Source organism: Aquibacillus kalidii (assembly GCF_014280935.1).
In the GTDB taxonomy this organism is placed as follows: domain Bacteria; phylum Bacillota; class Bacilli; order Bacillales; family Amphibacillaceae; genus Aquibacillus_D; species Aquibacillus_D kalidii.
Genome location: NZ_JACLZI010000064.1, coordinates 1 through 57,671, shown reverse-complemented (window position 1 = coordinate 57,671; position 57,671 = coordinate 1). Strand labels below are relative to the sequence as shown.

Genomic DNA, 57,671 nt, shown 5'->3' with positions numbered 1-57,671 from the left:
CTTACCTCCATGGAGGAACAAATGGCTGAACTTCTAGAAGAGGCTGCTAAGGAATCTAGCTTAGCGAAGGCGCAAACTGATCTTCAACAGTTAGCACAGCAGTTAAATCAACAATTACAGGCTGCTGGGCTTAGTCCTTCAGGCAAATTAGCTTTTTCCGGCAGTGGTAGTTCAGGATCAACACAAGGTAATAGTTCATCTGGTAGTAATACCTCTAAATCTGGAAATGGTTCGGGTAGCGGAGCATCCGGGGCAAGTGGTTCAGGGAATGGATCTGGTAGTGGTTCGGGAGCAGGTTCAGGAAGTGGATCAGGTTCGGGCTCAGGAAGTGGATCTGGCTCAGGCTCGGGTTCGGGAAATGGAGCAGGACTAGGTGCTGGAAATCATGATTTAACTGTACCGAAGCAACTGGAAGGTCAAAATAATACAGAAGTGGATAACGGTCAACTTGGAGAGGGTAATAGCGAACAACAAATTGCTCCAAATGCCCCTATTCTACCTGGTGAGGTTCGTTCTTATGGAGAAGTTTATCAGCAATATGAAGAAACCTACCGCCAAGCTATGGAAAGGAACGACTATCCAGATCATTTACAATCTATTATAAAAAGTTATTTTTCGGATATAGACCCAGGGGGAGGAACAAATTAAATGGATACGATTAGTGAACAAGCTATTACGGACGTAAAAAAGAAAATGAAGGAAATCAAAGCAGAAATTGGACGATTCATTGTCGGACAGGATGAGGTACTTAATCAACTCCTTTGGGGGATCTTTGCACAAGGTCATGTACTTTTAGAAGGGTTACCTGGGTTAGGTAAAACAATGCTAGTTCGAAAAATTTCAGAGGTTATGAATTTACAATTTTCTCGAGTTCAATTTACACCCGATTTGATGCCCACGGATATTACAGGTACGAATATGATTCAACCGAATGAATCAGGTGGACAGTCGTTCGAGTTTTACGAAGGGCCATTGTTCTCAAATATAGTCTTGGCAGATGAAGTTAACCGAGCCACGCCAAAGACTCAGAGTGCTTTATTAGAGGCTATGGGAGAAAAAACAGTGACAGTAATGGGGGAAATGAGAAAATTACCTTCACCTTTCTTTGTTTTAGCTACACAAAACCCAGTTGAGTTGGAAGGGACGTATCCTTTACCAGAGGCACAAATGGATCGGTTTATTATGAAGATAAATGTTGCTTATCCAAGCCGTGACGAATTAAGAGAAATAGCAAAGAGAACAACTAGTCCTACTCAGGTAGGATTAGAAAAATTGATGGACGCAGCTTTTGTTCTTGAGGTACAAGAGATGGCAAAGCATATACTTGTAGCAGATAGTGTCTTAGACTATGCCGTGAATGTGATTATGGCGACACATCCGGGAGATAGCCACGCTTCCGAACAAATTAACCAATATGTACAGTACGGTTCAGGACCAAGGGGACTACAAAGCATTATTGCTGTTGCCAAAGTAAGGGCACTTTTTGATGGGCGCTATAATGTTTCAATAGGTGACATAAAAGAGGTAGCTTGTCCGGTTTTGCGCCATCGAGTTTTTTTGAATTTTGAAGGGGAAGCTGCAGAAGTAAAACCGGAAGATCTGATAAATGGGTTACTTACTTTAATAGAAGAGAGGTCGTGAATTTCGTGAGTGATCTTCTATCGCCAGTATTAACGAGAAGACTATCAAACTACAAGATTATATCTAAACGCTATGTACGTGGAGGGCAAAAAGGGGAAAGGAGATCACAGCGTTTAGGTTCTTCATTAGAGTTCTCTGATTACCGGACATATAATCCTGGAGATGATTTAAGACAGATTGACTGGAATACATATGCGAGATCAGGAAAGTTTTATATTAAACGGTTTTTAGATGAACAAGAATTAGATATCACTATTTATTTAGATTGTACGAAGTCAATGGCAATAAATAATCATAAGTGGCTTAGAGCAAAACAAATGGCCGCCGTATTCAGTTTTCTGAGTCTTGCAAATTCAGACAGAGTGATGATAAAGCCTGTCGCGTCATCATCACGATCGTTACCATTTACAAAGGGCAAAGCTATGACCAAGAAAGCTTTAACCTTTATGGATCAAGTTGCTGTTGCCAATGACAGTAAATCCTTCGGTGATTGTTTATTGCATTCCATAAAAGAAGGGAAGCATGGTGGACTTCATATCATGATAAGTGATTTCCTAGACAATCCTGAGCACTTGTTCTCCGCTATCAAAAGGATGCAAGCTAAACGTCAGCAAGTTCTATTGATTCAAGTATTATTACCAGAAGAAAAACAACCGGGATTTGTTGGTGATGTTAAGTTAATTGATGTCGAAACAATGGGGGAACGCCAGGTGTCTATGTCCCCAAAGGTGATGGAAAATTACAGGCAATTGCTACAATCTCATATGCTATCCATTAGTTCTTTCTGTCGAGGTCGTGGAATTGATCTAATTCCATGTACAACTTCAACTGCATTAGATGAAACCGTTTTTTCAACACTAATGGGTAAAGGTTGGATTGGGAGGTGAGGCTATGGGGGTTCTAACACCCATTTCCTTTGTGTTTTTAATGTCAATTCCACTATTATTGCTGCTTTATTTCTTTAAAAAACAATACGAAAATCAACCGATCTCTTCTATATATTTATGGGAACAAACCATGAAAGAGTGGGAAACAGACCGTTGGTGGAAAAGACTGCAGAAAAACATCTTATTACTTTTACAGCTGTTATTTTTATTGTTTATCATTATAGCCTTAACGCGGCCCTTTCTAGATGGAAAGGAAGTATTTAGTGAACATGTAGTAATTATTATGGATACTTCTGCAACAATGTCGGTCACAAATGGTTCTGATTCTAGGTTTCAATCTGTTAAGCAAGAGGCGAAGGAATTAGTAGATAAGTTGGGGGACGATCAGCAAGTTAGCCTAATAGAAGCCCAAAGAGCCCCAATACTACTCGCATCTAGTGAAACGGACCTACCAAATGTTGATCATCTCTTAAATGAGATGGAGATATCCTTCCAGCATGAGAATATGGTAGATAGCATTCAATTGGCTCAGTCTTTAATTAAAAATGGAACAGGAGAGATTCATATTTTCACTGACCATTTACAAACGGAGCAGTTGAAAGAATTAGATATAACGAGTGATATCGTTATACATAATCGTAGTGTGTCATCAAATAATCTATCGTTAACTACGTTTGGAGTAAAGCCTTCGGGAGAAACTGTAGCCGCAATTGTAACGATTGAAAATCAAACTGCGGAAGAAAAGGAATTTACCCTGTCGATTGAAGGGGAGGATGGAAAAATAAAACAGCTTACAGATAAACTTGCTGCGGCCGAACAAAAGACACTCACTATCAATGATTTACCATTACATAATCATTATACGGCAAAGTTAGATGATGATGACTATGACCTTGATAATACGATCTATGCGTTACTACCTAAACAAACAACTGACACTGTGTATTTAGTTGGAGATACGAATCCTTTTGTAGAAAAGGCTTTAAATTCTGCTAGTATAGATACGGTTGTGGTTACGAAGAATGATCAAGGTGAATATGCTTATCCCGATAACGAGCAAGTAAATACTTATATAGTGTCTAATGTAGAAGCCGACAAATGGCCTAAGGGCCCCAAAATAATTCTATCTCCAAAGATCGGTGGTCCTTTTGCAATTAAAGAAAAGAAGGATCTTTCCTATAGTCTCCAATCGGAGTCTAGTGAGCCTATATTGCAATTTAGTAACGTCAAATCTATGTATTTAAGTAAAGCTTTTCAAGTTGGTGATTGGCAGGGTCTTAAACCTATCGTAAAGAGTGGAGAAGAGGGAGTCATAGCGAAAGGAAACTATCAAAGATCTCCTATAGTTTTGTTTGCCTTTGATATCAACGATTCTGATTGGCCTTTGCACCCAGGTTTCCCAATACTACTGGCCAATAGTATCCACTATCTGTCTGCTGATCAGGAGACACTGGGGTATTTTACACCATTGGAATCAATGACTATCAATCTATCACCAACAACGGAAAAGGCAATCATCGAAACGTTAGATGGGGATGACCTTTACCCGATTGTTTTAAATCAAAAAGAAACGCTTGTTCCGAAAAGACCAAGTATGTATCAACTACATGAGCAGACATCATATGGTTCTGAGTTTCGTCCATTTGTAGTTCAGTTACCTGATGAAGAAAAAATCATACGATCGGTAGATTCCTTTTCATTGAATAGGAAAGGTGAAGCGAGCGATACAAAGACGTTATCCAAATTAGAACTTTGGAGAATTTTTGCGGCAATTGCTCTTCTAATTTTGTTTATCGAATGGGAGGTGTATCGACGTGGCATTTCAAGTCGATAATCCCCTGTGGTTACTGGCCTTCATACCAATGGTCTATGTTTTGTTTTTATTTTCAAGAAAGAATATGAATTTGTTTGGAAGTCGTAAAGTAATACTTCTTATATTAAGATCTATTATATTTAGCTTCGTTATCCTTGCACTTGCTGGGGTACAAATACTTATTCCTATCCAACATATGACAACAGTATTTGTAGCAGATCGTTCCCATAGTATGATGGATCATGAAAGTACTATTATCAAGTCTATTAATGAATCTGTTAAACAGAAACAATTAGATGATAAAGTTGGAGTTATTTCCATCGGATCACATGCAACTGTTGACTCCCCTTTAACAGAACGAATGAGTGGTATTTCCGAATTTCAAACAGACATTAATAAGTCCTTTACAAATATTGGAGCAGGTTTGCAATTAGCTAGCAGTTTATTTTCTGGTAATAGTAAAGGACGAATTGTTTTATTGAGTGATGGAAATGAAAATATAGGAGATGCTGTCAACCAAGCTACTTACTTAAAGAAACGGGGATACACGGTTGATGTATTGCCTTATGATACAGTGTACCAGGCGGATGTTGCCATTGATTCATTTGAGGTTCCGGAGACAATTTATCTTGGTGAACAAGCCAAATTGTCCATGACTATTAATAGTAATATAGAGTCAACCAGTCAGATTAGAATCAAGGAAGATGGAAAGCTAATTGTTGATCAAGCGATAGAGATAAAGGAAGGTACGAATCAATTATCTTTTCAACAGTTGGTTGTTGAAGATGGTTTTCATACTTATACAGCAGAGATCATAGCTAATGGTGATGAAGTTGTTGAGAATAATCAACTTTCAGCGTTTGCTGAGACAAGAGGATTACCACATGTACTGATTGTGGAAGGGAAAAAAGGAGCAGCAAATAATTTACAGCAATCATTACAATCATCTGCTCTAAATGTAAAAACAATTGAACCAGCATTATTACCTGGGCAATTAAGTAATTACCTAAAATACGACACGATTATTTTTAGCGATGTTTCAGCTACCTCCGTTTCTGGAGAACAAATGGATATGATCCAAACGGCAGTAAGAGACTTTGGTTTAGGATTTATTATGACAGGGGGAGACCAATCGTTTGGTGTTGGTGGGTATTATAAAACCCCAATTGAAAAGTTATTGCCTGTTGATACAGATATTAAAGGTAAAAAGGAGCTGCCTTCACTTGGTCTAGTCATTGTTATGGATAAGTCTGGCAGTATGATGGGCAACAAGATTGCGCTAGCAAGAGAAGCAGCTGCGCGTTCCATTGATTTACTACGTGAAAAGGATACGTTAGGTGTAATTGCCTTCGATTCCGTTCCGTGGCAGGTTGTGGAAACGGGACCTATTACTGATAAGGAGGCTGTCATGGATAAAGTTCGTTCCATAACAGCCAGTGGTGGTACGGATATCTTCACACCAACAGGTCAGGCATATGATCAATTAGAACAACTAGAATTGAAGCGAAAGCATATTATTTTATTAACTGACGGACAATCCGGAACTACGTTAGATTATCAGGAAATGATCAAACATGGAAAAGAAGAAGGGATTACTCTGTCAACAGTGGCAATTGGTATCGAAGCCGATGGGGTACTTCTTGAAGAAATGGCTACATTAGGTGATGGTCGTTTTTATCTCGTACAAAATGATTCGAGTATTCCAACTATTTTATCGAGAGAAACTGCCTTAATTACGCGAACATATATTGAAGATAATCCTTTTTTTCCAAAGCTAGTTAATGGATATGAGTGGACTGACTATTTCTCTGAAGGCGTACCTGAAATGAATGCGTATATTGCAACAACACCAAAAAAGCGAGCGCAAGTTATGCTTGTCAGTGAAAAGGATGACCCGGTTTTGGCCCGTTGGCAATATGGACTGGGAAAAACAGTGGCATGGACCTCAGATCTATCAGGTAAATGGGCTGGAACATGGCCAACTTGGGAATCTTGGTCACCACTATGGAATGATGTTGTAACGTGGACTTTCCCGCAATACGAATCAGAGCCTTACCAACTGAACCAAACATTAGAAGGAAATCAGGTAAAGTTGAATGTCACATCACCAGATCAGGGGCTTTCAAAACTAAATGCGAGTTTGGTTAATGAAAAGGGGTCAACGGTAGACCTTCAATTACAACAAAAGGCACCGGGAGAGTTTGAAGGGGTCTTTACTTCCGAAGAACCAGGTGTGTATTTCTTACAATTAACGGAAACAGAGCAAGACAAAGTAGTAGGTTCCTTTAAAACCGGCCTAGTAGTACCTTATTCCCAAGAGTATACATTTCAACCTACTAATAAAGAGCTATTACGGCAAATTGCTGAAGCTGGTGGAGGAACAGTTCTATCAGATCTAGATCATGCATTTTCTGAACGAGGAATCGAACCCCATTATGAGAAACAAGATGTGTTCTTTTGGCTGCTAGTAGCGTCACTTTTGTTATTCTTACTAGATGTGGCTGTTCGTAGATTTAGAATTGATTTTAGCTTTATTCGACATAGGGGAAATAGCCGTAAAGCGAAAACAGAAATGAAAAAAGGAAAAGAAAAGGAAAGGTCATCACAGCTTAGCCAGCTAAAGCAAGCAACGAAGAAGGGGAGTTATCGAAAAGTAGAATCTCGAACTTCCAATCAAGAACAAAGACGAACAGTTGAACCAGTTATAGTCAAAAAACAGTACGATAGGCTTAAAGTTGAACAAAAAGATAAACCGAAACTTGAAAATGATACAAAAGGCCATAAGTCTGAAAGCAAAGAAGATCGATTTGCCCGATTGCTAGATGCAAAAAAAAGAAAGTAAAACCCAGCAGTACTGCCAATTATTTGGCAGTGCCAGCTGGGTTTTATTATTCTTACATTAAGTCATAAACTGATTCTTCAAAATAGAGCCAGTGGAAGTACTCAATTTGTTCATCCGACATTGATAGAACTTCATCTTCGTTAAATTTTTTAAAGTCTAATAGGTGTTCAATTTTGTAGTTACGTTCTATTTGGCTCATCGTAAATCCTCCTTATAAACCTTCCTTGAAAGAAGTGTTTATTTAGTTTGTAATCGCTTACCAATCTTTCTTACTTTTATTATACATCTCGAAATGAGATTAAACAAATATCATTTCGAGATGGATTTTTGGAAAAGTGATGCAAGAAAGACATTTATTTCTGTTCGACAAAACTCGGGTGGTGACAGGCACCTATCAATTGCTCTAAAATGGAGGGTGAAAATGGAAAAGGAGTGATTAATGGATGGTTAATAAGGTACAGTTAGGTAAGTCGGAGTTACAAATTCATCCGATTGGGTTAGGGACAAATGCTGTTGGTGGTCATAATTTATATCCTAACTTGAATGAAGAGGCTGGCAAAGATTTAGTCCGAACAGCATTACATAATGAAATGAATTTTCTAGATACAGCTTTCATTTACGGACCTGAGCGTTCAGAAGAGTTGGTAGGACAAGTGATAAAAGAAGAAGGTAAGCGAAAAGATGTCATAATTGCCACAAAAGGTTCGCATAAGCTGATTGGTAAAGAACTAGTGATGGATAATTCACCAGAGTTTTTAAAGCAAGCCGTAGAAGGTAGTTTGAAACGTTTACAAACAGATTACATTGATTTGTTCTATATACACTTTCCTGATGAAGATACTCCGAAGGCTGAGGCAGTTGGTGCTTTGAGCCGCTTAAAGGAGCAAGGTAAAATTAGGGCAATAGGCGTATCAAACTTTTCACTTGAACAGTTGAAAGATGCAAATCAGGATGGCTATGTCGATGTTTTCCAAGGTGAATACAATTTACTGCAGCGTGAAGCAGAACAAAAACTGCTCCCTTATACTGTGGAAAAAGACATTTCCTTTATTCCATATTTTCCGTTAGCATCTGGATTACTGGCAGGCAAATATACGAAGGAAATGACATTCGATGACCTTCGGAAGGATATGCCTCATTTCCAAGGCAATGCCTTTATTCAGAACTTGAACAAGGTGGAACAAATTAAGCGAATAGCAGATAAACATGAGGCAGAAGTTGCTCATGTTGTACTGGCTTGGTATTTAACGCGTGAGGGAATAGATGCCTTGATTCCAGGTGCTAAAAACGCTGGCCAAGTACTCAGTAATCTAAAAGCCTTAGAGGTTCAGTTATCAAAAGCAGAAATAGAGGAAATCGATCGTTTGTTTATTTGAAAAAAGTCATGGATAAAGGCGTAGGGTGCCAATTTATAGTAACCCTACGCTTTTTTTTATTGAGGGTAAACTAGTAGTTAGATAAAACCGATATATTTTATTCGAACAACCTTTAAATTATAATATAGATAACTTCACGGAACAATCTCTAAGGTTAGGGGGGCTATAGATGAAAAAAACAATAGGTATTCTAGCGCATGTCGACGCAGGGAAAACAACCTTTGCTGAACAACTACTTTATCATACTAATAGCATTGGTCAAAGAGGGCGTGTTGATCATCAAAGTGCCTATTTAGATAATCATGACATTGAAAAGGCTAGAGGTATTACAGTATATGCTGATCAAGCAGTTATCTCCTATCAAGATTCTACTTACTATTTAGTAGATACACCCGGGCATGTCGATTTTTCTCCTGAAATGGAAAGAACCATTCAAATAATGGATTACGCAATAGTTATGGTTAGTGCAGTTGAAGGGGTTGAAGGACATACCGAAACGATCTGGCAATTGTTGAGAAGGCACGCGGTCCCGACCTTTTTCTTTATTAATAAGACAGATCGTGTTGGTGCTAACGTGGAAAAAACGATAGATCAACTTCGTACAGACTTATCCATTGATATGATAAATATGACCAATCATTCCATACTAGAAAAATGGAATGAACAATTAACGGAGTTCGTCGCAGAGCGTGATGAAACGCTTTTGGATAAATATTTGACTGGAAACTTTGATCAAATGTTAGGCTTACATACCTTAAAGAAACTAATAAATCAAAGTCGTTGTTTTCCATGTTGGAGTGGATCAGCATTAAATGATGAGGGGATTATGGAATTTTTTCAGTCATTTGATCAATTAACTAGTACCAATTATCCCGAAGATGAAGTTTTTTCTGGTCGCGTCTACAAGATACGGCACGATAAAAATGGCAACCGTATTACATTCATAAAAGCATTAAGTGGTACGCTTCGAGTTCGTGATGAAATTAATTATCTTCACGGAGAACATGAGGTAACGGAAAAGGTAACGCAACTAAGGGTTTATAAAGGACATCAATACGAAACAGTTACTCAAGTAGAAGCCGGACAATTGTTTGGAGTGCTAGGGTTATCTCAACTGGCGGTAGGGGATGGGATTGGCCTTTTGAATGGGAAAACGTTTTTTGAGTTAATTCCTACATTACATACTAAAATTAATGTAGATCCAAGCTTGAATATAAAAGAGGTGTATGCTTGTTTTCAACTATTAGACGCGGAAGATCCTTCCTTACAAGTAATATGGGATGAAAAACTTCAGGAGATTCACATAAAGGTGATGGGCGTTATTCAACTAGAGGTACTCGAGCATATAGTCGAAGAGCGGTTTGGGTATAAAATTTCCTTTGGTGATCCGGAAATTTTGTATAAGGAAACAATAGCTGATTCTATTAAGGGCTATGGTCACTTTGAACCTTTAAAACATTATGCAGAAGTACACCTGTTAATGGAACCACAATCAAGAGGAAGTGGAATAACTTTTGAAAGTAAGTGTCATCCGCATGACTTAACAGTTGGAAACCAGAATCTTATCAGACATCACTTGTTTGAACGTGACCACCATGGCCTATTAACAGGCTCGAGCTTAATGGATGTAAAGGTAACGCTCTTGACTGGTAGAGCGCATACGAAACATACTTCTGGTGGTGATTTTAGAGAAGCTACTTTTCGGGCATTAAGACAAGGGCTAGAGCAAGCCACCAATCTATTACTAGAACCATATTACGATTTTAAGATCAGAGTGGATACAGATCATATGGGTCGAGTACTGTCGGACATTCAACAAGCTTATGGTACTTTTAAGGAACCGGATATGCAGGGAAATAAAGTAACGATTACTGGAAAAGTACCTGTCGCAACCTTTCTGAATTATAGTACAGAATTTGCTTCTGTTACTCAAGGGAAAGGGGCTCTGTCCCTAAGGTTTGGTGGGTATGATCAATGCCATAATGCACAAGAGGTTATAGCAAGAATCGGCTATGATAAAGATGCTGACCCATCCTATACATCTACGTCAATATTCTGTGCAAAAGGACATGGATACAAAGTTACATGGGATCAAGCCGAAAAAGAAATGCACATTTCTAGTTAAAAGAAAGTTTAATGACAGTCTTGGATATAAAAAAGAAACACTACCCTGCTTTTAGAGGTAGTGTTTCTATCTATCCTTACATTAAGTCATATACTGATTCCTCGAAATAGAGCCAGTGGAAATATTCAACCTGTTCGTCAGACATCTCTAAAACAACTTCTTTACTAAATTTGTTTTTCTCCAACAAGTGTTCTATTTTGTAATTACGTTCTACTTGGCTCATTGTAGATCCCCCTTGATAAACCTTCATAGCTTGAAGTGTTTATGTAATCGCTTTCTTTGTTATGTGACTATTATATATCTCAATTGGAGATTAAACAAATATCATTTTGAGAACGATTATAGGGAGAGTGATACAGATTTAGTATTTACCGAAATTAGCCCAAATTAACTAGGATTATGTATCCCTAGCTATGGTAATATATGAGGGTAGCTTTTTTGATTTTAATTTGGGGATGGTTATAGGTGAGAGTTAAGATAATAGTAGCCCTTTTCTTCCTTTTATTTGTGTCTGCTTGTTCAGATTCTTCTCAAATGAAGGTTGAAATAGATAGGGGTAAACTAACAAATACACTTTTTGTACAGAAAATTCAAAGTGATTCATCACAAGAATTATCTAAAACAATAATAAACGAAAAACAAATAGCGGAAGTAATCAATAAGATAGAAGATATAGAAATAGAAGACATGGATAGTTCGACGATTTTAACAGAAATTAAAAGTGAGAACACGTATATGTTTAGTTTTATTGAGGGGAAGGCTGATCATACTGGAAAGCCGACTTACGTGTTTTTTGCAAATGAAGAAGGATATTTTTATTTTTCTACCATGAAAGATAATAAAATTAAACTGACAAGTAAATCTGTGGCTAAACATAAAGAGATATTAGACGAAATTAATAACATACTTCACGTAGACTTTTAGGGACTTGGACTGTTAAACATTATAATCGCAATTTTGCCTGTTAAAGTATCAAGATAGCTTTCCTTTTCCATACTAGTTAGGAAGAAAAAATCTTCAAACTAGAAAAAAGGAGTTGTCTGTGATGGGAAAAGATCGTCAAGAAAAAAAATTACGCGAATCAGGAAGAGTAGAATCCGATCGAGATCAAGGATTAGATTACGGTGGTGCTACAAGAGTCGAGGCACCAGAACAAGCAAACAAGCGACGAAAATAAGCTTTATAACGCAATCCCCATTTACTATACGAGTAAATGGGGATTTTTTTGAGGCAACGACTTAACACAATCTCTTTTGAATAATTAGCATATAAACCCGACCTAACTTAAGTTTATATACTTTTTGTCTACAAAATTGTCAAAAGTCTGTAACAGTTATATTAGTTTTTGTGATATTTATCACAGATTGATTTTGATAACGAGTTCTAAAATATAGTTAGATGAAAAATTACTAAATTGTTCCATATCCATATGTGAAAAAGCGAACATAAAGTAAACAGAATGAAGGAGGATTTGTATGGATGCAGTCATGTTATCAAGGATTCAATTTGCTTCAACAACACTATTTCACTTTATTTTTGTACCATTATCGATTGGATTAGTATTCTTAATAGCTATTATGGAAACTCTTTATGTTTTTAAAGGTAATGAAATGTACAAAAAAATGGCTAAATTCTGGGGACAACTATTTTTAATTAATTTTGCAGTTGGAGTGGTTACAGGTATTTTACAAGAGTTTCAATTTGGAATGAACTGGTCTAACTATTCTAGATTTGTAGGAGATGTGTTTGGGGCTCCTTTAGCAGTGGAAGCGTTGCTTGCCTTTTTTATGGAATCAACATTTATCGGATTATGGATTTTTGGTTGGGATCGTTTATCTAAAAAAGTTCATCTTTTATGTATTTGGTTAGTATCATTAGGCACTATTATTTCTGCATTTTGGATTTTAGCTGCAAACTCATTTATGCAGCATCCAGTAGGCTTTGAAATTAACAATGGCCGTGCTGAAATGAACGACTTCTTTGCGTTAATTACTAATCCGCAAGTTTTAGTGGAATTTCCTCATACTGTATTCGGTTCGTTTGCAACAGGTGCCTTTTTGTTAACAGGTGTGAGTGCATTCAAATTACTTAAAAAACAAGAGGTAGAATTCTTTAAAAAATCATTTCTTATCGGCATGATAGTGGCTGTTGTTTCGGGAATGGGAATTGCGTTTACTGGTCATTACCAAGCGCAATATCTGGTAAAAACACAACCGATGAAGATGGCGGCAAGCGAAGGTCTATGGAATGACAGTGCTGATCCTGCACCTTGGACGTTGGCTGCCCTAATTGACACGGAGAACAAAGAAAATTCTGCTGAAATTAAGGTTCCTTACCTTTTGAGCTATTTATCTTATAGTAAGTTTAGTGGTGTAGTAGAAGGGATGAATACCCTGCAATCTCGTTATGAAGAGAAGTATGGGGAAGGGAATTATATCCCACCTGTCAAAACAACCTTTTGGAGTTTTCGTATTATGATCATAAGCGGAGGTCTAATGATCGTACTAGCATTGTTTGGAGCGATTCAAGCGTTAAGGGGTAGGTTAGAGACAAGTAAAAAATATTTAAAACTGATGGTTCCAGCAATTTTCTTACCACTTATCGGAAGTGCAACTGGGTGGATTATGACAGAAATAGGCCGTCAGCCTTGGGTGGTTTTTGGCTACATGACAACCGCTGACGCTGTCTCACCAAATGTAAGTGCTGGTCAAGTTTTGTTTTCATTAATCACTTTTAGTGCTATTTACTTACTTCTCGCGATTGTAATGGCATACTTATTTATTCGAGTTATAAAAAAGGGTCCAGTAGAAGAAACGCAAGATACACATCACACAGCCGATCCGTTCGATGGAAAAGGGGGGCACGCATATGCTAAATGAGTTATGGTTTGTTTTGATTGCTATTTTATTTGTGGGATTTTTGTTCCTAGAAGGATTTGATTTTGGAGTTGGTATGTCTGTTCGTTTTCTTGCTAAGACAGATGCAGAACGTCGGGTATTAATTAACACGATAGGTCCTGTTTGGGATGGGAACGAGGTTTGGTTAATAACTGCTGGTGGAGCAATGTTTGCAGCATTCCCAAATTGGTATGCAACTTTATTCAGTGGGTTATATCTACCACTCGTATTTATGCTACTATTACTAATTGGTCGTGGGGTAGCATTTGAGTTTAGAAGTAAGCTAGAGAACCCAAGATGGAGAAATACATGGGACTGGACTATTTTTGTTAGTGGATTGCTTAATCCTTTTCTATGGGGAGTAGTATTTGCAGCTTTTCTTAAAGGACTTCCAATAGATAATGAGATGAATATATATGCTTCTTTATCTGATGTTGTTAATGTGTACACTGTAATAAGTGGTATTGCTGTTACTTTACTGTGCTTTTTACATGGATTATTTTTTATCACATTAAAAACGACAGGTGACTTGCAAAATAGAGCACGTTCATTGGCAAAAAAGTTAGTCGTTACAGTTGGACTATCGTTAGTAGTATTTGTAATAGCTTCCTATTTTAATACAGATATTTTTAAAGCAAGAGGCGTTATACTAATTCCAATTTTTCTATTCATCGTATTAGCAGTCATCCTTACTAGTATATTTGCAAATAAAAGAAAAGATGGTTGGTCATTTGTTATGACGGGACTCACCATTGGTTTAACCGTTTCTTCTGTATTTATTGGGTTATTCCCACGTTTAATGGTTAGTAGTTTAGGTTCTGCGTTTGATTTAACTATTTACAACGCTGCCTCTGGACATTATTCCTTAAAAGTAATGACTATTGTTGCTGTTACGCTACTTCCTTTTGTACTAGCTTATCAGATTTGGAGCTATTATATTTTCCGGAAACGCGTAACACAAAATGAGCATTTGGAGTACTGATGGGTAGAGACTTACTAGCATATAAAGGAATTATGAAGGTACTGGCTAGTGTACTATTCATCACATTGATAGAAGTAGCTTCAATTATTTTACAGGCTAAATTGCTTTCTACCTGGCTATTTCAGTTATTTAATGGATCTATTTTCCGAAAAACGCTGACGATAGGGATACTATTTATCACTACATTTGTCATAAGACACTTCGTTGTTATGATCAAAAAGAAAATAACGTTCCATTATGCTCAGCGAACAAGTATAACGATGAAAAAACAGCTTTTAACGAAAATTTTTGAGCTTGGCCCCAAGTTTACAAATAAACAAGGGACAGCTAAGCTTGTCACTTTAGCGATGGAAGGCACAACACAAGTACGTACTTATTTAGAATTACTGATTCCCAAAATGGTAGCAGCCTTTGTAATTCCTGCGGTAATCTTTATCTATGTGTTTTTTCAAGATAAGCTGTCTAGTATCATTCTATTTTTAACATTACCAATTATAGTTGCCTTCATGATATTACTTGGATTGGCAGCTAATAAAAAAATGGAAAAACAGTGGGATGACTATCACCTACTTTCTAATCACTATCTAGATTCCTTGAGGGGCATGGAAACGTTAAAATATTTGGGTTTAAGTAAGAAGCATGGGGCTACAATTGACGATGTAAGTGATTCTTACCGAAAATCAACTATGGGAACTTTACGAATTGCTTTTTTATCATCTTTTGCATTGGACTTTTTTACTATGCTATCCGTGGCGTCTGTTGCTGTAGGTTTAGGGTTACGACTGATAAATGGGGAGCTACTGCTAGATGTAGCTCTTCTTATCTTAATTTTATCTCCTGAATTTTTTTTACCAATTAAAGAAGTAGGCTCCGATTATCACGCTACTTTAAATGGACAGGAAGCTGCAAAAGCAATTCGTACGATTATCGAAGAAGAAGAGAAGGACGAACTCGTCGTTTCCTCTTCAAAAGGGTGGAACCGTTCAAGTATTCTTAAGTTATCATCAGTAAATTACGCTCATGAAAATGATCAACAAAGCGCCTTGTCTTCCATAGGATTTCAGGTGAAAGGCTTTGAAAGAATTGGAATTGTTGGTGCTAGTGGGGCTGGAAAATCTACGTTAATTGATATCTTAGGTGGTTTTTTACAGCCAGATCAAGGTACATTTCGAGTCCATGACCAAATCCTACCGACTCTAACTTCTAATGGATGGCGAAAGCAAGTGACCTATCTTCCGCAGCATCCTTATTTGTTTAGTGATTCGTTGGCAGAAAATATTCGTTTCTATAATCAGGATGCTACTAGGGATATGGTTGAAAAGGCAGTCGTTTCTGCAGGGCTAATCGAAATGATGAAGAGCTTACCAAACGGCTTGGATGAAGAAATTGGCAATGGTCAAAGGTCTCTGAGTGGGGGGCAAGAGCAACGGGTTGCTTTAGCAAGAGCGCTTGTAAGTGATCGTCCTATTTTACTTCTTGATGAACCAACAGCCCATTTAGATATTGAAACAGAATATGAATTAAAGGAAAAGATGCTAGGTTTATTTGAAAATAAATTGGTCTTTTTTGCTACACACCGCTTACACTGGATGGAACAAATGGATCGAATTATTGTTCTAAAAGATGGGGAAATTGCGGAAATGGGAACGCTTGATGAATTAATGAAACTAAAGGGAGAATATTACTCACTTATACTAACGCAACTGGAGGGTATTCAATGAAAACATGGCTAATCCCATATGTGAAATTACACTATAAAGGATTATTACTAAGTATATTTCTCGGACTATTCGCTTTATTTTGTGGGTCTGCTTTAATGTTTACATCTGGGTTTCTTATTTCAAAGTCTGCACTTAGACCGGAGAATATTTTGATGGTCTATGTACCAATTGTAGGAGTTAGAACATTTGGTATTAGCCGAGCGGTGATTCAATATCTTTCTAGGTTAAGTAGTCATCATACTATTTTAGGAATACTATCAGACATGCGAGGTAAACTTTATCGAGTACTGGAACTACAAGCAGCCTTTTTACACTCTAGATTAAAAACGGGTAGTGTTTTGGGAGTTCTAGTTGATGATATTGATCATTTACAAGATCTATTTATTAGAACTATCTTACCAAGTATCGTTTCGCTAGGTATGTATGCTACTGTCGTATTATCTCTGGGATGGTTTGATTGGACATTCGCCATATTAATCGCTTGTTATGTATTTCTGCTAGTAATCCTAATTCCTATTGCATCATTAGCATACTTACGAATTAGTTTAAAGTTTATAAAGAAAGATCGTAACATTCAGTATCAGGAATTAACTGATTCTACTTTAGGAATACGAGATTGGATGGTAACGGGTAGACAATCGGAATTAATTAATCAATCCCAGGTAAAAGATCAAATCGTAACTCGTTTGGAAGCAAAGGCTAAAAAAGTAAAAAGACTCCGGGACTTTATTAGCCAATTAGTAATCGGAGCAATCGTTATATCGATGGTTTATTGGAGTAGTGGCATGGTTGGATCCGACCGCCTATCCGTTACTATGATTGCAGCTTTTGTATTAGTAACCATTAGTATTTCAGAGGCTTTCTTACCTGTTTCAGACGCAATAGAGAAGCTTCCTGAGTATAGTGATTCGATTCATCGGTTAAAACAGCTAGAGGAACATATTGGGGAAGACGATAATCATGAATATCAAACTCTTTCGAATAATAACATGTTGATTAATCTTAAAGATGTATTCTTTAAATATCCTGATTCTGAACGATTTGTATTAAATGGAATTGATTTAACTATATCCCAAGGGGAAAAAATAGCGATACTCGGAAGAAGTGGAGCAGGAAAATCTAGTATCGTACAATTAATTACAGGTGTAAGAGGTGCTACTCAAGGACAAGTTGAGATAAATGGTTATTCACCACAAGCAATTGGTGATTCGTTATTTGAAAAAATATCTGTTTTAAATCAGCGACCGCACCTTTTTAATACAACAATTTATAATAATATTCGTCTAGCTAATCAAAATGCGGCAGCAGAAGAAGTTTATGAGGTTGCCAGAAAAGTAGGGTTGTATGATTACATTATGACTTTACCTAAAGGATTTGACACACATATGTCTGAATCAGGAAGCATTTTTAGTGGTGGACAACAGCAACGCATTGCGTTAGCTAGAACCTTGTTAAAAGGCTCATCGGTTGTGATCCTTGATGAACCGACAGTAGGTCTAGATCCAGAAACGGAGTCAGCTTTGCTAACTACCATTTTTACCGCACTACAAGATAAGACATTAATATGGATTACGCATCATTTAACAGGTGTACAGAAGATGGATGAAGTTATCTTTTTAGAAGACGGGAAAATAGTCATGAGAGGTAGTCATCAGGAGTTAATGAAAAAGGACGCTAGATATCGCGGATTGTATTATTTGGATGTTCCTAAGTCTGTCAGGAAGTACCTATCAGGTATATAGTTAGGGGATGAGTTAACCGTACTCATCCCTTTTTAATTGTAAGTTTTAGTATTATGTGATTAACTTTAATCCAACAGCGGAGGCTAAGATGATGGATATGAATAATATTCGTTTCCAATCCTTCGGTTCAGCGTAAATCCACATTCCTATTAATGCTGAACCTACTGTACCTATTCCAGTCCATACACCATAGACAACGCCCATGGATAATGATTGCATAGCATAGGATAGAAGTGCGAGGCTTGATCCAAAGGTAATGATTAACCAAATAATTGCATCCCACTTTTTCATTGCCAGTCGCTTAATATTTATTACACCTGTCACTTCAAGACATCCTGCTATGATAATTGCTAACCAAGGCATTATGCCACATCCTTACTAGTTTCTGGTTGATTGGAAACTATTTTTAGTCCAACGACACCAATTAATAGCGTGCCAATTAGAAGCACCTTTAACAAGTTAAATGGCTCCTCGAAAAAAATCATTTCTACTAAAACTGTTCCAACAGTACCGAGACCCGCAAACACAGAATACACAGTTCCAATAGGTAGATATTTGGCGGTAATTGGAAGTATGATAAATGTTATAACCGTTGCCCCAATCGTCAAAGACCACTCTAAAATTGACTCTGCATGTTTTAAGCCAGAAACCCAACCGACCTCAAATACTGCCGCCAGAACTACTAGCGACCAATATCGGTTCATAATGAAAACTCCCTTTCACTCTCTTAAATTACCCTCTATAAGATATAATTTTTTTAATTGACTCGCGACTCAGTAGCTATATATTTTCACATTGACGTTTACGTGTCAATAAAGAGACTTCCTTATTATATTGCTGTGTCAGTTAATATGGAGGATGTAAACAGATCTGGATTTTATGATAATATTTAAAATGACTCTTTCCGCAAACGGTACTTTCAGAATTACGCAATTGAGATAAAATCTGTAGTAACTTTATTAAAACCTTTTGGATGTGTGCTTGAACTCGTTCCGGCAGAATACTCCGCTTTCCGTGGGCACGGCCTCAGCTTCCTCAGAGCAAAGAACGCTCTTCCGGGATCTTCACCTCGTGCTGTTCCCACAGGAGTCTCCGTATTCTGCCTACACTTATGATAGATTTCTACCTCTTTAAAACATTAATCACTAATCTCCCAACTAAAGCGTTGATTCTAAGGACTGTTACTCCTACAATTTTTCCACCTTTGTTGGTTGATTGGAGCGGAGGGCAGTTGACTCCTGTGGGAAAAGCAACAGCTGAAGACCCCACAGGGAGCGTTCTTTGCGACCGAGGAGGCTGAGGCGTTGCCCACGGAAAGCAACTGCCCGGAGCGGAAATCAACGTCTCAACTTACTGGTGATTCTATACATATTACGAAATAAGCAACAGTAGTTACGGGAGAAGTAGAGAATGTTAAAATAAATCACAAATCAAATCTTTGAATCTTATATAACTAGGGGATGATGTAATGAAAGAATTGCAAGCTTATGCACGCGAATTTCAAAAGGAAATGAATTGGGATATACAAACAGTGAATTATGAAACAACTAAATCATCTTTGATGAACAATTACATGCTATTGACGACAGAAGTTGCAGAAATTGCAGAGGAACTTAGAAAAGCATTTAATTTTACCAATACTCAAATAAATAATGGAATGAACAGTGAAGATGCTTTTCGATTAGCGAAAGAAGAAATAAAACAGGATGTCGGGAAGGAAATGGCTGATTGTTTAGCTTATATAACTAAAATGGCTAATTATTTTGAAATAGATTTGGAAGAAAGCTTTTATGCTAAGATGGAAGAAGTTAAACACAGGAAAAATAAGGATATAAAGGTTATTCGACCAAAAGTAGATTCTGATCTGATAGAATAGGAGATGATTCGATAGACCAAATAGTTGGAGGATTAGAAATGAATGTAATTTCAATCGATTTTGAAACGGCAAATCGTTATCGTAACAGTCCATGTGCTGTAGGGATAGTTGTTGGTGACGAAAACGGTATAATAGATGAGTTTTATAGTTTGATTAATCCATTGACAGATTTTGAGATACATAACATAAATGTGCATGGAATAACAGAAATGGATGTCATGAATGCACCTACTTTTAAAGAAATATGGCCATCGATTGAGCCGTATCTCGTTGATAATATTGTGGTCGCCCATAATGCTAGCTTTGATATGAGTGTATTACGAGCTACATTAGACAGGTTTGATATTGTTTATCCGGACATGCAGTATTTCTGTTCTGTTATGCTTGCTAAACAATTATGGCCAGGACTGCCAAATTATAAACTGAATACATTAGCTGATAGTAAGAATATATCTTTTTCTCACCATCATGCATTAGACGATGCCAGGGTGGTAGTACATTTGTTAACAGAAGCGATGAGGGAAAAGTCTAAAAATAGTGTAATAGAATTAGCAGACTCCTGCCAAATATCGAGCGGTAAAATTTTTGAAAGAAGTTATATTACACCTAAGTTAAGACGCAAAAAGAAAAAATCTGGAATTGTAAGGTAATGAAACAGGTAAGTAATGAATAATTGAATGATTAATGTCCTTCATTGGCTACTTCTTACACAAACGAGTGAGGAATTCATTTATTGTAATAGGAGACCTAATTACTTCGAAAGACAATCTGACAAAATGAAAGACCTAATATTTCTGATATGTTACATTTTCCTTGAGGGTCGCTATGATCTGAAGGGAAGTCGTTACATATAAGAAAGAAATGTCATTGAACCGAATAATGATTTTACCCCTTTATTGAACAGAGGGGTTTTTATATTACAGGGATAAAAGAACAGTACCACCTTAAATAGAGATGGTACTGTTTCTTACCTTACTGGTTAGCTCTTGCTGCTTGTTCCATCACACGATTTGTTTCTTTTGCTGCTCTATCAAGGGCTTCTTGTGGATCAGTACCTTGCAACAGATTTTCCATGGATGTAACAACTTGTTGACGAGATTCAGGGAAAACAGAAATCAAAGCACCTTGGGTTGCTGGTGATGGCTTAGTAGCTTGTAACTGTTCGACAGTAACTTTTAGCTCGGGATACTTTTCCCACTTTTCTTTTACTAAGTCTTCTTCATAGGCTGCAGGATTAATTGCAAAGTAGCCTGTGTCAACATGCCATTTTGCTTGGCTTTCAGGAGTTTGTAAGTATTTCATAAATTCCCATGCTGCTTTTTGTTTTTCTTCATTTATTCCTTTAGACATCCATAACGAAGCACCACCGATGATAACGCCATGTCTTTCTGCTTCCTCAGAATATGGAATATAGGCAACACCAACATCAAATGGTGCTGTTTCAATAGTATTGGCAACACCTGCAGAGGAGTCTAAATACATAGCTGTTTTTCCAGTTTGGAATGCTGCTCGGATATCATCCCAATTTGAACCGAAGTTACCGTATGTACCTGCTTTATTCATGTCATTAATCATTTCAAAGACACGTAATCCTTCTTCTCCGTTAAAAGTGGCTTCTGTTGCATTATCAGATCTTCCATTTTCGTTATTTACGTACATTCCGCCCTGAGTTGCCACTAATTCTTCAAAGAACCAACCATAGTTTAGGATAGAAAAACCATAACGTTCCGTTGCGCCCCCGTTTTTCTTCGTTAATTTCTCAGCTGCTTCTTTAATTTCAGCAAACGTTTGAGGGGCCTTTTCTGGATCTAAGCCTACTTCTTTAAATGCATCTTTATTATAAAGCATAACAGGAGTGGAGGAGTTAAATGGCATAGAGTAAAGTTTATCGTCTACCGTATAATAATTTAGGATATTCTTTTCCAGTTTAGATACATCATAACCTTCTTCATCAATAAATGTTTGAACAGGCTGGATGAATCCACTATCAATCATATACTTTGTACCCACTTCAAATGTCTGAATAATCGCTGGTGCATCGTTCGTACCACCAACACTACGAAATTTTGTTAGAGCTTCTTCATAAGAGCCTTGAAATTCTGGGGTGATTGTGTACTTATCTTGTGATTCGTTGAAGTTATGAACGATCTGTTCAAGTGATTCCTGGCCAGCACCTGACATTGCGTGCCAGAAAACAGCTTCGGTTTTACCGGTGGAGTTGTCTGTTGAATCATCCTGACTACTGCTAGAAGCATCAGTGGTATCTGTTTTTTCTGTACTTTCCGTTTCTTCTCCGTTTGCACTGTTCGAACATGCTGTCACAATTAGTAAAAGTGCCATCATTGCGAATAAGACAAGTAGCTTATTATTGGTTTTCATTCGTTTTCCATCTCCTTTATTTAAGTGCTCCTTGCGCCAAGCCTTTTTGCAGTTGCTTTTGCCCTAAAAATAATAAAATGAGTGTTGGGATAATTACAACGATTACTCCTGCCATTACCACCCCCCATTCTGTCGCCATTTCTTGGGTTTGTAGCTGCTTTAAGCCGATTTGAACGGTACGAACTGAATCATTGTTTGTGGCGAGAAGGGGCCATAAATACATGTTCCAAGTTGTTAAAAATCCATAGGCTCCTAACGTTACTAACGACGTTTTACAATAAGGTAAGACGACCTTTATGAAAAATCTAAACTTACTTAACCCTGCCACTTCAGAAGCCTCATGGAGTTCTTTAGGTATTGTTTTAAAATGCTGTCTAAGTAAAAACGTTCCAAAAGCTATTGCAAAAAATGGCACAGTTAACCCTTGGTATGTATTAATCCAATCTAACTTTTGAATCGTCATAAAGTTTGGAATCATAGTAGCTTCCCAAGGGATCATCATTGTTGAAATAAAGATAAAGAAAAGTAAGGTTCGTCCCTTAAAAGGAATAAAGACAAAAGCATAAGCTGCCATAGCACTTACAACTAGTTGCCCTAACATAACACTTAAGGAAATAATAAGGCTGTTTAACAAATAATGGGCTAACGGTAATCTATCAAATGCTTTTTGATAGTTTTCTAGATGAAATCGTTCCGGGAATATATTTCCTTGCAATAGTTCTCCACCAGTCATAAAGCTAATCAAAAAGGCGTAGAGAATTGGAAAGAAAATTAATAATGCTGCAATAGATAAAATAATATAAACGAGACCTTTCTTTACCCACCTCATTGATAATGCACCTTCTTTTCTCCGAACTTAAATTGTAGAATTGTCACAACTAAGATACAAAGGAATAAGAAAATAGATTGTGCACTTGCTGTTCCAAATTGATAATTAACGAAAGCCTCTCGATAAATAGAGTAGACGATTAAGTTAGTGGATTCAGATGGACCACCCTGTGTTAAAATATCAACTTGGCCAAAAGTTTGGAAAGCATTAATTAACGATACAGTTATAACAAAAAATAAAGTGGGGGAGAGCATCGGAATCGTAATCCTACGTAATTGATAAAAGTAGCCTGCACCATCAATTTTGGCACTTTCATACAAATGCTCGTCTATATTCTGAATTCCTCCTAAGATGATTAAAAAAGTAAAACCAATGTTCATCCAAATAGTTGTGATGGAAACGGACAATAGTGCCCATTTTGGATCAAGGAGCCAGTCAACACCTTGTCCGCCCAATGAAGCAATTATTTTATTTAAAAAGCCTACACTCGGATGAAAAAGAAATAGCCAGACAACAGATGAAGCTGCAACAGAAATCCCCATTGTTGAAGCAAATATTGTGCGAAAAAACCCAATCCCTTTTAACTTTTCATTTGCTAATAAAGCCAAGAACAACGAAATAATAATTCCGGTTGGGACCGTATAAAGAACAAATAATATGGTAGCTTTAATACTTTTTAGGAATGCTTCAGATTCGAGTAAATACAGGTAGTTCTCTAATCCTACAAAAACATTTGCTTCTCCTTGTCTATCGGTTAGGAAAAAGCTTAAATACAAGGTTTTGCCCATTGGATAGAATAAGAAAACACTAAATAGGATTAATGATGGTAATAAATATAAAAGGGCAGTTCTCCAGTTTAGTGATTGTTGCCAAATACCTTTTTTCTTCTTAACAACGTTATCAAGCATGCCATTTAGTTCTACTTGACTCTTCATACCGTTACCTCATGAATGATATGATTTTCGACTTGAGTTGGACCCTTGATCAAATGGCCTGAAGCGGAGTTAAATAAGCAAATGGATTCATAGTTAATGGCGATAGGAACGATGTCACCAACATCTACATTCCATTGTCCATTCCACTTCGCTTGCCATCTATATGTATCTAGCTGAAAGGAGACAATTGTTTCGTTTCCTAATACTTCCACATGTTCTACTTTAACGTCTAGATAGTTATTTGTTGATTTTGTGTTAATGGAATTTACGATTTTTAAATATTCTGGACGAATACCCAGAGTTACTGTATCCTCTTGATAACTTTGTAAATCGTTACTAGGAATCGATAGTTTCAGTCTTCCGCCAATCGAAAGTTCTTGTTTTGATAGGTTAATGTTGGCTGTAGCTAAATTCATTGGTGGCGAACCAATAAATTGTGCAACAAAGGGATTAGCAGGAGCGTTGTACACATCGATAGGTTTACCTACTTGTTGTATCTTACCTTCATTAAGAATCATAATGCGATCCCCCATAGTCATTGCTTCAACCTGATCATGAGTCACATATATCATCGTAATCTTTAGTTTTCTTTGTATTTGTCTAATTTCAGAGCGCATGTGTGCTCGTAATTTTGCATCTAAATTAGATAATGGCTCATCCATCAAACAAATAGGTGCTTGATTGACAATGGCACGTGCAAGAGCAACACGTTGGCGTTGACCACCTGATAAATGTCTTGGCTTTCGCTTTAGATAATCGGTGAGTCCAAGCATCTCAGCTACTTCCATACAGCGCTCTTTTCTCTCAAATTTTTTAACTTTTTTCACATCTAAACCAAAGACAATGTTTTCTTCCACGTTAAGATGGGGGTAAAGAGCATAGTTTTGAAACACCATCGAAATATCTCGTTTACTAGGAGGAAGTAGGTTTACCTCGTTACCATCTATTCGTAAACTTCCTTTAGTAATATCCTCTAATCCGGCAATCATTCTTAATATGGTGCTCTTACCACATCCAGAGGGTCCTACTAATACAAAAAACTCACCAGGTTCTATAGAGACACTAATATCTGATATTACTTCTTTTTGTTTTTCATAAGATTTTGAAACGTTGAATAACTCAACATTTTTCATCATTGTTCCTCCTTTCTTAAATCCTTTACACTTAGGTAGTATAAGATTGGACTATTAAGCTTGTATAAATCTGTTGTTAAATTAATAATGGATATTTTTACAAAATTTACATAATAATTGGTAAACATCTTTACCTAATATAGAAGAGGTGAAATAAATGAATTACAATTTTTACCTTCCGTTAACAAAATGTTTCCTTTTTTCTTTTATAATAGGGACGTACCTTACGAGATATGGAGGAAAGTATGAAGAAAATTATTATAATAATTTGTTTCGTAATATCATTACAATTATTAAATTTACTTGCTCAACGAAAAGAGATTGAGGAAATTAATTCTATATCTATAGCGCACCGAGGGGCATCTGGTTATGCTCCAGAACATACGATGGAGGCTTACAAACAGGCTCTTTCTTTGGGAGCTGATTATATTGAGATAGACCTACAGATGACGAATGATGGTCAGCTTGTTGCCATCCATGATGAGTTGGTTGATCGGACAACTGATGGTGTTGGAATGGTATCTTCCTTTAATTTAAGTGAATTGAAAAAGTTAAATGCAGGAACATGGTTCAATCAACAAAACTCAATACTTGCTAAGAAAAGTTATTTAGATGAGAGAATACCAACATTAGAAGAGATATTTACTTATTTTGGTACAACGACGAAGTACTATTTAGAGATTAAATCACCTGAAGAGAATCCAGGAATAGTGTTAGAGTTAATAAGGCTTTTAAACAAATATAAATTGATAGGCAATGATGGAAATACAGACGGGGTGATAATAGAATCGTTCGATAAGAAAAGTCTTCAACAAATCCATAAATCCTATCCAAACCTTAGATTAATTTTATTATTGGATCATGAGGAAACAGAAAAAATAAATCAACTAGCAATAGAAGGCTGGTCTAAATATGTAACTGGGGTAGGTCCAGATTTTGATGCTTTATCTAGATGGGATGTACAACTACTTAGAAATTCCGGTTTAGACGTTCATGCTTATACTATAAATTCTAGAAAAGATATTAGAAGTGCTTTAAATTGGGGGGTAACAGGTATCTTTACTGATTATTTGGATCTATACACTAAAGAAGCTTCAGAGAAGTGACAATATAGTAACCAGAAGTAGACAATAGTCTATAGTTGAATCAAGCAAAATTAGGAATATAGAACGATTTGATAGAAAATATACGAACATTTGTTCGAAAACTAGAATTTATATGGTACAATCTAAATTAGATAAAGTTCTTTTAGGGTCGGGTCGGCTAACCCCATAGTAAAGGGGGTGATGCCTATGGGCATGTATGAAAGTTTTATGGTACTGTTTAGTTTTGGTACATTCTTGATTGCATTGCTCGCTTTGATCGTCAATATGATCAATAAAAAATAGACCCCCCTATTAGCCCGCAAAGTTTTTAGGTGAGGTCTATCTCGTAAAAGGATAGCCGATCCCCCTGGGGGAACCGCTTATCGCTCAGACCACAGTTTCAACTGTGGTCTGTTAAGCTATTATTGTATGCCAACATTATATCATAAGTAACAAATTATAAAAATATGCAATTTGTTCTGCAATTAATTCGGGTCATTTTAATGATGGTGGTGAGGAGGATGTCCTTTTGATGAATTACTAATTGCAAATCCTTCTTCAGGAACATAAAAATATTGAACCCATACACCATCTAAAAATTCTTCCCTACTGTCTAGTAGAACATCAATACCTTTATCTGTTTTAACAATTTCATCATGTTCTGTAGGTTCGTCTAACATAATATCATAATGTGCGTGGTTACCATGCATTTCAGTCACAAAAACGCGGACCATTTTACCCTCTACTCCATCGCTTTCTAACCACTCTTTCAATACCTTCGCAGCATTTCGATTTATTTTGCAGTTCATATAGAAGCACCTCTTTTCTAGTAACTTTATTATACTTATGTGACTGAAAAATGGAAGTGATTCGCTTAAGGAATTACGACCTTTGTTGTTGCACTGTATTTTTCGCCTTCTTCTGGTGTCATCCAGGCAGTCAACACATAATCTCCAGTTTTTAGCCCAATATTAGATAAATCGATCGTATATTCTAGAGATTCTCCTTGCTTAATAGTTTCTTCGCCTAGAACTTGTAAAAAGGAAGCTAAACTCGAAAATAAATACACTTGTTCACCAGCTTGATTTCTAACGGAAAAGTCATAGCGTTGTGAACTTGTAAATTTAAGTTTTACTTCTTTTTCTGTTTGATTCGTTACCTTGTAGGTATAGGTCAAAGGACTTGTTTCTGTAAGGCTTGCCTCCATTTCACCAGCAACAATACCTTGATTTTCTTGCGCACTATCATCATCTGTCGCTATCTCTTGATCCGGTTTTGCACCATTGACTTCAGAGGCTACATCCTCTTTCGTATTTTCACCTGTTCCACAACCTATTAACATGAAACAACAACTAAACAAAAATAATGTTTTTTTCATCATCAATCTCCTTATAAATGATTTGTTATAGTATTGGTCGTATTTAAAGCTGATTATGTCACAAATTTTAGAAAAAAAGCTAGATATATGTGCTCGTGAAAGATAAAATATAAGCTAACAAGATCAGGAAGGAAAGTGCCGATGGAATTTACTTATACATTAACAGAAGAGGATTATATTAACTTTAATTTAACACACGTTAAACAATCCATTACAGTAAAGAGGTCGATTGGAATTCAACGATTTTCTATTCCAATCATTTACATTGCTTTAGCATTTGTTATGTCAGCACTACTTGACATACCTGTATTGTGGATGCTTGTACCTTTTTCTGTTTTAAGCGTTATTTGGGTAATTACTTATCCTAAAATTTTTCTTAGAAGTATCAGAAAAAATGCTAGTAAAATGATTAAAGAAGGAAAAAATGAAAATCTACTAGGAACGCATCATATGATCGTAAATGACAACGGATTAACAGATATTAATGAAAATGGAGAAACAAAGGTTAATTGGTCAGGTATTGATAAGGTAGTGCACGAACAAGACTATATTTTCCTTTATAATAGTTCCGTAAGTGCCTATATTATTCCAAAGAGAGAGTTGAGCAGTAGATTAGATGAGTTTCTTACAATTGTAAAGGAAAAGACAGGTAGGTAAGGGGGAACTCCCTTTGCCTTTTTTTAATCTTTTTATCAAATAGGTCGGAATATTAAACGTAGACAGTTATAAGATTATTGTGAACAGAAATGAGGTAATATAAAAATGAAAGGTAGAATAGAATCACTAACCGTTAGTGGAAGGGGAATTATTGTCTATTTGCCACCTTCCTATTCCGTAGAGCAGCACTATCCGGTATCCTATATCCATGATAGTGGTGATTTATTTAATCCAGCACATAGTAATTCGTTGAATGAGCTAGAAAAGTTGTTTCAAGATGGTGAATTGCAAGAGGTGATCCTTGTTGGAATTGAATCTGAAAACCGTCTGAATGAGTACACGCCGTGGTTTGCTAAGGCAATTGAACCAACAAAGTTCAATGATTTTGGAGGAAATGGAGATTTATATCTTTCGTTTATAGTCGAGAAATTAATACCACTTATAAATCAAAAATATAGCACAAGCGTTACAGACACTAGTATTATCGGCAAGTCCTTAGGAGGGTTGATTTCAATCTATGCAGCATTTTGCTACCCTGATCATTTTAAAAAGGTTGGTTGCATTTCTGGTTCTTTCTGGTTCGATGGTATCCTGCCATTTATGGAAAGAAATGAATTATTATTAAATGACATGAAAATCTATATGGATGTAGGAACAGAAGAGGGTAAAAATAAAACTACGATTCAGTGTGAAATGGTGGATAGGACTATACTTGCCAATCAAATTTTACGTACTAAAGGATTATCCGATAGCCAACTGCGTTTTAAGCTAATAGATGGGGCTGACCACAAGCGTCATTATTTCATTCAGCGATTTCCAACTGTTGTGAAGTGGTTGTACCAAAGAAAATAGAACAGTCTATAATCTGATATATTCGGAAATAATAGTACCACAAACGTAAAAAGGTGGTTCTATGAATAAAATTACTCGTATTATTTTAGTGTTGGTCGTTCCTATAACGCTAATCTTAATATTAAATGATATATCTTTTAATAAATTGAAAGGTGAGGAAACTACTGTTACCTGGCAAGAGGAACTATCAAAATATGTGAATACTAGTCCAGAACTTAATGGAGCAATTGTAGGTCTAAGTGTTCGGTCAGCTACATCGGGTGCGGTTGTATTTGATCATATGGGAGATACTCGTTTACGACCTGCATCCAATATGAAGCTATTAACAGCAGCGTCTGCTCTTTCCACACTAGGGGGAAATTATCAATTTACTACTGAAATTTTAACAGATGGCGTTATTCAAGGAGATACACTAGTTGGCAACCTCGTATTAAAGGGAAAAGGCGATCCTACCCTCCTGCCGAGTGATTTAGAAATGTTTGCTCAGAAACTTCGTGAAAAGGGAATTAAGAAGATAGAAGGAGACGTATTAGCTGACGATTCCTGGTATGATGAAGAACGCTATTCAAAGGATTTAGTGTGGAGTGATGAATCAACATATTATGGTGCAGGCATATCTGCTTTAACTATTTCCCCTAATAAAGACTATGATGCAGGTACAGTTATTGTGGAAGTAGAAGCAGGTGAAGAAGTTGGAGATAAAGCGATAATCGACCTAGTTCCAAATACGGAATACATAAAGGTAATAAACAAAATAAACACCATTCCTAAGGGAGAGAAGGGGAAACTTTCATTCGAACGTAGTCATGGAACTAATACTATTGTTATAAAGGGTACCATTCCAATAGACTCTCTGCAGGAAAGAGAGTGGGTAAGTGTTTGGGAGCCTACTGGTTATGCTTTAGAAGTATTTAAAGAATCCTTGGAGCGACAGGGAATATCATGGAGTGAAAAGGAAACCTTAGCTCACAAAAGTAACAAAAAGAAGGTTTTAGTATCTAGCTCATCAATCCCAATTTCTGAGCTATTAGTACCTTTTATGAAATTAAGTAATAATGGACATGCGGAAACGTTGGTCAAAGAAATGGGGAAGGTTTATAAAGGAGAGGGAAGTTGGGAAAAAGGCATAGAAGTAATGAACACGACATTGAAAAATTTAGCTGTGGACGTCGAGCAAATTGTTATCAGAGATGGATCCGGTTTATCTCATGTTAATTTAATTCCAGCTAATGAAATAACTAAACTTCTTTATCAAGTACAAAACGAAAGTTGGTTTCCTTCTTTCTTAAATTCGTTACCAGTAGCAGGAGTCGAGGAGCGTTTGGTTGGTGGAACATTGCGTTATCGATTAAATGATACTAATGTAAAGGCTAAGACAGGTACGCTTTCTACTGTAAGTTCTTTGTCGGGATATGTAACGTCAGATTCCGGACATAAATTGATCTTTTCTATCCTTTGTAACAATGTCTTAAGTGAAGATCAAGCGCAACAAGTAGAAGACGAGATCGTTCAAATAATCGCAAAAGGATAAACAACCGTTTTTTAGACGGAATGTTTTTACTGTGTGAATAAGTACATTTAAAGAGGGAGGGGACAATACTAAAAAAAAGGGAAGCGTTTTATATGATTGGACTTATTCTATCGATAATAGTGTTTAATTTGTTAGCGTATCTAAATAATGACAATCTGACTAGAAACCAAATGGTTCATATTTGGACATTTACTATTGCTTTAAATACACTAGTTGATATTTATATTGATCTTAAGTATTTGGGATATTGGTATTTCACTAAGGATGTGGATTGGATTTCGTTACTAAATCTAACGATATTAATACCCCCAGTAAATGTTTTGTACATAAATTGGTTCCCGCTTAAGTCTTCCTTATTAAAGCAAATAGCATATATAGGAGGGTGGGTTATATCACTACTTCTGTATGAGTTAATTGCTTTGCTTCCTCAACCTTTCGGCTATTTTCATTACGGTTGGTGGAATTTAGGATATTCAGCCGTCTTAGATCCATTTTTATTGTTGATCGTGTTATTTTATTATAAGTGGGTTAAATATTTAGAGACACTAGATGGAAAGAACAATGTTTGCGGCTAGTTTGAATTATTTTCCATCTTGAATTTCTATGGTTATACACATGAAATCACTAATAATATTTCATACTAATATTGTTAAGATGATTTAGGGAAGGTGGATGATCATGGGTAGAGATGAACATCGTCAACACAAAAATAACAAAAACAGGCTTCCTCAAACGCCTGCCAATCTTAAGAATGCAACTGGTGTCGATATAGAGATGTCTAACAATCCAAAAGTACAATTCGGCATTAATGAGGAAGAAGAAAAATAACTGTTCATAAAAGGAGTGTCTATAGACGCTCCTTTTACAGTAAGTTAAAAATTGTCATAGTTTTGAACACCTAAGTTGTCTAATAATATTCTCAATTCCTCTGAAGCGCGATCTGTTCCCTTAAAATATTCCTCATTACTACAGTTTCGTAAATGTTTATATCTCTCAATAAAATCATCCAGTGGAGCCCTTTCTACCTTGGTCGCATGAAGATAGTAAGGGGCAAGTGCTGCACAAAGTACGGTAAAAGCTCCGCGTTCGTTTTCAATGAATTCTGTTGAAATGACAGAAGCCATTCCACTTTTTTGTTGTATATTTAATGCTCTCCTTGCAGTAATTTCTAATTTTATAGCAATTTGGTTACTAAACAATAAAATTCCTCCTATCCTGTTACTTCTTTATCATATCAATATACAGTAAATTAGGATGTCCTTTGTAAGAAAATTCATAATTTGTTCACGTGTAACTAGTTTAATAAAGAGTATAATATTATGTGTACTATTTCACATAATATTATTTTTTGAAAGGATCTGATTTTATGGGCTTTTATAGTCCACAGGAAATTGCAAGTTATACTGTGACATCTGGTTATAAGAAAGCCAACCTGTCGATTGTCCAATCGACTATACTTGGGTTTGAAGCAGGAGCATTTATTGCTCTAGGATTTTTGCTTTATATCAGAGTTACGGCTTCCATGCCAAGTGAGTGGGGAAGTTTTACTTCCTTTATAGGGGCAGCGCTATTCCCCTTAGGATTAATTCTAACCTTAATGGCTGGCGGAGAACTGTTAACTGGTAATATGATGGCAGTCCCGTTATCTAGGATGGCCAATAGAATAAGTACGATACAATTATTGAAAAACATAAGTATTATCACAATGAGTAACTTTGCAGGCGCAATATTTGTTGCTTATTTTTTTGGGCATGTAGTAGGTTTAACCGAAACACGCTTATATTTAACTCAAACGATATCCCTTGCAGAACATAAAATAGAAGCTAGTTTCGTCCAGGCATTTGTCTCGGGGATCGGTTGTAACTGGCTAGTGGCATCTGCAGTATGGTTAAGTTACGGTGCTAAAGATATGAGTGGAAAAGTGTTAGGGATTTGGTTCCCAACAATGGCTTTTGTTGCAATTGGATTTCAACACGTTGTCGCCAACATGTTTTTGATTCCAGCTGCAATCTTTGCAGGGTATTTTACCTGGATAGAATACTTAGAAAACTTTGTACCAGTATTTCTTGGTAATGCAGTAGGAGGAAGTATGTTTGTAGCAGGGGCTTATTGGTTAACTTATTTAGCTAATAAGAATAAAGAATTAGATGGGAAAAATAAGATAGATGAGTTCCCTAGACCTGTCACAACGCAAAGTAAATAATTATTCACTATACTTAATAGAAAAGAAGCTTGATACAATCAAGCTTCTTTCACCATTAAATTTTCAATTAATCTAGTTCTATCTCAATTTCAAAAGCTTCTGGAATGTGCCAGGCCTCATAGGAAGTTATATCATGTTCCTTTATAAAAGAGACCAATTCTTCTTCAGAAGCAAACCATTCATAATTACTTGCATTATAGGTTAACAAGTATTCCAATTCCTCTAATTCCATATTATTTCGCTCCCCTAGTATATTGTTACTCTCATTTTATTAAAATAGCTACCTGTTTATTCAAGATTGATGCATAAAAAAATAATTGGAAAATTCTATAAGATTATATAAAATGATAGATAGTAGCTAAATAAAATAATGAGGTGCAATGAACATGGATGTAATAACAGATGCAATGAAACTACCAGTGGATAATTTACTAGGAATGCTGCTATATGCGCTTATATATATGCTTATTACCGGAGGTGTAGTTGTGGTAATTCTTAAGTTTATTCCCATATCCTATGGATTCAAAAATGCTATTCTCGGTGTTGCTGTATTTTTAAGTCTCTATATGTGGTGGATTACAATAATAAAATAGTTCTATTTGTAAAAGCGTTCAAACCGAAGCCTAAATAAGATGAGACTTCGGTGAATGCTACTTGTTTGTTCGTACCGTCCAACACGGATTTGCTTAAATACATCCTCTGCTATTTCTCCTATTGTCTGCGGGGGATTAGCTTGTACACACGGATTTTAAAATATGTTTTTCAAAAATTTTTCCTTGGTCTAGTAGTAATTCGAGGGAAGGAAGTTGGAAATCTTTTATTAGTAAATAATATTTTGTTTTATTAGCTGTTACGTAAATATTGATCCTATTAATCGTCACCTTTTCACCAGACTGATAGAATCCATTCTAAATTTCTGAGTTTCCACATTATACCTAATTCGTTCTGCTATCAAATTTGTTTGCTTTTGAGTTGAACTTGGTAATTAGAACGGCAAATTCCTCTTCGCCAACCTAAAAGAGATATCATCTTTCCTGATCGAGTCATTAACCACATTTGTAAGAATCACTAACACATCAGTTCCTATAAAATACCCAATATTGTCATTGAGATACTTAAAATAACCTACATCAATTAATTAAGGGATAGTAAACTCCTATTAGTTTTTTGGGAATTATTGATGCATACAGTTTGAAAATGCTCGTTGATCTGTTAGCGCATGGTCTTGAACTTGTGAATATAGGTGTGACTGTTGGATAGCATTCACCGCATTATTTATAAAACAACTCACAAAGAAATATGGTTGATTTTGTGAGTAAGGTGAGCAAAAGAACATTGTAATAGAGGAAGAAAAAACATTGCCATTTGAGACAACTTTTGATTTACTAATAAAGGTATTAAAGGAGGCGTACCTATGAGTAAAACATTAATTATTGCAGAAAAACCTTCAGTCGCCAAAAATATAGCAGAAGCATTGAAAATAACGTCAAAAGGTGATGGTTATCTAGAAGGAGATAACTATATTATTACTTGGGCCTTCGGACATTTACTTGAGTTGTATGATGCGAAAGACTATGACTCTAAGTACGCTAAATGGAAAATGGATAATTTTCCATTCATACCAAGTCAATTTAAATATAAGGTTAAAAGCAACCCCCGTCGAAAAGGTGCTAAAGACATGGGGGCTAATAAACAATTAAAAACAATTGGCTATCTTATGAATAGGAAAGATGTGGAGGCAATTATCTCTGCATGTGATTACGATAGAGAAGGACAATTAATAGGCGATAGTATTATCAATGAGCTTAATCCAAATAAAAGAGTGTACCGTTTATTATTGAATGAATGGACGCAGCAAGAAGTACTCCAAGGTCTTGAAAGGTTGTGTCCGAATGAAAAAATGAGACCTCTTAGCGATGCAGGGCTTAGTAGACAGTGGGCCGATTGGGTAATTGGAATTAATTTAACTTCTGTAGCTACACTAAAGTACCAACAAGGAAGAGGCAAGGCACTTAATATCGGTCGTGTTCTGTTACCAACACTTAAAATCATTTATGATCGGGACAAGGAAATTAAACAATTTGTACCTGAAGATTATTATAAACTCGTTGCGACCTTTCAGACGGAGGGTAACGAAACATTTGAAGGTACTTATGTGGAAGAGAAGCAAGATAAATTTAAAGTAAGGCAACTGTTAGAGGATGTTCAACGTCAACTTGTTGGAAAACAAGCCTCTATAATGGATAAGCATGTAGAAAAGAAAAAGGAATTTCCACCGTTGCTATTTAATTTATCAAATTTACAGGGATATATCACCAATCGATATAAAGGGTGGACTTCTGATAAGGTTTTAAAGGTTGCACAATCCTTGTATGAAAAAAAGTTAATAACTTATCCACGAACGGCAAGTATGGCTTTAGAGGAAAGTTTAGTAGGGAAAACTGCAAAGGTATTAGACGTTATTACGGAGGGATTACCCTATAAAGATGAAATCCGATTTACGAAATCAAAACGGGTTTTTAATAATGCTAAAGTAGAAAGTCACAGTGCCATTATACCAACCTACATAAAGCCTAGAAGTTTAACTCCTGATCAAAAGATAGTTTATGAGGCTATTAAAAATAGGTTGATTATGCAGTTTATGCCTGTTGCAGAATACGAAGAAACAAGGCTATTAATAAAAGTTTCAAATGAGAATATAAAGGGTGGCTTTGTATCAAAGGGCAAGGTACAACTTGTAAAAGGGTGGAAAAAAGTCGAAGATTACCAAAGTAAAGATGTATTACTACCTTCTCTTAGTCAACATGAAAAGGTTCATGTGACGAAGTCCGAACTTACGGATTATGTGACGAAACCGCCAAAACATCATACTGAAAAAACACTATTACGGATAATGGAAACTTGTGGTAAAAACTATAAAGAGGATGATAGTGAAGAGTTCGTAGGATCTATTCTATCTGGTTTTAGTATTGGTACGCCGGCAACGCGAGCTGAAACTATTAAGAAATTGAAGAATATTGGATATATAACTTTCGAGGGTAAATATTTACTAGCGACAGAACTTGGACAAAAGTTAGTAGAGACTTTTCCAGTGAAAGAATTGTTTGATCTTCAATTTACTGGTCGATTAGAAAAGAGTTTATCTGATATAGAGAAAAATAAGGTGAAAAGAGAATCTTTTTTAGAATTTGTCTTTCAGTTTACTACAAAGTCAGTGGCGTTTATAAAAGATGATGTAGACATAAAAATAAACAAAGTTGATCAAAGCCCAAAGACTCGAGAGATCCTAGGCAAGTGTCCACAATGTGGAGGTAATATTATAGAAGGAACAAAGGGATTTGGATGTAGTAATTGGAAAAAAGGTTGTACCTTTGTGATATGGAAAAATGATAAATTCCTTGCCACAATGAAAAAGAAAGCTTCCAAAACAATGGTAAAAACCCTGTTAAAAAATAATGTGGTTTTTGTTAAAGGGCTGACAAGCAAGAAGGGTAAGAAATTTAATGCATATCTTCGTTATCAAAAGAATTCTGAGAATCCATATTTCAGTTGGAAAATGGACTTTCACAAACCAGAAGGGGCGTAAGGAGACGTGTTGTATGAGTTTAAGGTAGAAATATTACAAAATGATATTGATATGGCGATAGAGTTATTGAACATGAATGAGATTTATCAACATTTTTATGAGCCTAAGATAAAAGTAGTACGTGTAAAGAATGGCTATGATTACAAAGAGGTCGAGACAGACACCTTGGATTTAAAAATTTTCGCCGAAGACACCTTGGTAGATGACCTACCTCAGTCCTATTTACAGTTAATTGCAGAAGCGTTAAAAATAAAAAAAGAAGAGATAACCATAAGAAAAGTGGAAGATTCCAATTGGGAACCGGACTTCCAAGATCTTGATTTAGGAAATGGTTGGATTATTTGTTATTCAGAGAAAAACAGAAATAATTATTCTAATAAAAATGTATTAAATTTTGAACCACAAGCTGCTTTTGGAACTGGTTTACATGAAACTACTCAAAATTGTTTACGGGTGATTCTATCTAAAAATTTAGAGGGGCAATCAGTCTTAGATTTGGGTACTGGTTCTGGTTTATTAACCGTAGCTGCAGCCTTAAAAAAAGCAAAATTAGTAACTGCAATTGATTATCAGCCAGTTAGAAGAGAAGTTATGCACAACATTAAGTTAAATTCTATAGTGTCGAAGATTGATGTGATACAAGCAGATCTACTCCACAGTGATAATTTTATAACGGAAAAATACGATTTCGTTATCATTAATATAGGCGCGGATGAGACGATTCAAATTTTAAATAGACATAATAGCCTGCTAGAAAAATCCTCAAACTTTCTTATATCCGGGATTGTTGAATGGAATAAAGAAGAGGTTATAAAAAAGTTCGAGTCAAATGGTTTTGAAGTAGTAACGGAAATCCAAACAAATGAATGGGTAACTTTTCAGTTTCAAAAGCTGTAATAGAGAATATACAAGTTTGTAAAATTAGGATAGGATATTCTTTTGTGATATGGTAATATAGTAAATAAGAACTAGTTTATAGTTTTAACCATTTACAAGACAAATCCTATTAAGTTTCCATAACTGTGTTATCCGATAAAAACTTCCCTTTCCTTGTATAGTAGGGAAGTTTTTTTGCAAAGGTATAACAATTTGTTGGTGGGCATGGAGGGTGGAACATGAGGAGCAAACTAACCTTTGTAACGACATGTATATTATTTATCAGCTTGTTGTTTTTGTATTTAGGATTCTATCGCTTTACCTTAGATATGGATTTTGTTGTTTTTATTATAGAGATTATTTTTTCTTTTTCACCATTACTAGCTAGTATCTGGCTTTATAAGGCTTATCGAAAAGTAGATAAAGTTGAAAAACCTTTTTGGTTGTTGATTTCTATTGGGAACATTAGTAATTTCTTAGCTGAAATTATATGGGATGTATATGAAATATATTTACAAGTTAATGTACCATACCCGGGGTTACCCGATCTGTTTTATTATTTTAATTACTTTTTCCTATTAAGTGCGTTTACATATAAGATAATTATCGAAAAGAAAAATTCAGCTATATTCAGATATATGCTTGATATAGCTATTGTTATAGCAGTAGCTTCTACATTTAGCTACTATTTTATTGTGAAACCAATTATTCAATCCCCAGAATTTACAGGAGTAAACTTGTTGGTGGCTATTGGCTATCCAATCGGAGATTTATTACTCTTGCTGTTAGCAGTTGGATTTTATCTAGACGGCACCTATGCTCGTGTAAAGAATAGTCAACTTTATATTTCGCTTGGGTTATTTGTCTTAGCTCTTTCGGACTCCGCTTTTCTATATATACAATCTCAAGAGGGATATAATTCTTGGGGATTAATTGATCTTTTATATCTTCTTTCCTATACTCTGTTCGCACTGGCAGGATTTATTCGGTTAAAGTTTAATAGGAAAGAAATGTTGGAAAAACAATCGTTGCTTATAGTGGAAAATAGAAGCTTGTTACGTATATTATTACCGTATGTTTATGTAATTGGACTAATAATCTTTATGTTAGGTAACACCGAATTCTCTGTTCTGTTAGGTACTTCTATTACAATTGTTCTGATACTGTGTAGGCAAATTTTTGCGATAATGGAAAACAAAAAATTGCTCTCGCTTTCTACAGAACAAATGAAAAAGTTATCGGTTAATGAGCAACGATACCGTTCTTTATTTGAACATAACACAGATGCGGTGTTCTCATTGGATTTAAAAGGGAAGTTTATTACTGTTAATAACAAGGCTACAGAGTTTCTAAGAGTATCGCATGATAAATTGATCAAAAAATCTATTTGTTCAATTTTTCCTTTAGAGGCCAGATATGAAGTATTGAATTGCTTCTTGCAAGCTAAAAAAGGATCATCTAGCCACCATATCATTACTTATCCTTATAGTGAAAAGGATGTTAGGTATCTAAGTATTACTTACATCCCTATATTTGTAAGTGATGAAGTTGAAGGTGTGTACGGCATTGCGCAAGACATTAGCGAAATCAAATTAAGCCAAGAACGTCAGAAGTATCTAGCTAATCACGACCCTTTAACAAATTTGCCGAATAGAAGATATTTTGAAAAAGAATTAAATTCCGCCGTAGAGTTAGTAGCTATGTCTGAAAAAAAGCTTGCCGTTTTATTTGTTGATTTGGATCATTTTAAAGTTATTAATGATACATTAGGACATGCTATCGGGGACACTCTTTTAAGAGAAATCGGAAATCGAATTAAAATGCACATAAATAGTGAAGATGTCGTGGCTAGACAGGGTGGCGATGAATTTATTATTTTAATAAAGTATGTCTCAAATGAGGAAGAAGTTTTTTCGAAGGTTGAAAGTTTAATAGCCAAACTGAATGAACCATTTTTTGTGGATAACCGGAGAATTAATGTTACACCTAGTATTGGTATTTCTATATTTCCTGATGATGCAAATACAACGAAGGATTTAATGAAAAATGCTGATATGGCCATGTATCGGGTGAAAAGAAATGGGAAAAACCATTTCCAATCATATAGGGTGTCTAGTGATTCAAAGTCATTACGTGAATTAACTATTGAGAAGGATATCCATACTGCTATATTAAATAATCAGTTTGAAGTTTACTATCAGCCACAAATTGACACGGTGTCTGAGAAAATTGTAGGGGTAGAGGCATTGGTCCGGTGGAATCATCCTGATTTAGGGATAATTTCACCAGGTGAATTTATATCTATTGCCGAGGCAAATGGTGTGATTTTTTCTTTAAATGAATGGGTATTAGAAGAAGCTTGTAAACAGTTGAAATTATGGAAAGGTTTAGGGTATGATTTGAAAATTTCCGTTAATATTTCACCACAACAGTTTTTTCAAGAGAGGGATTTAATTGAGCAAGTAAAACATGTAATAAGAAAAAATCAATTGAATCCACATGACCTTGTTATCGAGATCACAGAGGCAATAGCAATTAATAATATGGAGACAGCTATTTCTAAATTAATGGAACTTAAAGAAATAGGAGTCCTAGTTGCATTAGATGACTTTGGCACAGGGTTCTCTTCCTTATCTTATTTAACAACACTTCCGATTGATACCATTAAGATTGCCAAAGAGTTTGTAGATAAAATCGGTTATGGGACAGCAAATGATGCAGTTCTAGCTTCTTTAGTATCATTAGCTAATCAGTTAAATTACATAATAGTGATAGAAGGTGTCGAGACAGAATTACAAATGACAATCCTTCGTGAAATGAGTTGCCATATTATTCAAGGATTTTATTATAGTAAACCATTACAAGTAGCAGATGTAACGCTATTATTGAAACAATGTGATCATGCTTTCTTAGAAGAGAGTAAAAACTAATTATAGCTTTAAAAAGTAGTCAGGAAAATTGCTTTAAAAATTTTCCTGACTACTTTTTTTTAGACAAAACAACTTGATCAAAGGTGAATCTACATGATTTTAGTAGTAAGAGTGAATACTATCAAAAAAGGGAGGTTTTTTTATGTATTCCGTGATCATGTCCATTTTTATAGCAACTTCTAGTACGAGTCACCTGGATATCAGCTATAAGGATGAACCAATTACAGAAGCTGTAAAAGAAGATTATATAGTTCCTTTTGTAGGATTAATTGAATCAAGAAAAGTAGAAGAACTGATTTCTTCCATTAACAATAAAGTTACAATAGAGCCAATAAATGCAGAGTTAGATGAAAAAGGTAACATCATTCCTGGAAAGTCCGGACAAATGTTAGATCAGAGCCTGTTTAAGGAACAGTTCTATCGCTTTCTTTACACTAAACAATTATCTAGTATGGAGGTACCAATTCGAACTATTTATCCTAGAGTGGATGGAGAGTTATTGGATTCCATTAGAGATAATCAAATCAGTGAATATGTTACCTATTATAATTCTGGAAATAAAGAAAGATCAAAAAATGTTTCCCTTTCTGCAAAAGCAATCAATAATGTTGTAGTATTTCCAAACGAAACATTTTCGTTTAATCGAATTGTTGGTAAGCGTACAAAAGAGAAAGGATATTTACCTGCCCCTGTCATTGTAAAAGGTGAACTAGTAGAGGATATTGGAGGAGGGATATGCCAAGTTTCGTCTACTTTGTACAACGCAATAGACCGTGCAGGATTAAAGGTGACGGAACGGTATTCACATAGTAAAAGTGTCCCATATGTTCCACCAAAACGAGATGCAACGGTTAGTTGGTATGGGCCCGACTTTTCCTTTCAAAATAATTATCAACAACCGATTCTTATTAGAGCAAAGGCAAAAAATGGTGTTGTAACCATTTCAATTTTTTCTTCCAATAATGTAAAGCCATTAAAAAGGGAAGTTCCTGAAGCGATCGAAGATTTACCGAGGGAGATTGAAGTAGGAGAGTAAAATCCCCAATTAGTGAAGTGAATGATGGTAAAGATCCTGTGTAGGACTATATAATCATTTTTTTGATTAAAATAAGTATTAAATTTACATGTTTAAATAATGCCCTTAAACAGTTGTGATTGCTGGATTTTTCGCATTTTTGATTCACTTTAATAAAGCGGTTGCAAAACATGTATTTAAGATTCCTGTACTTGTTAGAAAACCTGACAAGTTGTTTGTTGCCATCCTGAAATCCCTGTATTCTGTACCTAATAGAAGTTTTCAGAAAAATTAAAATTGGATGGAGGGCTTAACGAAATGCCAAAGCAAAGGTTAGTGTTGATTGGGAATGGGATGGCAGGAATTCGTGCAGTGGAAGAGTTGTTAAAAAGAAAACCAAATCAGTTTGATATAGTTGTATTTGGAACAGAACCATATCCAAATTACAATAGAATCCAACTATCAAAGGTACTCCAAGGTGATACACAAGTTAGTGATATTACATTAAATGAATGGCAATGGTACGAGGATAACAATATTAGACTATATCCCGGTGAAACTGTAATCAACATTGATAAAGAAAAACAACTTGTTCTAACGGATAAAGACCGTCAAGAAGCATATGATTATTTAATTATTGCAACTGGATCAAATCCTTTTATGTTACCTTTACCGGGTGCAGACAAAGAAGGTGTAACAGCATTTAGGGATATAAAAGATTGCGAAAAGATGATTGAATATTCTAGAAAATATAAAAAAGCAGCTGTTATAGGCGGAGGATTGCTTGGACTCGAGGCTGCCCGTGGATTATTAAATCTCGGGATGGATGTTGATGTCATTCATATTAGTGATTTCTTAATGGAACGTCAATTAGATCGCGCAGCCGGAGAATTATTACAAAAAGAATTAGAACAGCAAGGAATGAACTTTCTTTTAAATAAAAGTACCACAGAAATAACAGGTAAAAAAAGGGTTACTGGATTAAAGTTTAAAGATGGAGATAGCATAGATGCAGATTTGGTCGTAATGGCTGTAGGTATTAAGCCAAATGTTGCACTTGCAAACGAAAGTGGTATTGAAGTAAACCGCGGTATTGTAGTGAATGACTACATGGAAACAAATGTACCGAATGTATTTGCTGTCGGGGAATGTGCGGAACACCGTCAAATGGTTTACGGGTTAGTTGCACCATTATATGAACAAGGTCAAGCTTTAGCAAAACGCATTTGCGGAGTTGATGATAAAGGTTATCAAGGCTCTGTACTTTCAACGCAACTTAAGGTTTCAGGTGTAGATGTGTTTTCAACAGGAAAAATAAACGAGGATGAAAACTCAAAAGCTATCAAATTGTATGATGAGTGGAATGGGGTTTATAAAAAAGTAGTAGTAGAAGATGGCATATTAACTGGTTCAGTTCTTTTTGGTGATACGAAAGAAAGAACAAAACTATTAAGCTTCATTAAAAAGGGCGCTAGAGTTGAAGAGTATTTGGAGTCAACGTCTAGTGATGAATCGGAATCCGATATTGTTGCGTCCATGCCAGAGGATGAAGTTATTTGTGGCTGTAATGGGGTAACCAAGGGCACGATTGTAGAAGCAATAAAAACAAAAGACCTTACTACTCTTGAAGAGGTTAAGGGCCATACAAATGCATCTAGGTCTTGTGGAACTTGTAAGTCCTTAGTGAATGATTTACTAAAATTAACATTAGGTGATGAATATAGTGCTGACCAAAAAGAAAGTATTTGTGCGTGTACGACCTTAACGAAAGATGAAGTAATTGCCAAAATAAAAGAGAAAGGGTTAACAAATACACAGCAAGTAAGAGATGTTTTAGGGTGGACATCTAAAGGTGGCTGTTCGAAATGTAAGCCTGCATTAAATTATTATATGGGAATGTTAAATCCAAAAGGATATGTGGATGAGAAAGAATCACGATTTGTAAATGAACGATTACATGCCAACATTCAAAAGAATGGTACGTATTCGGTTGTTCCTAGAATGTACGGAGGGGTTACCAATTCTGATGATTTAAGAAAGATTGCCGATGTAGCTGATAAATACGAAGTTGGAATGATAAAACTTACAGGTGGGCAACGAATAGATTTAGTAGGCATTGAAAAGCAGGATCTACCTAGTATATGGGCTGACTTAGACATGCCATCGGGGCATGCCTATGCAAAAGGCTTACGTACAGTGAAAACATGCATTGGAGCAAGCTTCTGCCGATTTGGTACACAGGATTCTGTAGGAATGGGTGTCGATCTAGAGAAAAAATTTGAAGGATTAAATACACCACACAAAATCAAAATGAGTGTCTCTGCGTGTCCGAGGAATTGTGCGGAAGGTGCCGTGAAAGATGTGGGTGTTGTTGGTCTAGATGGTGTATGGGAAATCCATGTAGGTGGTAATGGAGGTACTGAGATGAGAAAAGCAGACCTTCTGTGTAAAGTTAAAACGAGTGAAGAGTTAATGGAGATTGTAGGGGCCTTTCTTCAATATTATAGGGAGGAAGCTAATTATTTAGAACGAACATCTGCTTGGGTAGAACGTGTAGGTATTGAACACGTCAAGGCCATTATTGTAGAAGATAAAGTAAAACGAGCGGAATATTATGCTCGTATGGAAGAAGCATTATCTGTAATCAAGGAACCATGGAAAGAAACGATTGAAAATCCGACTTTACTTAGGGATCTTTATGAAAAGGTTAACGTAGCAGCAGAAGCTAAATAAATTGTTGGGGGGAATGAAAAATGGAAAAAACACTTCGAAGAGTACTTGTTGGTAATTACGAAGATCTTCCAGAAGGTTTTGGAAAGACTGTTGTAATAGAGGATCAAGAGGTGGCTGTTTTTAAACTAGATAGCGGAGAGATTCGTGCAATAGAAAACAAATGTCCCCATCGTGGTGGCGTGTTAGCTGAGGGGTTTGTAAGTGGAGAGCATGTCTTTTGTCCAATGCACGATTGGAAAATTAGTGTGAAGGATGGAAAGGTTCAAGAACCGGATGAGGGTTGTGTTCAAACCTTTGAAACTGAAATTGAAAATGAATTAGTTTATCTATTGCTAAAGTCATAGAGATGCTTGTATTTGATGAATTATATGGATTAGAAATGATTGGATTATACGAGAAGTGCTTGGGGGAGTGCTTCTCGACTTTGTTTTAATAGTTAGAGGTCAAAAGATGGGGTTAAACATAGTCGTAAAAAGTAAACATTATTTAAAGGATTGCATAATTTCAATCATTAGTAAGGACCGGTTAAGGGGGCTATTATGGGTAAAGTATATTTGGTTGGTGGTGGTCCTGGTGACCCTGAATTAATAACAGTAAAAGCATTGCGATGTATCCGTGAAGCAGATGTTATATTATATGACCGATTAATCAATCGAGAGTTGCTAGAGGAAGCAAAGCCTACGGCGGATTTAATCTACTGTGGCAAACTGCCAAGATTCCACACGATGAAGCAAGAAACAATTAATCATTTGCTTGTGAAATATGCGAAACAAGGTAAGATTGTAACAAGGCTTAAAGGCGGAGATCCCTTCGTATTTGGACGGGGAGCAGAAGAGGTAGAAGCATTAGCTAGACAAGGGTTGGAATATGAAGTAGTACCTGGTGTTACGGCAGGAATCGCAGCTCCAGCTTATGCTGATATACCAATCACTCACCGTGATCTTGGCAGTTCTTTTGCTATTGTTACAGGACATTGTAAAAAGGGAAAACCAACTGATGTGAAATGGGATATATTGGTAAAAGCTGTAGATACTATTGCAATCTATATGGGAATAGGCAATTTACCATATATCTGTGATCAATTAATAAAAAATGGGAAGGGTAAAAAGACACCCATTGCCATTATTCAACAAGGAACCACATCGGAGCAAAAAACTGTAATCGGGACAATTGATTCCATTTGTAGTATTGTTGAAAAAGAAGAAATTTCAAACCCAGCAATGATTATCGTAGGCGAAGTGGTTCGTTTTAGGGAAAAATTAAACAATCTAAAAATCATTCATAAAAAAGAAATGGAAAGTGTCCTAAAACAGGCCTATTAAAAATTTGAAACGTAAAAAATAACAACTAATTGTCAGTTGTTATTTTTTAATTTCTCCCTAATTTATTTGGTGTGCATGGCCTTAGTCTTCGCATAGCAAAGAACGCTCTTCCGGGGTCTTCGGTCGCATGCTGTTCCGAGCTATAAAAGGGTGCAAGTCATTTCTTATTTATTCTTATTAAGCCATTCCATTTGTTTTAAAGGGTGTTTATATTCGCTGTTAGATACAAGTTCTTTAAGAATTTGTTGTCTTTCTTTGGGAGGAAGGTTACTTTTCTTTACTTGGACACGTGCTTTATACAAAAAATCGACGTACCCTTCGTATTGGGTATCGTATTGTTTTGCTAATTCTTGTTGGATCTTCTTAGCAAGTGTTGGGCTAGCGCCATTGGTCGACACAGCGATAGAGAGTTTACCTCTTTTTACTTGAATAGGAAATTGGACATTACCTTGTTCAGCAGAATCCACTGTATTAATTAATGAATTTGGTGGTATAGATATTGAAACTTCTTTATTAACAGCTGTATCATTGGTAGCTGCTATAGTTAGAAAAGCCTCATCAAGATCACTTTTGGAGAAATATTTCTCCTTCCATTGGATTAATTTTTTATTATGGTAACTTTGCAATCTATCAGTTATTGCAGGGCTAATCACAAAGATATTGCATTTCATATCTAGTAGGGATGATACTCGTCTCTCCGCAACTTTTCCTCCTCCTACAACTACTACCTTTTTGTCTTTCATGTCAATCATTAACGGAATAATACTCATTCATTTCGGCTCCTATTAGTAATGTACTATATTGATTATTTATTCTAGTGATCTTTATGATTCTCCTTCTATTGTATAACGACCAATAGTAGCCTTCAATCTAATGATTCATGATACAGGATAAATTCTTGACCGAATTAAGATAAAATTACAATGGTAATAGAAACAGCCACTAATGAACATAGGAGAGATGTGTTCTAAAAAATGCTGTTTATTCGTAATGTCTATAGAAAGCGAAGTAAAGTCCTAAGACCTACATTCATTATATAGGATGAATGCTAAACCATCGCTGCGGAAAAACGCTCGCTTTCCGTGGGGAACGCTTCAGCCTCCTCGCTCGCAAAGACTGCTCACTGTGGGGTCTTCAGACTGTTCCTTTCCCACAGGAGTCTCGCATTTTTCCGCAGCTCAGTGTAGATCATTTACTCAACAAAGCATTAAAAATAGTATGACATCACTTAAAATGCAGAAAGCCTATCATAAGTGGAGGAAATATACGGAGACTCCTCGAAAATACAACCCAATTTTCTTCGTGCGATGTATCGCTTCCGTAGCATTCCTTGTCCTGCGGGAACAGCGAAGACGGTGAGACCCCACAGGGAGCGCTCTTGGCGACCGAGGAGGCTCAGCGCGAGCCCGCGGAAAGCGTAGTATTTTTCCGGAACGGCTATCCAACATTCACTTAAAAAATATAGAACTTAGTTACTGCAGATTTTATCTCAACTATGCAATAAAAAAAGCAACGGAGTATGTATGTAAAGCCTTTGGGTAGAATAGATGGATGGTTTGACATATTAATTTTATAAATTATATAATTATCTCGAAATCAAGATTAATATTCGCTTTTAATTTTAGTTTGGAGGATATAGGATGAAACATATTTTTAAAGAAGGAATAGATAAATCGAAACCCACCTTATTGTTATTACACGGCACGGGTGGAACAGAGCAGGATTTATTGCCCATTGCGTCTATGATAGATGACGAGGCAGCGGTGCTAAGTGTAAGGGGTAATGTGTCTGAAAATGGGATGCCAAGGTTTTTTCGTCGTTTAGCAGAGGGAGTATTTGATGAGGAGGATTTAATATTTCGTACTAAGGAATTGAATGATTTCTTAGATGAAGCCTCGAATCAGTACGGATTCGACCGAGATAATATCGTTGCAATTGGCTATTCAAACGGAGCTAATATTGCTGGTAGCCTATTATTCCATTTTGAAAACACACTAATGGCAGCAGTACTTCATCATCCAATGGTACCTAGACGCGGTGTCGAATTACCAAACCTTGACGGAACCGAAGTATTTATTTCAGCTGGTCATAATGATCCTCTTTGTACCGAACAAGAGTCGATTGATCTTCAATCTTTACTAGAAAATAGTGGAGGAAATGTCACGGTGCATTGGGAAAATAATGGGCATCAATTAACACGTACGGAAGTAGAAGCTGCGAAGGTATGGTACGATAAATTTTTTTAATTGGAAAAATCAAACGAAAAAGGGTAGATGTTGTAAACAAACTTACGGCATCTATCCTTTTTTTGTTTCTTCTTATTACCTTAGAACAGATAGAGTTTCTTTGATAATGCTAGGTTAAATCAGCATAAAGGCATTATTTAACTGCGCTAAGATGCGCCACTTTTATAGAGTTGGAGATATTTTAATTATATGTAAATTATAAATTTAACCAAAATGGGTACTTCACAAAATGAAAATGGTAATATATACTTTAACTGTATTATATATATTAGTACAGCTGATACAGTTGCGAGGGGGGATGGAATGTTTGATCTTGATTTAAGAAGTAGAAAACCAATCTATGAGCAGTTGGTTGATAAGTTAAAAGAGTTGATCATAAATGATGTGCTACAGGAAGATGAAAAACTTCCCTCTGTACGAACACTTGCGCAACAACTAACAATTAATCCAAATACGATTCAAAAAGCATATAGAGAGTTAGAAACTCAAGGATATATTTATTCAATAAAAGGTAAAGGAAGCTTTGTCAATAAGTCTTCAAAAACGGATAACACGGAGGAGTTAAAGAAAATGAAAGAGGAATTGAAGAAACTAATTGCAGAAGCATTATTTATTGGAGTCTCCGAGGCCGATTTATATTCGCTTATTGATGAAGTTAAGGTCCTTGGTGGAGGAGGATATCCAAATGATTAATGTAACAAATGTTAGTAAAAAATTTGAAAGTGAGTCTGTATTAAATAATATATCGCTACATGTAAATAGAGGCTCTATATATGGGTTGCTTGGATCGAACGGTGCTGGTAAAACAACTTTATTGAAAATGATAGCTGGTATTTTTAAACAGGATCAAGGAAGCGTGTTAGTAAATGAGGCTATCGTTTTTGAAAACCCATCTATAAAGGAAGGTATAATCTTTATCCCTGATGTTCTATATTTCTTTTCTCAATATACGGTAAAACAAATGGCGAGCTATTATAAGGATTTTTATCCGAATTGGAATCAAGACAGATTTGATAAGATGCAACTGATTTTGAACCTAGATATAAATAAGAAGATTCAAAGATTTTCAAAAGGGATGCAGCGCCAAGTAGCTTTCTGGTTGGCATTGTGTGCAATGCCTCAATTGTTAATTCTAGATGAACCGTTTGATGGTTTGGATCCTGTCATTCGCCAAAAAATCAAAAATCTAATAATTCAAGATGTAGCGGAAAGGGAGATGACAGTAATCATTTCCTCGCACAATTTAAGAGAAGTAGAAGATATTTGTGATTATGTAGGGATTCTTCATCAGGGAACGTTTATATTAGAAAAGGATCTAGATGATTTGAAGTCTGACATACATAAAGTCCAATTAGCATTCAAGGGTGAGATGCCAGCAGTTCTACTTACTGAGGTAGAATTGTTGTATCAAGAAAAACGAGGAAGCGTTATTTTGTTTATTGTTAGAGGACAGGAACACGAGATTGATAGAATCATAACGAAATATAAACCGGTAGTTTATGACCTGTTGCCGTTAACCCTTGAGGAAATATTTATTTATGAGATGGGGGATGCTGGCTATGCAATTGAAAACATCTTGGTATAAGAAAGAAGTTGGAAAACGGGATCTTCGTCAATCAGGTTGGATAGGTGTTCTTTATTTAGTAGTTCTGATTTTTGCGCTGCCATTAGAATTGTTAATGAGAGAAACAAGTATTGATCCTACTAACTATTATTTAGATGATACAAATCTATTTAATTATCATCCTGAGGTACAAATATTAAGTATGTTCATTGCTCCTGTTTTACTTGGGGTTTTTTTACTAAGATATTTGCAAGTGAAGACTGCATCAGATTTTATTCATAGTCTACCAATTAAGAGAACAAAATTACTCAACCACCATATTATAAATGGGATCATTTTATTGTTGTTGCCGGTACTGCTGACAGCTATCTGTCTAGCAATAATGGATGGAATAGTAGATTTAAGTAACTATTTTAACTATATAGACCTTGGTTACTGGTTAGGTGTCACCATTATCGTAACAATTCTTATGTTTATCACAACTATCTTCGTTGGTGTAATCACTGGAATTTCGGTTGTTCAAGGTGTTTTAACTTATATCATTATATTATTTCCAGCAGGATTCATATTCTTATCCTACTTTAACCTGGACTTCCTTCTAATTGGATTTGCTGAAGGATACTATTGGACATTTCAAGTTTCAGAGTTTTCTCCGATTACTGACTTTGTGCAATATTACGAGTTTCACTTTTCTTTACTAAAAGCAGTTATTTATATTGGGATTACGGTTGTTCTGTACTTATTGTCTGTTCAATTTTATAAAAGGAGAAAATTAGAGGCAGCGTCACAGGCATTAGTCTATCCGCAGCTAAGGCCAATTTTTAAATATGGCGTGACATTTTGTACGACAATGTTAGGTGGCTTTTACTATGGTGAAACACAGAACCATGATTACTGGGTATTGATTGGTTATTTAATCGGCTCGTTAGTAGGTTATCTGCTAGCTGAGATGTTACTCCAGAAAACTTGGCGAATATATCGTAGTTGGAAAGGATACCTTTACTACACAATAGGAATAACTTGTATTTTTCTAATAATCTCGTTCGATTTAACTGGTTATGAGAACAGAATACCTGAAATTAACGAAATAGAACAAGTTTATGTAGGTGAGTATCCTTACCAATATGTTGAAAATACAGACCACGAAGTAACAGGGGAGAATTTTTTAGATACAGAAGTATCCATTAATGCGGCTCGTGCACTTCATCGTCAATTAATCGACATGACTGGAAGAAACCATTTTAATGAAACTTACTATCGACAAATGTATATTGCTTATCAATTAAAGAACGGTAAAAAAGTAGTAAGAGAATATCCAATTATAATGGAAGAAAAATTAAATCCATATATTGAACCTGTTTATGAGTCTAAACAATATAAGGACTATACAAACCCTGTTCTTGGTGTAGAGCCGAATCGTGTCAGTAAAATTACATTTAGTGCTGATCCGGTTGGGAATAAGAAGGTTGCCATTGTAAAGCCGAATGAAATTGAAGAAGTTTTAAACCAGATTGAACAAGACATTTACGATAAAACAGCAGATGAAGTAACTAATCCTAGAGTACGTTTAACATCTATAGAAATATTAATGGACGATAACGATACTTTCTTAATTGAATACGAAACTAGCTTTGAGAACATGGATAATTGGTTGCAACAAAATGGCTATTATAATGATGCATTTTTAGTGTCAGATGAGGTTAGTAGGATTGGTATAGTGGATGCAAATGATGAAAATGGCTATGATCAGTTATTACACGAAAGTGAATCATCTGAAGATATTTTATTTATAACAAAAGAAGAAGAAAAGAAACAGATTCTGAATAATCTATCCCGTGTCTATAGGGGATATGATGAAAACAATTTATCCTTAGTTGGATTATATATACCGGGTGAACCTGAACCTTATGTTATGACAATGGAAAAAAAGCTTTTACCTGAATTTGTTACTGAATATTTAGAGTGAGGTTAAAATGAGGGGAGGAAGGGCGACGTGGAATTAACAGGGGGAGAATCGAAAACTATCGATTTTAATTATATTTATGAGTCATTTTATCGAAAAGTATATCAATCAGCATGGTACATTATTAAAGATTCTCAATTAGCCGAAGATATTGCACAAGAAACATTTATAAAAGCCTACAAACATATAAATGACTTAAAAGAAAGTTATAAAGTTTGTGCATGGTTAACTACGATAGCAACAAGAACGGCTATTGATACTTTAAGAAAAGAGCGAAAGCAGTCATGCATTTCTATCGATGATGTATTATATACAGATTTGGAAAGTCTTGCTCCATTACTTGTAGTGGATAAAGAGGTAGATAGATTAATAAGAATCGATCAACTTAATCAAGAAGTAATTCAGCTAAGTCCGAAGCTTCGTCATGTTTTCTTCTTAAAATATCTTAAGGATTATAAAGATGAGGAAATTGCTAGACAATTAAATATTTCTTTGTCAGCAGTGAAAACCAGACTTTATCGTGCAAGAAAGATTTTACAAGACCAGGTTGAAAGTAAGGAAGTGAACATAACGAATAATATAATAAGTGCTTGAACCTAATCCTCGGATTAGGTTCTTTCTTTATATAAAGTGCTTTTCAAATAGCTTGTTGCTGCTAACTACCACGCTCTGAGCAATGATCAAGGAGCAAATTTTCACATCTTAAAGAAAAGAGTACGTGTTTCTTTATTATCCTGTAATAAAGAAACTTAGATTGAAAAATAATGAAAAAAAGGATTTGAGTTAAAAATGTCGAATTTGGAAATACACACATTACGATATTTTTAGAATTAAACTAGAAGGTGAAATAAAATTGAGTGAAATTCTATTTGTCATACTACCATGGACATTATTATTTATTTTTTCGATTAGTAGTATTTACTGTTTCCGAAAAAAGTCATCTTATATGTGGGGATTTCTATCTTGTATGTTAGGTATTATCATTTATTTAGTTGGTCTTCAGGTAATCGGAGGATTTGAAGGGATGGGAATTAGCCTAATCGGTGCATTACCTTTTACGATAGGGTTATTTATATTATTTATTTTATGGATAAGTAAAAAAATTAAAGTCTGAAGGGATTAAAATGATTCGAGCAATTATTTTTGATTTAGATGGGACATTACTGGATAGGAAACTGTCCGTGAAAAAATTTGTATCGAAGCAATATGAGCGTTTCTATAACGATCTAAAGGTAATGACAAAGTCAAGTTATTTGGAAAGATTTATTGAGTTAGACCAAAACGGTTATGTATGGAAAGACAAAGTATATCAACAGCTTTTAGAGGAGAATGATATACATACAGTAAGTTGGAATGTACTTTTGCAGGATTATATAACGAATTTTAGTAATACGGTAGTCCCATTCCCAGGCGCAATAGGTACACTTCAGGAACTACAAGAACGTTCATATAAATTAGGAATGATTACTAATGGGAAGACGTGTTTTCAATTGAATAACATAAAAGCCTTACAAATGGAGTCGTATTTTGATACTATACTAATTTCTGAGCAAGAAGGAATAAAGAAGCCAGACCATCGATTATTTCACAAATGTCTGAACCAGTTAAATATTGATCCTGTTGAGGCTGCTTATGTAGGAGATCATCCGCTAAATGATATAAAGCCAGCAAATGATCTAGGGATGGTTAGCATATGGAAAATCAATGGTGAACACAAGCAGGTTCCTAGTGACTATGCTATTGATAATTTACTTGAACTACTTCAAATAGTATACAAGCATAAGTAATTTTCGTTAATTTACACCATTATGTATTTTATTAGTTGTATGAAATTACCATTGTGTAATGGAAGATGGCATGATATAGTTAAGCAGTTGCGATGAGCTATTTTGCGTAAGACGAAGAACATGCTTATAATAGAACGCCGTATGTGGACGGTGGTTCTTCGCCGCAAAACGAGAAAGGTACCTGATTAGTCAGGTGCCTATTTTATTGTTCAAATATTTACCACTGATTTAATAAACTCCATATGGTTACGAGTAAAGTGTGTAATCGGTGATCTATAAGATTGGAATTAACTTTGCATTATATGCATTTCGACCGTATTGCCATCCCGAAATTTTGCAACCTTCAGTTTGTGATAATCCATCTATGCTATAGAGATATCTCCCACCATAGTTCTTCGTATATAATTTTTCTGTTACGAAAGAACGGAACTTACTCCCCATACGATGCCCCTTTCTAATTATAAAGTCCACTAAAGAAGTATATGGAATCCATTTTAAACGGACACTTAATATTAACATTATAAAAAAAGATGAATAGATTTTTACATATGTGGTCATAGGGAGACGATTTCTGCTATTATTAAGAATGCTGTATCGTTATAAACGGATGATAAAGGAGAAAAAACATGACGCAAGCACTTCCATTTTCGATCTCTAAACAAGAAAACTTTTTTGAGCGCCTTGGTGATTATGTAGGGGATGTCTTTTATGATATTTTACCTGAACAAGGTTTTGAACTAAGGGACGAACAAATATACATGGCTTACCAATTGGAGAAAGCCTTTAAGAACAAATCTATAATATTTGCAGAGGCAGGAGTAGGGACAGGGAAAACTTTTGTCTACTTATTATATGCAATTTGCTATGCAAGATACAAAAGAAAGCCCGCGATTATTTCCTGCGCAGATGAAACATTAATTGAACAGCTTGTGAAAGAGAATGGTGATATCGATAAGCTAGAAAAAGCTTTAGGATTAAAGATTGACGTTAGGCTAGCAAAGGCTAGAGAGCAATATATTTGTTTGAAAAAATTAGATCCACTTGCAAATAAAACAGACGATTCAGATATATTGAATGTTCATGAACAAATTCCCGATTTCGTATTTGACCAAGGAAGTTCTATGCAATCCTTCGAAAGGTATGGAGATAGAAAAGAATATCCATGGGTATCTAATGAAAAATGGGAAAAAATTGCTTGGGATCCATTACAACAATGTTCTACTTGTGATTGGCGACACAGAAGTGGACAAACCTTGAATCGAGAGTATTACCGTCATGCAACGGATTTAATCATATGCTCTCATGACTTTTACATGGAACACGTTTGGACGAAAGACTCTAGAAAAAGGGAAGGACAAATGCCGTTACTTCCTGAAGCAAGTAGTGTTATTTTTGACGAGGGCCATTTGCTGGAATTTGCTGCACAAAAAGGATTGACTTATCGGTTCAACTCTGATGCTTTGCACACTATTCTTACAGGTTATATGAGCCAGGATGTCCGGGAAGAGTCTTTATATCTTATTGAAGATATACTTGAATTAAATGAAAAGTTGTTTGAGCATTTAAGTGAAAATGCAACAGAAATTGCCGGATCTATTCGTCAACAGGTGGAAAAGACGAACTTTGTTAACCGAATCGTTCAAGAGTTAGATGAGAAAGTGACTCAGCTATTGGAGCAGCTTGTATTTGATTCTGAAATGTTTACCATAGAAGAATATCACATCAAGATTATTGAGGAGTATTTAGAATTTTACTCCTACGGTTTATCTATATTGCTCAAGGATGATGAAGGTATTTACTGGTTAGAAGAAGATGAAACAACATCAACATTTGTGATTATGCCACGTTTAGTAGAAGACATTTTAGAAAAAGAAGTATTTTCACAAGAAATACCGTTTGTTTTTTCGTCGGCAACATTGTCTCAAGCAGGAGATTTCACGTATATTGCACAAAGTTTGGGAATTAAATCATTTGATTCCTTTGCTGTTGATTCACCCTTTAATTATAATGACACGATGACAATAGTAGGATCAATGGAAAGCTCTCAAGGTGACAAATGGTTAGAAATAAAAGAGCAAATCATTCAATGTGGTGGAAGAACCCTTTGTTTATTTTCGACTAAAGAGGAAATGAACGCGTTTAGAAACTGGGCAGAAACCATAAAATGGCCGTATTCCTTTATATACGAAGGAGACAGAGAGATAAGTGAGTCTGTTCGTCAATTCCAAACAGATACTACATCTGTACTCTGTTCCTATAATCTTTGGGAAGGGTTAGATATTCCTGGTGAATCTTTATCACAAGTTATTATTGTATCCTTGCCTTTCCCTCCACATGATCCAGTTTTCCAAGCTAAGCGAAATCATGTTAAAGATCCAATTAAGGAGGTTGAAGTCCCTTATATGTTATTAAGGTTGAGGCAGGGGATAGGAAGATTGATTAGAAGTAATAATGATATGGGCATGATCCAGCTATGGATGAAGGATAAAGAAAGAAAGATGTATATCGAAGAAATATCCAATGTTTTACCAGTTGAAATTAATTTTAAATGACAGAAAGAGTTTCTAAGTTTCTTCCAACAAATAACTTCAATAACATCCCTTAATTAGGACAAAGTAATAGTGAAAATTTAATTAGGGGGTACAAAAATATGAAAAGAAATCGCATAGTCCCAATTATAGCTTCAGTTGGTATAGGAGCTGCAGCATATTATAGTATGAAAAAGGGAAGAGGCATTGGTAGTGTTGCTCAGCAAGCAATCCCTTTCGCAAATGCTATAGCTAGTGGTAACAATCAGTCAGACGATCAAAATCAAATGCAATAAATTTATTTGGGTAGGCTTTAAAAGGTCTACCCCTTTTCTTGCATAAGCTTGGATTAGATAAAAGATCCGCATTTTGGTATAATGAACCAATCATACATATGAAGGGGTTTTACATTTATGGCGACTATTGTTGGGTATATTGGTACCTACACTAAAGCGGAGAGTAAAGGGGTTTATTCGTTTGAGTTAGATACTATCGCGAAGAAAATTACAGATGTAAAGGTTGCAGCTGAATTAAGCAATCCAACATATGTAACGGTTAGCGAGGACAACACATTTCTTTATGCTGTTTCAAAGGAAGGGGATCAAGGCGGTGTCACTGCATTTAAAATTAATTCCTCAGCAGGACTTGATATTTTAAATAGTCAAGCTACAAAGGGGTCGCCTCCTTGCCACGTTAGTATTAATCAAGATAATAGCCAAGTTGTTGCTGCAAACTATCATACAACTGTAATTGAATCTTACCTGACCAATGAGGATGGTTCCGTTCAACCCGGAGTTGCAGTAAAGCATACTGGTTCTGGACCTCATGAAAGACAAGACAAACCACATCTTCATTTTTCAGGTTTTACACCAGATGAAAAGTATATTGTAGCAATCGATTTAGGAACAGACAGAATTATTACTTACTCTTTCGCAAATGGTGAATGGACTGAAGTAAATGTATTGTCAACAAAGCCAGGAAGTGGTCCAAGACATATTACTTTTCATCCAAATGGAAAATTTGCTTATGTAATGACAGAGCTAAGTAATGAGGTAATTGCGTTAAATTATAATCATGAAGATGGAAGTTTTACGGAACTACAATATCTTTCCGCAATTCCAAGAGATTTCACGGAAAATAGTCAGGGTAGTGCTATTCATATCTCCTCAGATGGTGAGTTTGTTTACGCTGGCAATCGTGGACATAACAGTATAGCAAGTTACCGTGTGGATAAAAACTCTGGAGAACTTACTTTCTTAGAATGGACATCAACTGAAGGTGATTGGCCAAGGGATTTTGCTATTGATCCAACGGGGGAATTTGTGGTTGTAGCAAACCAAAACTCTAATACTTTAGTGTTATTTGAACGGGACAAAGAAACAGGAAAATTAAGTTTATTGCAAACAGGAGTGGAAGTTCCTGAGGCTGTCTGTGTAAAGTTTCTAAATAATTAAGCAAAAAAGCAAGGGGCACCTGAGACTGCTTATCTATTCAGCAGTCTCAGGGCACCTTGCTCTTTTTTTTTGCTCAAAAATCGCCCAGATTTAAAAAAATTGTACATTTGCCCATTCATTTTTGGATAAATGCCATAGGATAGGTAATGTAACACATCAGGAGGTGTTAAAACATGCAAAACGGTTTCGCGTTAATCGTGGTGCTGTTTATCCTATTGATTATTATAGGAACTTCTTACGTTGTATAATTAAAATATTATATAGACATTCAGATAATAAACCAACGTATTTCGGGGGTGAGAAGACATGCAAAACGGATTTGCATTGATCGTAGTGTTGTTCATCTTGTTAATCATCGTAGGCACATCTTTTGCAGTCTAAATGAAAGAAAAGCTAGAGGGTTAAACCAAACGAACTTCGGGGGTGAGAAGACATGCAAAACGGATTTGCATTGATCGTAGTGCTGTTCATCTTACTAATTATTGTAGGCACATCTTATGTAGTCTAAAAAAAGGGAAACACCTAGAGCGTAAACCAACGAACTTCGGGGGTGAGAAGACATGCAAAACGGATTCGCATTGATCGTAGTGCTGTTCATCTTACTAATTATTGTAGGCACATCTTATGTAGTCTAAAAAAGAAACACTTAGAGCGTAAACCAACGAACTTCGGGGGTGAGAAGACATGGAAAACGGATTTGCATTGATCGTAGTGCTGTTCATCTTACTAATTATTGTAGGCACATCTTATGTAGTCTAAAAAAAGGGAAACACCTAGAGCGTA

The 57,671-nt window shown here is 35.8% G+C and carries 61 protein-coding genes (1 of these 61 running past the window's edge); 46 read left to right on the top strand and 15 right to left on the bottom strand.

The window, feature by feature from the left end; all coding sequences use genetic code 11:
- The 5 genes in view from H7K77_RS20025 to H7K77_RS20005 are tightly spaced (at most 5 nt apart) and all read left to right on the top strand, a layout consistent with a single transcriptional unit that may run on beyond the window.
- Nucleotides 1–648, top strand: partial view of a hypothetical protein gene (locus H7K77_RS20025; RefSeq protein WP_186580625.1) — the final stretch only. It extends 963 nt beyond the left edge of the window; 648 of the gene's 1,611 nt are visible here — the last part of the coding sequence; its start codon lies off the left edge, out of view; it ends in the stop codon at nucleotides 646–648.
- On the top strand, nucleotides 649–1,641 hold the full coding sequence (locus tag H7K77_RS20020) for an AAA family ATPase (protein ID WP_186580623.1): 993 nt from the start codon (nucleotides 649–651) through the stop codon (nucleotides 1,639–1,641).
- 5 nt (nucleotides 1,642–1,646) lie between these two features.
- Nucleotides 1,647–2,528: a DUF58 domain-containing protein gene (locus H7K77_RS20015; RefSeq protein ID WP_186580621.1), complete on the top strand. Its 882-nt coding sequence runs from the start codon at nucleotides 1,647–1,649 to the stop codon at nucleotides 2,526–2,528.
- 4 nt (nucleotides 2,529–2,532) lie between these two features.
- A complete protein-coding gene (locus H7K77_RS20010) occupies nucleotides 2,533–4,362 on the top strand; it encodes a vWA domain-containing protein (protein WP_186580619.1) in 1,830 nt (609 codons plus the stop codon).
- On the top strand, nucleotides 4,343–7,183 hold the full coding sequence (locus H7K77_RS20005; protein WP_186580617.1) for a VWA domain-containing protein: 2,841 nt from the start codon (nucleotides 4,343–4,345) through the stop codon (nucleotides 7,181–7,183). Before H7K77_RS20010 ends, H7K77_RS20005 begins: the two co-directional genes overlap by 20 nt.
- A 52-nt stretch (nucleotides 7,184–7,235) precedes the next feature.
- On the opposite strand, the gene H7K77_RS20000 is transcribed toward H7K77_RS20005, so the two are convergent.
- Nucleotides 7,236–7,382, bottom strand: a complete 147-nt coding sequence (locus H7K77_RS20000) for a BH0509 family protein (protein WP_186580615.1) — start codon at nucleotides 7,380–7,382, stop codon at nucleotides 7,236–7,238.
- 244 nt (nucleotides 7,383–7,626) lie between these two features.
- Between H7K77_RS20000 and H7K77_RS19995 the strand changes: the two genes are divergently transcribed.
- Complete coding sequence (locus H7K77_RS19995; RefSeq protein ID WP_186580614.1) at nucleotides 7,627–8,559, top strand: aldo/keto reductase; 933 nt, start codon at nucleotides 7,627–7,629, stop codon at nucleotides 8,557–8,559.
- A gap of 169 nt (nucleotides 8,560–8,728) precedes the next feature.
- The gene (locus H7K77_RS19990; RefSeq protein ID WP_186580612.1) at nucleotides 8,729–10,684 is read left to right on the top strand and encodes a GTP-binding protein; all 1,956 of its coding nucleotides are present in this window, start codon (nucleotides 8,729–8,731) and stop codon (nucleotides 10,682–10,684) included.
- Nucleotides 10,685–10,760: 76 nt separating this feature from the next.
- Here H7K77_RS19990 and H7K77_RS19985 read toward each other — a convergent pair whose 3' ends face one another.
- A complete protein-coding gene (locus tag H7K77_RS19985; protein WP_186580610.1) occupies nucleotides 10,761–10,907 on the bottom strand; it encodes a BH0509 family protein in 147 nt (48 codons plus the stop codon).
- 242 nt (nucleotides 10,908–11,149) lie between these two features.
- On the opposite strand from H7K77_RS19985, the gene H7K77_RS19980 reads away from it, so the two are divergent.
- From H7K77_RS19980 to cydC, 6 genes are all read left to right on the top strand, one after another.
- On the top strand, nucleotides 11,150–11,608 hold the full coding sequence (locus H7K77_RS19980) for a hypothetical protein (protein WP_186580608.1): 459 nt from the start codon (nucleotides 11,150–11,152) through the stop codon (nucleotides 11,606–11,608).
- A 121-nt stretch (nucleotides 11,609–11,729) separates the two neighbouring features.
- Entirely contained in the window at nucleotides 11,730–11,861 is a 132-nt protein-coding gene (locus tag H7K77_RS19975; protein ID WP_186580606.1) for a YpzI family protein, read from the top strand.
- Nucleotides 11,862–12,159: 298 nt separating this feature from the next.
- Nucleotides 12,160–13,563 (top strand): cytochrome ubiquinol oxidase subunit I, encoded by a 1,404-nt coding sequence (locus tag H7K77_RS19970; protein WP_186580604.1) that lies wholly within the window; start codon nucleotides 12,160–12,162, stop codon nucleotides 13,561–13,563.
- Nucleotides 13,553–14,563 (top strand): cytochrome d ubiquinol oxidase subunit II, encoded by a 1,011-nt coding sequence (gene cydB / locus H7K77_RS19965; RefSeq protein ID WP_186580602.1) that lies wholly within the window; start codon nucleotides 13,553–13,555, stop codon nucleotides 14,561–14,563. The genes H7K77_RS19970 and cydB overlap by 11 nt, the downstream gene beginning before the upstream one ends.
- On the top strand, nucleotides 14,563–16,284 hold the full coding sequence (cydD, locus tag H7K77_RS19960) for a thiol reductant ABC exporter subunit CydD (RefSeq protein ID WP_186580600.1): 1,722 nt from the start codon (nucleotides 14,563–14,565) through the stop codon (nucleotides 16,282–16,284). Before cydB ends, cydD begins: the two co-directional genes overlap by 1 nt.
- Nucleotides 16,281–18,026 (top strand): thiol reductant ABC exporter subunit CydC, encoded by a 1,746-nt coding sequence (cydC, locus tag H7K77_RS19955; protein ID WP_186580597.1) that lies wholly within the window; start codon nucleotides 16,281–16,283, stop codon nucleotides 18,024–18,026. The genes cydD and cydC overlap by 4 nt, the downstream gene beginning before the upstream one ends.
- 51 nt (nucleotides 18,027–18,077) lie before the next feature.
- Here cydC and H7K77_RS19950 read toward each other — a convergent pair whose 3' ends face one another.
- The gene (locus H7K77_RS19950; RefSeq protein ID WP_222599469.1) at nucleotides 18,078–18,389 is read right to left on the bottom strand and encodes a DMT family transporter; all 312 of its coding nucleotides are present in this window, start codon (nucleotides 18,387–18,389) and stop codon (nucleotides 18,078–18,080) included.
- Nucleotides 18,389–18,730 carry a DMT family transporter gene (locus tag H7K77_RS19945; RefSeq protein WP_186580595.1) on the bottom strand — a complete coding sequence of 114 codons (342 nt, stop codon included), beginning with the start codon at nucleotides 18,728–18,730 and terminating at the stop codon, nucleotides 18,389–18,391. The genes H7K77_RS19950 and H7K77_RS19945 overlap by 1 nt, the downstream gene beginning before the upstream one ends.
- A 764-nt stretch (nucleotides 18,731–19,494) precedes the next feature.
- On the opposite strand from H7K77_RS19945, the gene H7K77_RS19940 reads away from it, so the two are divergent.
- Both H7K77_RS19940 and H7K77_RS19935 read left to right on the top strand, forming a co-directional pair.
- Entirely contained in the window at nucleotides 19,495–19,902 is a 408-nt protein-coding gene (locus H7K77_RS19940; protein ID WP_186580593.1) for a MazG nucleotide pyrophosphohydrolase domain-containing protein, read from the top strand.
- A gap of 38 nt (nucleotides 19,903–19,940) precedes the next feature.
- Nucleotides 19,941–20,552: a 3'-5' exonuclease gene (locus H7K77_RS19935; RefSeq protein ID WP_186580591.1), complete on the top strand. Its 612-nt coding sequence runs from the start codon at nucleotides 19,941–19,943 to the stop codon at nucleotides 20,550–20,552.
- 322 nt (nucleotides 20,553–20,874) lie between these two features.
- Here H7K77_RS19935 and H7K77_RS19930 read toward each other — a convergent pair whose 3' ends face one another.
- From H7K77_RS19930 to H7K77_RS19915, 4 genes are read right to left on the bottom strand one after another with little or no spacing between them, the layout of a single operon-like run.
- Nucleotides 20,875–22,281 (bottom strand): ABC transporter substrate-binding protein, encoded by a 1,407-nt coding sequence (locus H7K77_RS19930; RefSeq protein WP_235989025.1) that lies wholly within the window; start codon nucleotides 22,279–22,281, stop codon nucleotides 20,875–20,877.
- A gap of 16 nt (nucleotides 22,282–22,297) precedes the next feature.
- Nucleotides 22,298–23,110, bottom strand: a complete 813-nt coding sequence (locus H7K77_RS19925; RefSeq protein ID WP_186580589.1) for a carbohydrate ABC transporter permease — start codon at nucleotides 23,108–23,110, stop codon at nucleotides 22,298–22,300.
- The gene (locus H7K77_RS19920) at nucleotides 23,107–24,018 is read right to left on the bottom strand and encodes a carbohydrate ABC transporter permease (protein WP_186580671.1); all 912 of its coding nucleotides are present in this window, start codon (nucleotides 24,016–24,018) and stop codon (nucleotides 23,107–23,109) included. The genes H7K77_RS19925 and H7K77_RS19920 overlap by 4 nt, the downstream gene beginning before the upstream one ends.
- A gap of 23 nt (nucleotides 24,019–24,041) precedes the next feature.
- On the bottom strand, nucleotides 24,042–25,178 hold the full coding sequence (locus H7K77_RS19915) for an ABC transporter ATP-binding protein (protein ID WP_186580587.1): 1,137 nt from the start codon (nucleotides 25,176–25,178) through the stop codon (nucleotides 24,042–24,044).
- A 245-nt stretch (nucleotides 25,179–25,423) separates the two neighbouring features.
- On the opposite strand from H7K77_RS19915, the gene H7K77_RS19910 reads away from it, so the two are divergent.
- Together H7K77_RS19910 and H7K77_RS19905 are read left to right on the top strand one after the other, a co-directional pair.
- Entirely contained in the window at nucleotides 25,424–26,284 is an 861-nt protein-coding gene (locus H7K77_RS19910) for a glycerophosphodiester phosphodiesterase family protein (protein ID WP_186580585.1), read from the top strand.
- A gap of 186 nt (nucleotides 26,285–26,470) precedes the next feature.
- Nucleotides 26,471–26,566: a putative holin-like toxin gene (locus H7K77_RS19905; protein ID WP_186580583.1), complete on the top strand. Its 96-nt coding sequence runs from the start codon at nucleotides 26,471–26,473 to the stop codon at nucleotides 26,564–26,566.
- 197 nt (nucleotides 26,567–26,763) lie between these two features.
- On the opposite strand, the gene H7K77_RS19900 is transcribed toward H7K77_RS19905, so the two are convergent.
- A complete protein-coding gene (locus H7K77_RS19900; protein ID WP_186580581.1) occupies nucleotides 26,764–27,072 on the bottom strand; it encodes an iron-sulfur cluster assembly accessory protein in 309 nt (102 codons plus the stop codon).
- A 65-nt stretch (nucleotides 27,073–27,137) separates the two neighbouring features.
- The gene (locus H7K77_RS19895) at nucleotides 27,138–27,641 is read right to left on the bottom strand and encodes a BsuPI-related putative proteinase inhibitor (protein ID WP_186580580.1); all 504 of its coding nucleotides are present in this window, start codon (nucleotides 27,639–27,641) and stop codon (nucleotides 27,138–27,140) included.
- A 141-nt stretch (nucleotides 27,642–27,782) separates the two neighbouring features.
- Here H7K77_RS19895 and H7K77_RS19890 point away from each other — a divergent pair, with 141 nt between their 5' ends.
- The 5 genes from H7K77_RS19890 to H7K77_RS19870 all read left to right on the top strand — a co-directional run bounded on the left by H7K77_RS19890 (nucleotide 27,783) and on the right by H7K77_RS19870 (nucleotide 31,509).
- The gene (locus H7K77_RS19890; RefSeq protein ID WP_186580578.1) at nucleotides 27,783–28,298 is read left to right on the top strand and encodes a YcxB family protein; all 516 of its coding nucleotides are present in this window, start codon (nucleotides 27,783–27,785) and stop codon (nucleotides 28,296–28,298) included.
- 105 nt (nucleotides 28,299–28,403) lie between these two features.
- Nucleotides 28,404–29,150 carry an alpha/beta hydrolase gene (locus tag H7K77_RS19885; RefSeq protein WP_186580576.1) on the top strand — a complete coding sequence of 249 codons (747 nt, stop codon included), beginning with the start codon at nucleotides 28,404–28,406 and terminating at the stop codon, nucleotides 29,148–29,150.
- Between the two features lie 61 nt (nucleotides 29,151–29,211).
- Nucleotides 29,212–30,681: a D-alanyl-D-alanine carboxypeptidase/D-alanyl-D-alanine endopeptidase gene (dacB, locus tag H7K77_RS19880; protein WP_186580575.1), complete on the top strand. Its 1,470-nt coding sequence runs from the start codon at nucleotides 29,212–29,214 to the stop codon at nucleotides 30,679–30,681.
- 92 nt (nucleotides 30,682–30,773) lie between these two features.
- Entirely contained in the window at nucleotides 30,774–31,256 is a 483-nt protein-coding gene (locus H7K77_RS19875) for a hypothetical protein (protein ID WP_186580573.1), read from the top strand.
- Nucleotides 31,257–31,359: 103 nt separating this feature from the next.
- Entirely contained in the window at nucleotides 31,360–31,509 is a 150-nt protein-coding gene (locus H7K77_RS19870; RefSeq protein WP_186580571.1) for a YfhD family protein, read from the top strand.
- A gap of 44 nt (nucleotides 31,510–31,553) precedes the next feature.
- Here H7K77_RS19870 and H7K77_RS19865 read toward each other — a convergent pair whose 3' ends face one another.
- Entirely contained in the window at nucleotides 31,554–31,880 is a 327-nt protein-coding gene (locus tag H7K77_RS19865; RefSeq protein WP_186580569.1) for a hypothetical protein, read from the bottom strand.
- A 167-nt stretch (nucleotides 31,881–32,047) separates the two neighbouring features.
- Between H7K77_RS19865 and H7K77_RS19860 the strand changes: the two genes are divergently transcribed.
- On the top strand, nucleotides 32,048–32,884 hold the full coding sequence (locus H7K77_RS19860; RefSeq protein WP_186580567.1) for a formate/nitrite transporter family protein: 837 nt from the start codon (nucleotides 32,048–32,050) through the stop codon (nucleotides 32,882–32,884).
- A gap of 67 nt (nucleotides 32,885–32,951) precedes the next feature.
- Here the strand turns inward: H7K77_RS19860 and H7K77_RS19855 are convergent, their stop codons facing one another.
- Nucleotides 32,952–33,116, bottom strand: coding sequence for a hypothetical protein (locus tag H7K77_RS19855; protein WP_186580565.1), 165 nt, complete (start codon nucleotides 33,114–33,116; stop codon nucleotides 32,952–32,954).
- 154 nt (nucleotides 33,117–33,270) lie between these two features.
- Between H7K77_RS19855 and H7K77_RS19850 the strand changes: the two genes are divergently transcribed.
- Nucleotides 33,271–33,477, top strand: a complete 207-nt coding sequence (locus H7K77_RS19850) for a hypothetical protein (protein WP_186580563.1) — start codon at nucleotides 33,271–33,273, stop codon at nucleotides 33,475–33,477.
- Nucleotides 33,478–33,869: 392 nt separating this feature from the next.
- Here the strand turns inward: H7K77_RS19850 and H7K77_RS21860 are convergent, their stop codons facing one another.
- On the bottom strand, nucleotides 33,870–34,019 hold the full coding sequence (locus tag H7K77_RS21860) for a diguanylate cyclase domain-containing protein (RefSeq protein ID WP_186580669.1): 150 nt from the start codon (nucleotides 34,017–34,019) through the stop codon (nucleotides 33,870–33,872).
- Nucleotides 34,020–34,298: 279 nt separating this feature from the next.
- Here H7K77_RS21860 and H7K77_RS19840 point away from each other — a divergent pair, with 279 nt between their 5' ends.
- From H7K77_RS19840 to cobA, 7 genes are all read left to right on the top strand, one after another.
- Nucleotides 34,299–36,470, top strand: a complete 2,172-nt coding sequence (locus tag H7K77_RS19840; protein WP_186580561.1) for a type IA DNA topoisomerase — start codon at nucleotides 34,299–34,301, stop codon at nucleotides 36,468–36,470.
- Between the two features lie 6 nt (nucleotides 36,471–36,476).
- The gene (locus H7K77_RS19835) at nucleotides 36,477–37,367 is read left to right on the top strand and encodes a 50S ribosomal protein L11 methyltransferase (RefSeq protein ID WP_222599468.1); all 891 of its coding nucleotides are present in this window, start codon (nucleotides 36,477–36,479) and stop codon (nucleotides 37,365–37,367) included.
- 218 nt (nucleotides 37,368–37,585) lie between these two features.
- Nucleotides 37,586–40,276: an EAL domain-containing protein gene (locus tag H7K77_RS19830; RefSeq protein ID WP_186580557.1), complete on the top strand. Its 2,691-nt coding sequence runs from the start codon at nucleotides 37,586–37,588 to the stop codon at nucleotides 40,274–40,276.
- A gap of 142 nt (nucleotides 40,277–40,418) precedes the next feature.
- The gene (locus H7K77_RS19825; RefSeq protein WP_186580555.1) at nucleotides 40,419–41,312 is read left to right on the top strand and encodes a VanW family protein; all 894 of its coding nucleotides are present in this window, start codon (nucleotides 40,419–40,421) and stop codon (nucleotides 41,310–41,312) included.
- 297 nt (nucleotides 41,313–41,609) lie between these two features.
- The gene (gene nirB / locus H7K77_RS19820; protein WP_186580552.1) at nucleotides 41,610–44,024 is read left to right on the top strand and encodes a nitrite reductase large subunit NirB; all 2,415 of its coding nucleotides are present in this window, start codon (nucleotides 41,610–41,612) and stop codon (nucleotides 44,022–44,024) included.
- A 20-nt stretch (nucleotides 44,025–44,044) separates the two neighbouring features.
- The gene (gene nirD / locus H7K77_RS19815) at nucleotides 44,045–44,368 is read left to right on the top strand and encodes a nitrite reductase small subunit NirD (RefSeq protein ID WP_186580550.1); all 324 of its coding nucleotides are present in this window, start codon (nucleotides 44,045–44,047) and stop codon (nucleotides 44,366–44,368) included.
- A gap of 195 nt (nucleotides 44,369–44,563) precedes the next feature.
- Nucleotides 44,564–45,346, top strand: coding sequence for a uroporphyrinogen-III C-methyltransferase (gene cobA / locus H7K77_RS19810; RefSeq protein WP_186580548.1), 783 nt, complete (start codon nucleotides 44,564–44,566; stop codon nucleotides 45,344–45,346).
- Between the two features lie 164 nt (nucleotides 45,347–45,510).
- Here the strand turns inward: cobA and H7K77_RS19805 are convergent, their stop codons facing one another.
- Nucleotides 45,511–46,116 carry an NAD(P)-binding protein gene (locus tag H7K77_RS19805; protein WP_186580546.1) on the bottom strand — a complete coding sequence of 202 codons (606 nt, stop codon included), beginning with the start codon at nucleotides 46,114–46,116 and terminating at the stop codon, nucleotides 45,511–45,513.
- An 870-nt stretch (nucleotides 46,117–46,986) separates the two neighbouring features.
- On the opposite strand from H7K77_RS19805, the gene H7K77_RS19800 reads away from it, so the two are divergent.
- The 7 genes from H7K77_RS19800 to H7K77_RS19770 all read left to right on the top strand — a co-directional run bounded on the left by H7K77_RS19800 (nucleotide 46,987) and on the right by H7K77_RS19770 (nucleotide 52,906).
- Nucleotides 46,987–47,592, top strand: coding sequence for an alpha/beta hydrolase (locus tag H7K77_RS19800; RefSeq protein WP_186580544.1), 606 nt, complete (start codon nucleotides 46,987–46,989; stop codon nucleotides 47,590–47,592).
- Nucleotides 47,593–47,895: 303 nt separating this feature from the next.
- A complete protein-coding gene (locus H7K77_RS19795; RefSeq protein WP_186580542.1) occupies nucleotides 47,896–48,285 on the top strand; it encodes a GntR family transcriptional regulator in 390 nt (129 codons plus the stop codon).
- Complete coding sequence (locus H7K77_RS19790; RefSeq protein WP_186580540.1) at nucleotides 48,278–49,177, top strand: ABC transporter ATP-binding protein; 900 nt, start codon at nucleotides 48,278–48,280, stop codon at nucleotides 49,175–49,177. Before H7K77_RS19795 ends, H7K77_RS19790 begins: the two co-directional genes overlap by 8 nt.
- Complete coding sequence (locus H7K77_RS19785) at nucleotides 49,152–51,122, top strand: DUF6449 domain-containing protein (protein WP_186580537.1); 1,971 nt, start codon at nucleotides 49,152–49,154, stop codon at nucleotides 51,120–51,122. The genes H7K77_RS19790 and H7K77_RS19785 overlap by 26 nt, the downstream gene beginning before the upstream one ends.
- Before the next feature lie 27 nt (nucleotides 51,123–51,149).
- On the top strand, nucleotides 51,150–51,713 hold the full coding sequence (locus tag H7K77_RS19780) for an RNA polymerase sigma factor (protein ID WP_186580535.1): 564 nt from the start codon (nucleotides 51,150–51,152) through the stop codon (nucleotides 51,711–51,713).
- A 259-nt stretch (nucleotides 51,714–51,972) separates the two neighbouring features.
- On the top strand, nucleotides 51,973–52,233 hold the full coding sequence (locus tag H7K77_RS19775; RefSeq protein WP_186580533.1) for a hypothetical protein: 261 nt from the start codon (nucleotides 51,973–51,975) through the stop codon (nucleotides 52,231–52,233).
- A gap of 10 nt (nucleotides 52,234–52,243) precedes the next feature.
- Nucleotides 52,244–52,906 (top strand): HAD family hydrolase, encoded by a 663-nt coding sequence (locus H7K77_RS19770; protein WP_186580531.1) that lies wholly within the window; start codon nucleotides 52,244–52,246, stop codon nucleotides 52,904–52,906.
- A gap of 273 nt (nucleotides 52,907–53,179) precedes the next feature.
- On the opposite strand, the gene H7K77_RS19765 is transcribed toward H7K77_RS19770, so the two are convergent.
- A complete protein-coding gene (locus tag H7K77_RS19765) occupies nucleotides 53,180–53,347 on the bottom strand; it encodes a hypothetical protein (protein WP_186580529.1) in 168 nt (55 codons plus the stop codon).
- 185 nt (nucleotides 53,348–53,532) lie between these two features.
- On the opposite strand from H7K77_RS19765, the gene H7K77_RS19760 reads away from it, so the two are divergent.
- The 8 genes from H7K77_RS19760 (at nucleotide 53,533) to H7K77_RS19725 (ending at nucleotide 57,647) form a co-directional block, all read left to right on the top strand.
- Nucleotides 53,533–55,458, top strand: a complete 1,926-nt coding sequence (locus H7K77_RS19760) for an ATP-dependent DNA helicase (RefSeq protein WP_186580528.1) — start codon at nucleotides 53,533–53,535, stop codon at nucleotides 55,456–55,458.
- Between the two features lie 98 nt (nucleotides 55,459–55,556).
- Nucleotides 55,557–55,730, top strand: a complete 174-nt coding sequence (locus tag H7K77_RS19755; protein WP_186580686.1) for a hypothetical protein — start codon at nucleotides 55,557–55,559, stop codon at nucleotides 55,728–55,730.
- Nucleotides 55,731–55,847: 117 nt separating this feature from the next.
- Complete coding sequence (locus tag H7K77_RS19750) at nucleotides 55,848–56,888, top strand: lactonase family protein (RefSeq protein ID WP_186580526.1); 1,041 nt, start codon at nucleotides 55,848–55,850, stop codon at nucleotides 56,886–56,888.
- Nucleotides 56,889–57,061: 173 nt separating this feature from the next.
- Nucleotides 57,062–57,136 carry a YjcZ family sporulation protein gene (locus H7K77_RS21855; RefSeq protein WP_186580667.1) on the top strand — a complete coding sequence of 25 codons (75 nt, stop codon included), beginning with the start codon at nucleotides 57,062–57,064 and terminating at the stop codon, nucleotides 57,134–57,136.
- Between the two features lie 58 nt (nucleotides 57,137–57,194).
- Nucleotides 57,195–57,269 (top strand): YjcZ family sporulation protein, encoded by a 75-nt coding sequence (locus tag H7K77_RS19740; protein ID WP_186580665.1) that lies wholly within the window; start codon nucleotides 57,195–57,197, stop codon nucleotides 57,267–57,269.
- Nucleotides 57,270–57,321: 52 nt separating this feature from the next.
- Complete coding sequence (locus tag H7K77_RS19735) at nucleotides 57,322–57,396, top strand: YjcZ family sporulation protein (RefSeq protein ID WP_186577709.1); 75 nt, start codon at nucleotides 57,322–57,324, stop codon at nucleotides 57,394–57,396.
- A gap of 52 nt (nucleotides 57,397–57,448) precedes the next feature.
- Nucleotides 57,449–57,523 (top strand): YjcZ family sporulation protein, encoded by a 75-nt coding sequence (locus tag H7K77_RS19730; RefSeq protein WP_186577709.1) that lies wholly within the window; start codon nucleotides 57,449–57,451, stop codon nucleotides 57,521–57,523.
- 49 nt (nucleotides 57,524–57,572) lie between these two features.
- A complete protein-coding gene (locus H7K77_RS19725) occupies nucleotides 57,573–57,647 on the top strand; it encodes a YjcZ family sporulation protein (RefSeq protein ID WP_186580663.1) in 75 nt (24 codons plus the stop codon).
- The last annotated feature ends 24 nt before the right edge of the window (nucleotides 57,648–57,671 follow it).

What these genes read in the sequence shown, in the direction of transcription:
- H7K77_RS20020 (WP_186580623.1), top strand. Translation starts at nt 649, where the DNA reads ATGGATACGATTAGTGAACAAGCTATTACGGACGTAAAAAAGAAAATG.
- H7K77_RS19875 (WP_186580573.1), top strand. Translation starts at nt 30,774, where the DNA reads ATGATTGGACTTATTCTATCGATAATAGTGTTTAATTTGTTAGCGTAT.
- H7K77_RS19770 (WP_186580531.1), top strand. Translation starts at nt 52,244, where the DNA reads ATGATTCGAGCAATTATTTTTGATTTAGATGGGACATTACTGGATAGG.
- H7K77_RS19750 (WP_186580526.1), top strand. Translation starts at nt 55,848, where the DNA reads ATGGCGACTATTGTTGGGTATATTGGTACCTACACTAAAGCGGAGAGT.
- dacB (WP_186580575.1), top strand. Translation starts at nt 29,212, where the DNA reads ATGAATAAAATTACTCGTATTATTTTAGTGTTGGTCGTTCCTATAACG.
- H7K77_RS19785 (WP_186580537.1), top strand. Translation starts at nt 49,152, where the DNA reads ATGCAATTGAAAACATCTTGGTATAAGAAAGAAGTTGGAAAACGGGAT.
- H7K77_RS19885 (WP_186580576.1), top strand. Translation starts at nt 28,404, where the DNA reads ATGAAAGGTAGAATAGAATCACTAACCGTTAGTGGAAGGGGAATTATT.
- H7K77_RS19795 (WP_186580542.1), top strand. Translation starts at nt 47,896, where the DNA reads ATGTTTGATCTTGATTTAAGAAGTAGAAAACCAATCTATGAGCAGTTG.
- H7K77_RS19760 (WP_186580528.1), top strand. Translation starts at nt 53,533, where the DNA reads ATGACGCAAGCACTTCCATTTTCGATCTCTAAACAAGAAAACTTTTTT.
- H7K77_RS19895 (WP_186580580.1), bottom strand. Translation starts at nt 27,641, where the DNA reads ATGAAAAAAACATTATTTTTGTTTAGTTGTTGTTTCATGTTAATAGGT.
- H7K77_RS19840 (WP_186580561.1), top strand. Translation starts at nt 34,299, where the DNA reads ATGAGTAAAACATTAATTATTGCAGAAAAACCTTCAGTCGCCAAAAAT.
- H7K77_RS19890 (WP_186580578.1), top strand. Translation starts at nt 27,783, where the DNA reads ATGGAATTTACTTATACATTAACAGAAGAGGATTATATTAACTTTAAT.
- H7K77_RS19975 (WP_186580606.1), top strand. Translation starts at nt 11,730, where the DNA reads ATGGGAAAAGATCGTCAAGAAAAAAAATTACGCGAATCAGGAAGAGTA.
- cobA (WP_186580548.1), top strand. Translation starts at nt 44,564, where the DNA reads ATGGGTAAAGTATATTTGGTTGGTGGTGGTCCTGGTGACCCTGAATTA.
- H7K77_RS19765 (WP_186580529.1), bottom strand. Translation starts at nt 53,347, where the DNA reads ATGGGGAGTAAGTTCCGTTCTTTCGTAACAGAAAAATTATATACGAAG.
- H7K77_RS19855 (WP_186580565.1), bottom strand. Translation starts at nt 33,116, where the DNA reads ATGGAATTAGAGGAATTGGAATACTTGTTAACCTATAATGCAAGTAAT.
- H7K77_RS19985 (WP_186580610.1), bottom strand. Translation starts at nt 10,907, where the DNA reads ATGAGCCAAGTAGAACGTAATTACAAAATAGAACACTTGTTGGAGAAA.
- H7K77_RS20000 (WP_186580615.1), bottom strand. Translation starts at nt 7,382, where the DNA reads ATGAGCCAAATAGAACGTAACTACAAAATTGAACACCTATTAGACTTT.
- H7K77_RS19945 (WP_186580595.1), bottom strand. Translation starts at nt 18,730, where the DNA reads ATGAACCGATATTGGTCGCTAGTAGTTCTGGCGGCAGTATTTGAGGTC.
- H7K77_RS19910 (WP_186580585.1), top strand. Translation starts at nt 25,424, where the DNA reads ATGAAGAAAATTATTATAATAATTTGTTTCGTAATATCATTACAATTA.
- H7K77_RS19830 (WP_186580557.1), top strand. Translation starts at nt 37,586, where the DNA reads ATGAGGAGCAAACTAACCTTTGTAACGACATGTATATTATTTATCAGC.
- H7K77_RS19935 (WP_186580591.1), top strand. Translation starts at nt 19,941, where the DNA reads ATGAATGTAATTTCAATCGATTTTGAAACGGCAAATCGTTATCGTAAC.
- H7K77_RS19995 (WP_186580614.1), top strand. Translation starts at nt 7,627, where the DNA reads ATGGTTAATAAGGTACAGTTAGGTAAGTCGGAGTTACAAATTCATCCG.
- H7K77_RS19755 (WP_186580686.1), top strand. Translation starts at nt 55,557, where the DNA reads ATGAAAAGAAATCGCATAGTCCCAATTATAGCTTCAGTTGGTATAGGA.
- H7K77_RS19930 (WP_235989025.1), bottom strand. Translation starts at nt 22,281, where the DNA reads ATGAAAACCAATAATAAGCTACTTGTCTTATTCGCAATGATGGCACTT.
- H7K77_RS19915 (WP_186580587.1), bottom strand. Translation starts at nt 25,178, where the DNA reads ATGAAAAATGTTGAGTTATTCAACGTTTCAAAATCTTATGAAAAACAA.
- cydC (WP_186580597.1), top strand. Translation starts at nt 16,281, where the DNA reads ATGAAAACATGGCTAATCCCATATGTGAAATTACACTATAAAGGATTA.
- H7K77_RS19925 (WP_186580589.1), bottom strand. Translation starts at nt 23,110, where the DNA reads ATGAGGTGGGTAAAGAAAGGTCTCGTTTATATTATTTTATCTATTGCA.
- H7K77_RS19805 (WP_186580546.1), bottom strand. Translation starts at nt 46,116, where the DNA reads ATGAGTATTATTCCGTTAATGATTGACATGAAAGACAAAAAGGTAGTA.
- H7K77_RS19905 (WP_186580583.1), top strand. Translation starts at nt 26,471, where the DNA reads ATGGGCATGTATGAAAGTTTTATGGTACTGTTTAGTTTTGGTACATTC.
- nirB (WP_186580552.1), top strand. Translation starts at nt 41,610, where the DNA reads ATGCCAAAGCAAAGGTTAGTGTTGATTGGGAATGGGATGGCAGGAATT.
- H7K77_RS19860 (WP_186580567.1), top strand. Translation starts at nt 32,048, where the DNA reads ATGGGCTTTTATAGTCCACAGGAAATTGCAAGTTATACTGTGACATCT.
- H7K77_RS19870 (WP_186580571.1), top strand. Translation starts at nt 31,360, where the DNA reads ATGGGTAGAGATGAACATCGTCAACACAAAAATAACAAAAACAGGCTT.
- H7K77_RS19950 (WP_222599469.1), bottom strand. Translation starts at nt 18,389, where the DNA reads ATGCCTTGGTTAGCAATTATCATAGCAGGATGTCTTGAAGTGACAGGT.
- H7K77_RS19850 (WP_186580563.1), top strand. Translation starts at nt 33,271, where the DNA reads ATGGATGTAATAACAGATGCAATGAAACTACCAGTGGATAATTTACTA.
- H7K77_RS19800 (WP_186580544.1), top strand. Translation starts at nt 46,987, where the DNA reads ATGAAACATATTTTTAAAGAAGGAATAGATAAATCGAAACCCACCTTA.
- cydD (WP_186580600.1), top strand. Translation starts at nt 14,563, where the DNA reads ATGGGTAGAGACTTACTAGCATATAAAGGAATTATGAAGGTACTGGCT.
- H7K77_RS19825 (WP_186580555.1), top strand. Translation starts at nt 40,419, where the DNA reads ATGTATTCCGTGATCATGTCCATTTTTATAGCAACTTCTAGTACGAGT.
- H7K77_RS19900 (WP_186580581.1), bottom strand. Translation starts at nt 27,072, where the DNA reads ATGAACTGCAAAATAAATCGAAATGCTGCGAAGGTATTGAAAGAGTGG.
- H7K77_RS20010 (WP_186580619.1), top strand. Translation starts at nt 2,533, where the DNA reads ATGGGGGTTCTAACACCCATTTCCTTTGTGTTTTTAATGTCAATTCCA.
- nirD (WP_186580550.1), top strand. Translation starts at nt 44,045, where the DNA reads ATGGAAAAAACACTTCGAAGAGTACTTGTTGGTAATTACGAAGATCTT.
- H7K77_RS19990 (WP_186580612.1), top strand. Translation starts at nt 8,729, where the DNA reads ATGAAAAAAACAATAGGTATTCTAGCGCATGTCGACGCAGGGAAAACA.
- H7K77_RS19940 (WP_186580593.1), top strand. Translation starts at nt 19,495, where the DNA reads ATGAAAGAATTGCAAGCTTATGCACGCGAATTTCAAAAGGAAATGAAT.
- H7K77_RS19920 (WP_186580671.1), bottom strand. Translation starts at nt 24,018, where the DNA reads ATGCTTGATAACGTTGTTAAGAAGAAAAAAGGTATTTGGCAACAATCA.
- H7K77_RS19790 (WP_186580540.1), top strand. Translation starts at nt 48,278, where the DNA reads ATGATTAATGTAACAAATGTTAGTAAAAAATTTGAAAGTGAGTCTGTA.
- cydB (WP_186580602.1), top strand. Translation starts at nt 13,553, where the DNA reads ATGCTAAATGAGTTATGGTTTGTTTTGATTGCTATTTTATTTGTGGGA.
- H7K77_RS19970 (WP_186580604.1), top strand. Translation starts at nt 12,160, where the DNA reads ATGGATGCAGTCATGTTATCAAGGATTCAATTTGCTTCAACAACACTA.